Source organism: Kocuria tytonis, from assembly GCF_003226895.2.
GTDB classification, from domain to species: domain Bacteria; phylum Actinomycetota; class Actinomycetes; order Actinomycetales; family Micrococcaceae; genus Kocuria; species Kocuria tytonis.
On the sequence record NZ_PNJG02000001.1, the window covers coordinates 978022 to 1035692 of the forward strand.

General features: G+C 70.6%; 46 protein-coding genes, 1 tRNA gene and 1 pseudogene (1 of these 48 running past the window's edge). 18 read left to right on the forward strand and 30 right to left on the reverse strand.

The window, feature by feature from the left end:
• The first annotated feature begins 37 nt into the window (after positions 1–37).
• Positions 38–1348 (forward strand): ISL3 family transposase, encoded by a 1311-nt coding sequence (locus tag C1C97_RS04350; RefSeq protein ID WP_121030174.1) that lies wholly within the window; start codon positions 38–40, stop codon positions 1346–1348.
• Positions 1349–2018: 670 nt separating this feature from the next.
• Here C1C97_RS04350 and C1C97_RS04355 read toward each other — a convergent pair.
• From C1C97_RS04355 to ychF, 4 genes are all read right to left on the reverse strand, one after another.
• Positions 2019–4724 carry an HsdM family class I SAM-dependent methyltransferase gene (locus C1C97_RS04355; protein WP_158591130.1) on the reverse strand — a complete coding sequence of 902 codons (2706 nt, stop codon included), beginning with the start codon at positions 4722–4724 and terminating at the stop codon, positions 2019–2021.
• Positions 4606–5211: a hypothetical protein gene (locus tag C1C97_RS12325; RefSeq protein WP_158591131.1), complete on the reverse strand. Its 606-nt coding sequence runs from the start codon at positions 5209–5211 to the stop codon at positions 4606–4608. Before C1C97_RS12325 ends, C1C97_RS04355 begins: the two co-directional genes overlap by 119 nt.
• Before the next feature lie 62 nt (positions 5212–5273).
• On the reverse strand, positions 5274–7526 hold the full coding sequence (locus C1C97_RS04360; RefSeq protein ID WP_121030178.1) for an AAA family ATPase: 2253 nt from the start codon (positions 7524–7526) through the stop codon (positions 5274–5276).
• A 206-nt stretch (positions 7527–7732) separates the two neighbouring features.
• Entirely contained in the window at positions 7733–8818 is a 1086-nt protein-coding gene (gene ychF, locus C1C97_RS04365; protein ID WP_121030180.1) for a redox-regulated ATPase YchF, read from the reverse strand.
• Between the two features lie 136 nt (positions 8819–8954).
• On the opposite strand from ychF, the gene C1C97_RS04370 reads away from it, so the two are divergent.
• The 5 genes from C1C97_RS04370 to C1C97_RS04390 all read left to right on the forward strand — a co-directional run bounded on the left by C1C97_RS04370 (position 8955) and on the right by C1C97_RS04390 (position 13889).
• A complete protein-coding gene (locus tag C1C97_RS04370) occupies positions 8955–9881 on the forward strand; it encodes an ABC transporter ATP-binding protein (protein ID WP_121030182.1) in 927 nt (308 codons plus the stop codon).
• 104 nt (positions 9882–9985) lie between these two features.
• Positions 9986–10747, forward strand: coding sequence for an ABC transporter permease (locus C1C97_RS04375; protein ID WP_110919387.1), 762 nt, complete (start codon positions 9986–9988; stop codon positions 10745–10747).
• A complete protein-coding gene (locus tag C1C97_RS04380) occupies positions 10744–11991 on the forward strand; it encodes a sensor histidine kinase (protein WP_121030184.1) in 1248 nt (415 codons plus the stop codon). The genes C1C97_RS04375 and C1C97_RS04380 overlap by 4 nt, the downstream gene beginning before the upstream one ends.
• A complete protein-coding gene (locus tag C1C97_RS04385; RefSeq protein WP_110919900.1) occupies positions 11988–12599 on the forward strand; it encodes a response regulator transcription factor in 612 nt (203 codons plus the stop codon). The genes C1C97_RS04380 and C1C97_RS04385 overlap by 4 nt, the downstream gene beginning before the upstream one ends.
• A gap of 87 nt (positions 12600–12686) precedes the next feature.
• Positions 12687–13889, forward strand: a complete 1203-nt coding sequence (locus tag C1C97_RS04390; protein WP_233542726.1) for a DNA recombination protein RmuC — start codon at positions 12687–12689, stop codon at positions 13887–13889.
• A gap of 111 nt (positions 13890–14000) precedes the next feature.
• On the opposite strand, the gene C1C97_RS04395 is transcribed toward C1C97_RS04390, so the two are convergent.
• Positions 14001–15083, reverse strand: a complete 1083-nt coding sequence (locus C1C97_RS04395; RefSeq protein WP_110919899.1) for a 4-hydroxy-3-methylbut-2-enyl diphosphate reductase — start codon at positions 15081–15083, stop codon at positions 14001–14003.
• Entirely contained in the window at positions 15067–15993 is a 927-nt protein-coding gene (locus tag C1C97_RS04400; protein WP_110919898.1) for a hypothetical protein, read from the reverse strand. The genes C1C97_RS04395 and C1C97_RS04400 overlap by 17 nt, the downstream gene beginning before the upstream one ends.
• Before the next feature lie 58 nt (positions 15994–16051).
• Between C1C97_RS04400 and xseA the strand changes: the two genes are divergently transcribed.
• Together xseA and C1C97_RS04410 are read left to right on the forward strand one after the other, a co-directional pair.
• Positions 16052–17344, forward strand: coding sequence for an exodeoxyribonuclease VII large subunit (gene xseA / locus C1C97_RS04405; protein ID WP_110919897.1), 1293 nt, complete (start codon positions 16052–16054; stop codon positions 17342–17344).
• A 262-nt stretch (positions 17345–17606) separates the two neighbouring features.
• A complete protein-coding gene (locus C1C97_RS04410) occupies positions 17607–17876 on the forward strand; it encodes an exodeoxyribonuclease VII small subunit (protein WP_110919901.1) in 270 nt (89 codons plus the stop codon).
• A 40-nt stretch (positions 17877–17916) separates the two neighbouring features.
• Here C1C97_RS04410 and C1C97_RS04415 read toward each other — a convergent pair whose 3' ends face one another.
• The 3 genes from C1C97_RS04415 to C1C97_RS04425 all read right to left on the reverse strand — a co-directional run bounded on the left by C1C97_RS04415 (position 17917) and on the right by C1C97_RS04425 (position 20790).
• Positions 17917–19134 (reverse strand): pyridoxal phosphate-dependent aminotransferase, encoded by a 1218-nt coding sequence (locus C1C97_RS04415; protein WP_110919896.1) that lies wholly within the window; start codon positions 19132–19134, stop codon positions 17917–17919.
• Between the two features lie 109 nt (positions 19135–19243).
• Entirely contained in the window at positions 19244–20287 is a 1044-nt protein-coding gene (locus C1C97_RS04420; RefSeq protein ID WP_121030186.1) for a glycine betaine ABC transporter substrate-binding protein, read from the reverse strand.
• Entirely contained in the window at positions 20284–20790 is a 507-nt protein-coding gene (locus C1C97_RS04425) for an NUDIX hydrolase (RefSeq protein ID WP_110919894.1), read from the reverse strand. The genes C1C97_RS04420 and C1C97_RS04425 overlap by 4 nt, the downstream gene beginning before the upstream one ends.
• A gap of 122 nt (positions 20791–20912) precedes the next feature.
• On the opposite strand from C1C97_RS04425, the gene corA reads away from it, so the two are divergent.
• Together corA and C1C97_RS04435 are read left to right on the forward strand one after the other, a co-directional pair.
• Positions 20913–21956 carry a magnesium/cobalt transporter CorA gene (gene corA / locus C1C97_RS04430; protein ID WP_110919893.1) on the forward strand — a complete coding sequence of 348 codons (1044 nt, stop codon included), beginning with the start codon at positions 20913–20915 and terminating at the stop codon, positions 21954–21956.
• Positions 21957–22104: 148 nt separating this feature from the next.
• The gene (locus C1C97_RS04435; protein ID WP_110919892.1) at positions 22105–23181 is read left to right on the forward strand and encodes a mechanosensitive ion channel family protein; all 1077 of its coding nucleotides are present in this window, start codon (positions 22105–22107) and stop codon (positions 23179–23181) included.
• A 104-nt stretch (positions 23182–23285) separates the two neighbouring features.
• On the opposite strand, the gene C1C97_RS04440 is transcribed toward C1C97_RS04435, so the two are convergent.
• Positions 23286–24287 carry a LysR substrate-binding domain-containing protein gene (locus C1C97_RS04440; RefSeq protein ID WP_121030188.1) on the reverse strand — a complete coding sequence of 334 codons (1002 nt, stop codon included), beginning with the start codon at positions 24285–24287 and terminating at the stop codon, positions 23286–23288.
• Between the two features lie 112 nt (positions 24288–24399).
• Here C1C97_RS04440 and C1C97_RS04445 point away from each other — a divergent pair.
• Positions 24400–24472 (forward strand) — tRNA-Ala (locus C1C97_RS04445).
• Positions 24473–24524: 52 nt separating this feature from the next.
• On the opposite strand, the gene C1C97_RS04450 is transcribed toward C1C97_RS04445, so the two are convergent.
• On the reverse strand, positions 24525–26012 hold the full coding sequence (locus C1C97_RS04450) for a sugar porter family MFS transporter (protein WP_121030190.1): 1488 nt from the start codon (positions 26010–26012) through the stop codon (positions 24525–24527).
• A gap of 211 nt (positions 26013–26223) precedes the next feature.
• Here C1C97_RS04450 and C1C97_RS04455 point away from each other — a divergent pair, with 211 nt between their 5' ends.
• The gene (locus C1C97_RS04455) at positions 26224–26634 is read left to right on the forward strand and encodes an ArsR/SmtB family transcription factor (RefSeq protein ID WP_110919889.1); all 411 of its coding nucleotides are present in this window, start codon (positions 26224–26226) and stop codon (positions 26632–26634) included.
• Positions 26634–27557: a cation diffusion facilitator family transporter gene (locus tag C1C97_RS04460; RefSeq protein ID WP_110919888.1), complete on the forward strand. Its 924-nt coding sequence runs from the start codon at positions 26634–26636 to the stop codon at positions 27555–27557. Before C1C97_RS04455 ends, C1C97_RS04460 begins: the two co-directional genes overlap by 1 nt.
• Before the next feature lie 116 nt (positions 27558–27673).
• Here the strand turns inward: C1C97_RS04460 and C1C97_RS04465 are convergent.
• The 6 genes and pseudogenes from C1C97_RS04465 to C1C97_RS04490 form a co-directional block, all read right to left on the reverse strand.
• Positions 27674–28857, reverse strand: a pseudogene (locus tag C1C97_RS04465) (M20 metallopeptidase family protein).
• Between the two features lie 151 nt (positions 28858–29008).
• Positions 29009–30193: a M20 metallopeptidase family protein gene (locus C1C97_RS04470; RefSeq protein WP_110919887.1), complete on the reverse strand. Its 1185-nt coding sequence runs from the start codon at positions 30191–30193 to the stop codon at positions 29009–29011.
• A gap of 30 nt (positions 30194–30223) precedes the next feature.
• On the reverse strand, positions 30224–30808 hold the full coding sequence (locus C1C97_RS04475) for a DUF3253 domain-containing protein (protein WP_110919886.1): 585 nt from the start codon (positions 30806–30808) through the stop codon (positions 30224–30226).
• Positions 30805–31755 (reverse strand): WcbI family polysaccharide biosynthesis putative acetyltransferase, encoded by a 951-nt coding sequence (locus tag C1C97_RS04480; RefSeq protein WP_121030191.1) that lies wholly within the window; start codon positions 31753–31755, stop codon positions 30805–30807. The genes C1C97_RS04475 and C1C97_RS04480 overlap by 4 nt, the downstream gene beginning before the upstream one ends.
• The gene (locus C1C97_RS04485) at positions 31748–32971 is read right to left on the reverse strand and encodes a glycosyltransferase family 2 protein (protein WP_121030193.1); all 1224 of its coding nucleotides are present in this window, start codon (positions 32969–32971) and stop codon (positions 31748–31750) included. The genes C1C97_RS04480 and C1C97_RS04485 overlap by 8 nt, the downstream gene beginning before the upstream one ends.
• A complete protein-coding gene (locus tag C1C97_RS04490; RefSeq protein ID WP_233542728.1) occupies positions 32968–34026 on the reverse strand; it encodes a glycosyltransferase family protein in 1059 nt (352 codons plus the stop codon). Before C1C97_RS04490 ends, C1C97_RS04485 begins: the two co-directional genes overlap by 4 nt.
• Positions 34027–34167: 141 nt before the next feature.
• On the opposite strand from C1C97_RS04490, the gene C1C97_RS04495 reads away from it, so the two are divergent.
• Positions 34168–34791 (forward strand): TetR/AcrR family transcriptional regulator, encoded by a 624-nt coding sequence (locus C1C97_RS04495; RefSeq protein WP_110920153.1) that lies wholly within the window; start codon positions 34168–34170, stop codon positions 34789–34791.
• On the forward strand, positions 34788–36524 hold the full coding sequence (locus C1C97_RS04500; protein WP_121030195.1) for an MDR family MFS transporter: 1737 nt from the start codon (positions 34788–34790) through the stop codon (positions 36522–36524). The genes C1C97_RS04495 and C1C97_RS04500 overlap by 4 nt, the downstream gene beginning before the upstream one ends.
• A 203-nt stretch (positions 36525–36727) precedes the next feature.
• On the opposite strand, the gene C1C97_RS04505 is transcribed toward C1C97_RS04500, so the two are convergent.
• From C1C97_RS04505 to galU, 4 genes are all read right to left on the reverse strand, one after another.
• Positions 36728–38563, reverse strand: coding sequence for a CYTH and CHAD domain-containing protein (locus tag C1C97_RS04505; protein WP_121030197.1), 1836 nt, complete (start codon positions 38561–38563; stop codon positions 36728–36730).
• Positions 38564–38648: 85 nt separating this feature from the next.
• On the reverse strand, positions 38649–39584 hold the full coding sequence (locus tag C1C97_RS04510; protein ID WP_233542730.1) for a hypothetical protein: 936 nt from the start codon (positions 39582–39584) through the stop codon (positions 38649–38651).
• A 159-nt stretch (positions 39585–39743) separates the two neighbouring features.
• Complete coding sequence (locus C1C97_RS04515) at positions 39744–40388, reverse strand: GNAT family N-acetyltransferase (RefSeq protein WP_110920150.1); 645 nt, start codon at positions 40386–40388, stop codon at positions 39744–39746.
• Between the two features lie 14 nt (positions 40389–40402).
• Positions 40403–41311: a UTP--glucose-1-phosphate uridylyltransferase GalU gene (galU, locus tag C1C97_RS04520; RefSeq protein WP_110920149.1), complete on the reverse strand. Its 909-nt coding sequence runs from the start codon at positions 41309–41311 to the stop codon at positions 40403–40405.
• A 109-nt stretch (positions 41312–41420) separates the two neighbouring features.
• Between galU and C1C97_RS04525 the strand changes: the two genes are divergently transcribed.
• From C1C97_RS04525 to cpaB, 3 genes are all read left to right on the forward strand, one after another.
• Positions 41421–42041, forward strand: a complete 621-nt coding sequence (locus C1C97_RS04525; RefSeq protein ID WP_233542731.1) for a 5-formyltetrahydrofolate cyclo-ligase — start codon at positions 41421–41423, stop codon at positions 42039–42041.
• 115 nt (positions 42042–42156) lie between these two features.
• Positions 42157–42531: an FmdB family zinc ribbon protein gene (locus C1C97_RS04530; protein WP_121030199.1), complete on the forward strand. Its 375-nt coding sequence runs from the start codon at positions 42157–42159 to the stop codon at positions 42529–42531.
• Positions 42532–42678: 147 nt separating this feature from the next.
• The gene (gene cpaB, locus C1C97_RS04535) at positions 42679–43353 is read left to right on the forward strand and encodes a Flp pilus assembly protein CpaB (protein WP_121030201.1); all 675 of its coding nucleotides are present in this window, start codon (positions 42679–42681) and stop codon (positions 43351–43353) included.
• Positions 43354–43465: 112 nt separating this feature from the next.
• On the opposite strand, the gene C1C97_RS04540 is transcribed toward cpaB, so the two are convergent.
• The 9 genes from C1C97_RS04540 to groL form a co-directional block, all read right to left on the reverse strand.
• On the reverse strand, positions 43466–43780 hold the full coding sequence (locus C1C97_RS04540; RefSeq protein ID WP_233542732.1) for a hypothetical protein: 315 nt from the start codon (positions 43778–43780) through the stop codon (positions 43466–43468).
• Complete coding sequence (locus C1C97_RS04545; protein ID WP_233542733.1) at positions 43770–47675, reverse strand: hypothetical protein; 3906 nt, start codon at positions 47673–47675, stop codon at positions 43770–43772. The genes C1C97_RS04540 and C1C97_RS04545 overlap by 11 nt, the downstream gene beginning before the upstream one ends.
• Positions 47676–47771: 96 nt before the next feature.
• On the reverse strand, positions 47772–49370 hold the full coding sequence (gene guaA / locus C1C97_RS04550) for a glutamine-hydrolyzing GMP synthase (protein ID WP_110920154.1): 1599 nt from the start codon (positions 49368–49370) through the stop codon (positions 47772–47774).
• Between the two features lie 42 nt (positions 49371–49412).
• Complete coding sequence (locus C1C97_RS04555; RefSeq protein ID WP_110920145.1) at positions 49413–50006, reverse strand: DUF3817 domain-containing protein; 594 nt, start codon at positions 50004–50006, stop codon at positions 49413–49415.
• Positions 49999–50979 carry an SURF1 family protein gene (locus C1C97_RS04560; RefSeq protein WP_121030205.1) on the reverse strand — a complete coding sequence of 327 codons (981 nt, stop codon included), beginning with the start codon at positions 50977–50979 and terminating at the stop codon, positions 49999–50001. Before C1C97_RS04560 ends, C1C97_RS04555 begins: the two co-directional genes overlap by 8 nt.
• 181 nt (positions 50980–51160) lie before the next feature.
• The gene (locus tag C1C97_RS04565; RefSeq protein WP_121030207.1) at positions 51161–52282 is read right to left on the reverse strand and encodes a GuaB3 family IMP dehydrogenase-related protein; all 1122 of its coding nucleotides are present in this window, start codon (positions 52280–52282) and stop codon (positions 51161–51163) included.
• 49 nt (positions 52283–52331) lie between these two features.
• Positions 52332–53828, reverse strand: coding sequence for an IMP dehydrogenase (guaB, locus tag C1C97_RS04570; RefSeq protein WP_121030583.1), 1497 nt, complete (start codon positions 53826–53828; stop codon positions 52332–52334).
• Between the two features lie 154 nt (positions 53829–53982).
• Positions 53983–56001 (reverse strand): acyltransferase family protein, encoded by a 2019-nt coding sequence (locus C1C97_RS04575; RefSeq protein ID WP_233542735.1) that lies wholly within the window; start codon positions 55999–56001, stop codon positions 53983–53985.
• A gap of 247 nt (positions 56002–56248) precedes the next feature.
• Positions 56249–57671, reverse strand: partial view of a chaperonin GroEL gene (gene groL, locus C1C97_RS04580; protein WP_121030211.1) — the 3' portion only. 164 nt of this gene lie beyond the right edge of the window; 1423 of the gene's 1587 nt are visible here — the last part of the coding sequence; the start codon falls outside the window, past its right edge — the gene reads right to left on this strand; the stop codon is at positions 56249–56251.

Here is a 57671-nt window from a genome sequence, read left to right on the forward strand (position 1 = left end):
TGGAAGTTCCTACGCTTGCCATCCGAGAGGCCTCGACGTGCCCCAGGCTACCTTCACCGATCCCAATCTCGACGCGTTCTGCCGCCTCGATGAGCTCGGACTCACCACCATCAGACAGCGGATCGACTCTGATCGGGCGGTGCTGGAGTGCCGAGTCCGCGCTGTCGAGGATCTCGACCGGTGGTGTCGGAACTGCGGTCAGGCTGGCATCTCGCGGGGCACGGTCACCCGCCGCCTTGCCCACGTCCCGCTGGGGCACCGGCCCACGCAGCTGAAGCTGCGAATTCGCCGCTACCGGTGCCCTGACTGCGCGGCTGCCTGGCGGCAGAACACCACGGCGGCGGCTGAGCCGCGGGCGAAGCTCTCCCGCCACGCTGCCCTGTGGGCGCTGCGCGCCGTGGTGATCGATCGGCTCTCGATGACGCGTGTTGCTGCCGGGCTGAGAGTCGCTTGGAACACCGCGAACGATGCCGTGCTGCAGATCGGGCACCGCCTGCTGATCCAGGACCCCGCACGACTGAACGGGGTGCAGGCCATTGGTGTTGACGAGCATGTCTGGTCCCACACCGGGCACGGCTCGAAGTACGTCACGGTGATCATCGATCTCACCCCGATCCGTACGGGTACAGGCCCCTCGCGCTTGCTGGACATGGTCCCGGGGCGGTCGAAGCAGGTCTTCAAGCACTGGCTGGGCGCCCGCACGCCCGAGTTCCAGATCGAGATCGTGGCGATGGACGGCTTCACCGGCTACAAGACCGCCGCCGCCGAAGAGGTTCCGCGCGCGAGGGCGGTAATGGATCCCTTCCACGTTGTGGCCCTGGCCGGGGAGAAGATCGATCAGTGCCGCCAACGTATCCAGCAGGGCACCCTGGGGCACCGGGGACGTTCTAGGGATCCGATCTACGGGATCCGGCGGGTTCTGCACACCGGGGCCGGGCTGCTGACCAGCCGCCAGGCCGCCCGGTTGGAGGCGGTCTTCGCCTGCGACGCTCATGTGGAGGTCGAGGTTACCTGGGGCGTGTATCAGCGGATCGTGGCCGCCTACCGCGACCCCGGCCGGGCAGCTGGGAAGCGGCAGATGCAGGCCGTGATCGCTTCCCTGGGCCACGGGGTTCCCGAGCAGCTCACGGAGCTGATCACGCTGGGCAGGACGCTGAAACGGCGGGCGGCGGATGTGCTGGCGTTCTTCGATTACCCGGGTTCGAGCAACGGACCGACCGAGGCGATCAACAGGCGGCTGGAGCATCTGCCGGGCACCGCGTTGGGGTTCCGAAACCTGGGCCACTACATCACCCGATCACTGCTGGACACCGGAGGGTTCAGGACAGCGCTACACCCTCATCTGTGAAGAGCCGTGAAGGTACCACAGGGTGTGGCACTTTTTGCGTCTCTGGCTCCGGCGCAATCGGTCAGGGCCGGCGCCCGGTGTCGCTCCAGCAGGCCATCAGGTAGAGGGTATGACGTCGATCAGTGCTGCAGCCGCTGCACGCGCGTCCGCGTGGGAGTCCTCTCGTATCGCCGTGAGTGGAGCGCGGTCGTCTAGACGTGGATTGCTTCCAACGAACCACGCGCCAGCCACATCCGGGGATTCGTGAGACTCCAGTAGCAAAAAATCTCTGCCGCCACCAGCAGACGTCGCTCGACTCGCGGATTCACCTCGAGCACAGAAGTACTGACCGCATCAGCCAGCGACCGGCGAGCACGCACGCCAGCGAGGGTCGCCGTGAGAAGTGGCCCCAGGGAATCCTGGAGCAACTGAGCGGCGCCAAGCACGTCTGGACGCGATCGGCTGGAGCTTCCCCTGCGGGTCATCTCATCATCCTGTCGCATCTGTTGCTGGAAAGCACGTCAGGCCTGCGCCTCTCTGCAGTCGTCCCACATGGTGTGGGACATTTGAGTAGCTTGCTGTCCGAGACCCTGTGGCAGGTGCTCAGGCTGACAGCTCAGCTCAGGCGCTTCTTCACAGCGGATTTCAGCGAGGTCTGCAGTTGCTCGCGCACGGTCGACGCGATGAGCTCTTAACCCTGCAGCACGTCACCGTTTCCGTCCATCTGGACGAACTGCTTTGCCACTGCCTTGTCGAGCTCAGAGACGAGTTCAACAGTGGCGTCCTCGAACACGGGTGCGGCTCTGAACCGATCGCCCAGGATCTCAACGAGGTGATTGCCGAGCCGTGCTTTCTCGGCTTCGTTGTCGACTTCGAACAGAAGCGCCGGCACCTCCGACGGTGTAAGGGTCACCACCTCGTCGCCTTCGGTGAGGGCCTCAACAGTGGGCAGGAAGTTGTCATGACCTTCAACGAAGGCTTTAATGTCTCTGCGAAACTTGCCGCTTCCGGTAGAACCCGAGCGTGTTCGTCCAGCAGTGGCTTGGATCTCGCGCCGACGGCGACGGTGGGTAGTGTTGTCTGCCTCGGCGAACGCGGCGTCAGCGAGGGCGTCCGGGTCAGCGGCACCGGCGGCCTTGGCAACGGCGACGTTCAGAGTCCTCCAGAGGGCGATGGCGCTGCTCGGCATCTCGAACACCTTTGCATAGGTGGCCTTGCGGAATGCCCTGTATGCCTTGAGTACGGCAGCTTTGTCGGAGGCGCTGACCTTGGACCAGTTCAGTGCAAACCATTCCTGCACATTCTGAGTGGACACCCAGCGCACACCTTCACAGCCGACCTCGCTGCTGCGGTAGAGCGCCGCCAAGCTTCCGAACACACTTGCCAGGCTTGCAGCTACCGACTCCTGGTCAGTTAGCGGCACGCTGCTTGGCAGGGAGATGGCCTGGAAGTTGTCGGTGGTAACGAACGCCTTGTCGCTCCACCAGACCTGAGGCTGGAACTGCGGGTGGACCGAGACTGCAATGTGTGCCTTCTTCCAGTCGACCGACCACCATGAAGCGCCCTTGGCTTTCACGCTGGGGGCATCGTGGGCACCCGCGCGACGTACCGCACGGATGTACTTCTCCAGCTCACCGCCCTTCGGAAGAGTCTTAGGGGCGCTTAGCACCCACCAGTCGACCTTGTTCACATCGAACTCACCAGTTGGCTCGTCCATCGGAGAGCGCAGCATCGGAGTGAGGTATTTCTTGTTGAAGGCAGTCTGGATGTCGAAGCCGCGTAGCTTTCTCCGAGCGCCGTTGCTCTGGGGGTCCAGGTCCTTCAAACGGTAGAAAGCATGCCCAAGCTTGTTTCCGCGGTAGATGGAGACATCGGTGATGTCCTGCAGCCGCAGAAGGTTCGGGCAGGCCTCGAAGTCGCGAAGCGCCTCTGGGTGAGCTCCGGCGATGAGCGCATCGCTGCGCGGAGGCAGACTCGACAGGTCACGCATAAGGTGATTGCCACACGGCCTCGGCAGACCGGCCGAAGTGTCTACGTCTCCATCGACGGGGTCGATGACGTTGACGAACTCGAACTTGCCGTGGCCACTTGCCCCCTTTGGCCTCGGCTCCATGAACATCGCAATGGGCGCCACCCGCGCGTCAGAGAACCAGACATCAGATTCGGAATGCCACACAGCTACGTCGTAGTTGGCCCGCACCCATCGCATCAAAGGCACGTGCTTCTCGTTCTGCAAGATCGAGGCCGGGAGCACCAGCGCGATCCGACCTGACGGTTTGAGCCAGGCAGCGGCCAGCAAAATGAACCATGCGGCGAGGTTTACGTTGTCGGGCATACCCGCCGGGAGCACGTGTGTTCCGCCGCTTGCCGCGATCTTCGATAGATCCTTGCGGTAGTCCACGGGGGTGTCGGCCTTCTCGTCATACGGCGGATTGCCCAGCACCACGTCAAATGCTGCAGGGAACGGCAGCCTGTAGGGACTCCCGTTTTGAGGCGTGACGTCCACCGCTAGTTCTCCGGGCCGGATGTCGAGCGCATCGCGGTTAGCGACAGCAGGGAAGTTGTGTCCCTTGTAGACGTCGCGGGTTGCAAGGTTGACCGTTGACAACTGGACTGCGAATGAATCCAAGTCGTTGCCGAATACCTGGGTCAACACGTCTTCGTGGGACTTGGACTTGCGCAGTTCGTTGTAGGCCTCGACGAGAAAGGTGCCGCCCCCGGCACAGAAGCCGACGACCTTATCGTCCTCTGATCGAACTGCCCACCGGGTCATTGCCCGCGCGAGCCGGGACTGGGTGTAGTGCTGCCCCATGTCCTGGCGTCGTTCCGAGGAGATCAGCCTCTCGAAGATTACTCCGATGATCTCGGAATTGATATCGGCAAACTTGACCCCGTCCAAGACATCAAAGAGAGCTAGCCAAAGTGCTCGTAGAGAGTCGCTCTCGGCTCCGAGCACGAACCTGGCACCTTCGGACAGGGTGAAGATGGTCTCATAATCACCGGCCATCCGCATGGCCTCGTCGAGGTTCTCGAGGAAGGTCTGCAGCATCGCGGCCGACGTGCTGGGGGTGGTGCCCTTGAGGATCGGCTTGAGGGAGAAGTTGGGGCAGACAGTCTCGTAGAAGAGCCCGGAAGTCAGCACCTCGGCGGTGGCCTGCGCGACGAAGTAGCGTGAGACATCGGCCTTCGTCAGGTCGAAGTCCCGCTCCTTGGCCTCTTGCACGACTTCCTTGGGCAGCGTCAGCTGGTTGACGTGGTCATTGAAGGCCGGCAGGGCTTCAATGATGATTGCGTCGGTCGACGACCTGAAGATCGTGAAATAGGCCTCGTCCTTGCCGGCCTCGCTGACGACGATGTCCTCTGCCCGGGCTTCCCGCAGTTGCCGGAAAAAGTCCACGAGGCCCGGGCGCATGAGAGAGTCTCGGCGGGCGGCCGTGAGGTTGAGCCACCAGTCCTGGACCGCGATCTCTTTTTTCGTCCGCGAGGGTGATCCGGTCGCCGACGACCGTCGCGAGGTAGTCGTTCCCGTCGTACACGTCTGCGTTGAACAGGGCGATCTCAAGGAAGTTCGTCGTGAATGCGTACCGACTGCCTTTGTCCCTGGCCTTCGTTAGCGCATCGCTCACCTCACTCTCCACGTAAGTGTGGAGCCCCTTCAGTGTCTCCGGACGCTTGGCCTCCCCAGTCACCAGCAGCTCCCGCGTTCCGTCAGCGCGGCGGATCTCGACGTCCGGACGCTTGCGAGTCGACAGGACCGTGGTCTCCACCAGCCATTCGATGTCGAATCCCAAGACCTCGGCCCCCACAGCCTCGGCCAACTCGTTCAGGTCTGACATCATGCCGACCTCGTTGCGTCCTGTCGAAAGCCTCTTGGCCATACTCACCCTTTCCTCGCTGAACCAGCGCACCTCGCGACGCGTCAAGAGGCTGACGGGCCGCCCTACTTCTACTGAACTGGCTGCCCGCCCACATCTCGGTTCAAGTCGGACCCCATCATCATTTTGTAATGGGCGTCATGTCCGGACCTGTCGAAGACATGTCTGAACACGTCGAGATACATGTCTTGAGTCGTCGGGCTTGGTGAATAGTGGAGGTTCTCAAACACACCGTGGGATCCCTCGTTGACCCAGTTGAACAGAGATCGCAACACCGGGCGCTCTGCTGGGTCCAGGTACTGCACGATCTGGTCCTCCCAGATGCCGCCGGCGATTCGGAAGTAGTTCTCGAGAATTCTACGAAGGACATTCTCGAGGCCGATGATGCTCATCTGTTCGCCCTGTGAGGCGCGTCGGACTTCAGACCAGAGGCGTTCGTATTCGGTGCTGACGGGGTTCTCGGCGTGAGCCTCGACGACGTTGGCCTCGGTGAGGCTCTTCCTGATCACGTGGTAGCAGCGGCCCGAGCCCGTATCCTTGTGCCTGACCTGTGTTACCTCCTTGTGAAAGTACACGTTGTGCGTCAGGACGATTACCTGCGCCACATGGTCGGTCTTGGACAGGGCTCGGTTGATGAGGTCGCGAACGAGAGCGCTGACGATGAAGAGGACGTCACTATCAAGGCTCGAGATCGGGTCGTCGATCACTGCCAGGATCTTCCCCGAGGCCCCGGTATTCTCACGCCCGTTGAGTCGAAAGTAGTAGTAGAGGAACGCGATGAACGTTCGCTCCCCCTCGCTCAGGGAATGCTCGTCGAGGGGGACTCCGTTCCGAGCCAGCATGTAGCCGTCGTCGAGCTCAGCGGAATTGACGATATGGAACGATGTGAATCCGGATCGTCGGAGAAGCCCATTAATGTTATCAATCACCGGTTGCGACGATTCGACGGAGCGCTGCAGGTCGCGCACCTCATCGTTGAGTGCGCTGATGGCCGCCGATGCCTCGCCCATCTTCTCCGCCGTGGCTTCAACGCCCTTCTGCAGACCGGCAGACTTCCGCCTGTATGCGGAGAGTTCCTCGTGAAGGAGCACATCAGCCAGGTATGTCCAGCATTTCTCCGTCAGCTTGGGCTTCGCTACTTTCTGGGACTCAACCAGCCTGTTATGCGCGTCGATCTTGGCGTTGGCCTCACGGATAACGGTGTTCAGGGCATCCACTGGCGCGCTCGACGTGGACACCGTCACCGCTTCAGACGGCGCCCTCAGCTTCTGTTCGAGCCCCTTCTCATTGGCACCGGTCGTGGTGTTCAACGATCCGAGGGCCTTTTGGTAGGCGGCCTCGTCGAGATAGGCGGTGGATTCCGCGCTCCAGCCCCCGGTGGCCTCTCTCACTGACTGGGCCCACGATGAATATGCCACGGCCAGGCGCTGCAGCTTGTCCACCTGCTCCGTATACCGGTCGTCAAACATGTCCTCAAGCTGCTTGGCAAGGTCCTTGGGCGCCTTCTGCTGACAAAACGGGCAGAGCCCGTCCGCGTCATGGAGATACTGGCGTCCGGTCTGAACCCAGTCTTCGTTGCCTAACTTCTCCACAAGCTCGCTGAGCGAGACCTGGGAGCTGCCCGCGATCTTTTGCTCTAGAAGAGCTGAACCGTCCTGGTCACTCCACTGGAACTCGCTGATCTCGGTGAGCGGGGTACGGGTCGTCGCTCCGGTGTCGTATACCGCAGTTGCGTCGGCGAGAAGGTCTTCGAGCTCGGGGAGGGTTTCAGACTCGCTCGGCGCTTCTCGTTCGAGGAGCCGTGTCACGAGCATGTCCCTGTTTCGATCCACGCCACGCTGGCCGGTAAACGCGGGTAACAACGTCGTATGTTCGTCAACGAGCGTACGGTACTTTTTCCACGCGGCGGTCTTGAGCGCCTCCTTGGCCTCGGTCTGACGGTTTTTCGCGTCCTCGTGGCTGCTTCGCGTTCGCCCGTGCACGTCCACGGCCTGATCGCGTTCGCCTCCGGGCATCTCGATCTGCTCAAGGCGATTCTGGGCGTCGACGCTGTTCTCGCCGAGAACGAAGACGCCGGGTATCCGGTTGGACTCGCGCAGTATCTGGTCCACAAGGTCTCTGTTGTAGACCCGTACCGCCATCTCAGCACCGTCGTGCCACTCCGGCTTCAGCTGCAGGGAACCGTAACCGGCGAAGGCCCGGCTAATCGTCGTCTTCCCGGATCCGTTGGGACCGTAGAAGAAGCTTGCAGGTTCCAGGTCGGTGACCGAAAGTGGGCTGTCCCCAAAACATGTGCCGCCGGCGATCGTCATCTCCTGCAGCATGAGAACACCACCTCCACCGACCGGCGGTCCCCTCGCGTGCCGAGAGCGGCACCCTCGAGCAATCGGCGGCGCGGACCGGTGTCCCAGGTCGCCGCGGCTACGGTTCCTCTTGCCATGTTCGCCCCTCCTAGAGTGCTACAACAGTGCTACCAGCCCGCGATTCGCTACATGAGTTTGTAGCACTTATTTATGGGCTGACCTGAGATTCAGACGTTGAACCGGAACTCCACCACATCCCCATCCTGCATCACGTACTCCTTGCCCTCCATGCGCACCTTGCCCGCGGCCTTCGCCTCGGCCATGGACCCGGCGGCCATGAGGTCGTCGTAGGAGACGATCTCCGCCTTGATGAAGCCCCGTTCGAAGTCCGAGTGGATCACCCCGGCGGCCTTGGGAGCGGTGTCCCCCTGGTTGATGGTCCACGCGCGGGCCTCCTTGGGGCCGGCGGTGAGGTAGGTCTGGAGGCCCAGCGTGGAGAAGCCCACGCGGGCCAGCTTGTCCAGGCCGGACTCGTCCTGGCCCTCCATCTCCAGCATCTCGCGGGCCTCCTCCTCGGAGAGCTCCACCAGATCCGCTTCCAGCTTGGCGTCCAGGAACACGCACTGCGCGGGCGCCACCAGCGCCTCCAGCTCAGCCTGGCGCTCGGGTGAGGACAGCACGCCCTCGTCCGCGTTGAACACGTAGATGAACGGCTTGGCGGTGAGCAGGTTCAGCTCGCGCAGGTTGTCGGTGTCGAGCTTCTCGGGCCCGGCGGCCTCGAAGATCGTGCGGCCCTCCGCCAGCACCCTCTCCGCGGCCTGGTACGCCGCGAGCTGCTCGGGCGAGCCCTTCTTGATCTTGACCTGCTTCTCCAGCTTGGGGATCGCGTTCTCCAGCGTCTGCAGGTCCGCGAGGATCAGCTCGGTGTTGATGGTCTCGCGGTCCGAGGCCGGGTCGATCTTGCCGTCCACGTGGATCACGTCCGGATCGTCGAACACGCGGATGACCTGGGCGATGGCGTGCGCCTCACGGATGTTGGCCAGGAACTGGTTGCCCAGCCCCTCCCCCTCGGACGCGCCCTTCACGATGCCCGCGATGTCCACGAAGGACACCGTGGCCGGCACGATCTTCTGCGAGCCGTGCAGCTCCGCGAGCTTGTCCAGCCGCTCGTCCGGCAGGTTCACCACGCCCACGTTCGGCTCGATGGTCGCGAACGGATAGTTCGCGGCGAGCACCGTGTTGCGCGTGAGCGCGTTGAACAGGGTTGATTTTCCGACGTTCGGCAGACCGACGATTCCAATAGTAAGAGCCACGGTCCGCCATCTTACCGGGGCCGCCCGACGACGCCGCCACGCGACTCCGCGCCCCGCCGCACCCCTGACACATGTCATGCCCCACTCGTGACAGTTCGCAGTTCAGCGCCGTCCCGCCGCACGGGAATCTGGACCCATGAACACCACACACCCACCGCAGCCCCACTCCCCCGCCATCCAGGTGCAGGACGCCGTCAAGACCTTCCGCACCCGCTCCGAGACGGTCCGCGCCGTGCAGGGTGTCTCGCTGGAGATCCCGCGCGGCGGCGTCGTCGCCCTGCTGGGGCCGAACGGCGCGGGAAAGACGACCCTGCTGGACATGGTGCTCGGCATGAGCGAGCCCACCTCCGGCGCGGTGAGCGTGTGCGGCGAGCGCCCGCGCGCGGCCGTGGCTCACGGGAAGGTGGGCGCGGTGCAGCAGGTGGGCGGGCTGCTCGCGGACCTGAGCGTGCGCGAGACCGTGACCATGATCGCGTCCCTCTACCCGGACCCCCTGCCCGTGGACGAGGCGCTGGAACGGGCGGGGGCGGCGTCGTTCGCGCGCCGGAAGGTGGCCAAGTGCTCGGGCGGGCAGCAGCAGCGGGTCCGCTTCGCCCTGGCCCTGCTCCCGCACCCCGAGCTGCTCGTGCTGGACGAGCCGACCGCGGGCATGGACGTGCAGTCCCGCACCGAGTTCTGGGACGCGATGCGCGCCGAGACCGAGCGCGGGCTCACGGTCGTGTTCGCCACGCACTACCTCCAGGAGGCGGAGGACATTGCCGAGCGGATCGTCCTGATGGATGCCGGGCGCGTCACGTTCGACGGCTCCGTGGACGAGCTGCGCTCCACGTCCCGGCACCACACCGTGTCCTTCGTGTGGCCAGGGGGCGAACCGCTGCCCGAGTTCGCGGGCGCCACCGTCTCGCGCCGCTCAGAGTCCCGCGTGCACCTGCGCACCGAGGACGCGGACGCCCTCGCGCGCGAACTGCTGACCCGCACCCCCGCGAGCGCCTTAGAGATCTCCCGCGGCGGCCTGGACGAGGCGTTCGCGGCGTTGATCCATCGAGACGACGCGGCCGCGTGAACCCGCGCGCAGCGCACCGCGGGTGACCGCACCGTTCTCCCGCCCCTCCCCTCGCCCCGCAGCTCGTGCGCCCATAACCGCACCCAGACCCCAAGGAGCCCGTCATGTCCCTGACCTACACCGCCCACGACGTGCGGCGGAACCTCCGCTCGATCCCCAACCTGGTGTTCGTGGCCCTGCTGCCCGCCGTGCTGTTCATCCTGTTCGGCGCGGTGCAGGGCTGGTCCGACGCCCGCCTGCCCGGGGGCAACGTCTCCGCGTACGTGATGGTGTCGATGGCCGTCTACGGGGCCGTCACCGCCACCACCGCGATCTCGGCCGGCGCGGCCGTGGAACGGCTGCAGGGCTGGGGCCGGCAGCTCGCCCTGACCCCCATGGGCACGGGCGGCTACGCGGCCACCAAGGTGGCGGTGGCCCTGCTGATCGCGGTGCTGCCCGTGGTCATCGTGTTCCTGGTGGGAGCGTTCACCAACGCCTCGATGGACGACCTCTGGCGCTGGGCGCTGGCCGCCGTGCTGTGCGTGGTGGTCTCCGTGGTGTTCGCGTTCTACGGGCTGGCCGCGGGCCTGATCTTCCGCTCGGACACCGCCGTGGGGGCCGCCTCCGGCGCCCTGGTGGTGTTCGCGTTCTTCGGCAACGTGTTCATGCCGCTCTCCGGCGGGATGCTGACCGTCGCCCGCTTCACCCCCATGTATGGAATCGTGGGCATTGCCCGCTATCCCGTGACCGAAGGTGAGGTGGCCACCATGGGCGGTGCCCCGCAGACCGACAGCCTGCTGTGGCTCGTGGTCAACGCCGTGGCCTGGGCCGCCGTGTTTGGGATCATCGCGCTGCTGGCCGCCCGGTCCTCCACGGGCCGCCGATGAGCGCCGCCACGCGGACCGCCCCGCGCCCACGCACCGAGGAACCCGAGCACCATTGGTCCGACCTGCTGTTTGCCACCGTCTGGCTCGTGTTCCTCGTGATCCCCGCCGCGGCACTGCTGCAGAGTGACGAGCCGATCTGGGCCAGGGCCCTGGGACTGCTCGGGCTGGTGCTCTTCGCCGGGCTCTACACGCTCTCCTGGATCCGGCAGATCCTGGTCCCGCGCCTGAGCGTGTTGGGCAACGCCGTGCTGTGGTGCGCGGTCCTGCTGGTGCCGCTCACCCTGTTGCTGCCGGCCTCGCCGTGGGGCATGACCTACACGGCCCCGTTCTTCGTGGCCGTGTGCGCGTTCCGACTGCCCTTGCGCCAGGGCATCCTGGCCTCGCTCCTGATCGAGACGGCCGCCCTGGTTCCGCTGCTCATGCTGCTCCCCCGTGAACAGTGGTTCTGGCCGCTGTTCGGCCTGGTCCTGCCCGGGCCGATCATCCTGCTCTCCCGCTTCGCCGTGGATCGCTCCGAGACTCACGAGCGCCTGGCCCGCGAGCTCGAGGTCTCCCGGCAGCGCGAGGCCGTGGGCCGGGACGTCCACGACATCCTGGGCCACTCCCTCACGGTCATCACCGTCAAGACCCAGCTCGCCCAGCGTCTCGTGGAGACGGACCCGCAGCGCGCCGTCGCCGAACTCGACGACGTCCTGGCGCTGTCCCGCGAAGCCCTCACCGACGTGCGCTCCACGGTCGGCAAGCTGCGCGACCTGGACCTGGGCGTCGAGCTCGTCCAGGCACGTGCCGCTCTGCGCGCCGCCGGGATCAACCCGCACCTGCCGTCCTCGGTCCCGCCCCTCGACGCCGTCACCCGTTCCGTGTTCGCATGGATCCTGCGCGAGGCCGTGACCAACGTGGTACGCCACTCCGGCGCCTCGCGGTGCCGGGTGACCGTCACCGGGACGTCGCTGCGCATCGACGACGACGGCGCAGGGTCACCCGTCCACTCCACCCGTGGTGGCACCGTGGAAGCGGTCCCAGGAACTGGACCACGCAGCGGCGCGGAAGCCGGGCGGGCGGGCCGTGGCACGCGGGAGGGGGCGGCGTCGTACGCTGCGACCGTGTCCGGAGCGGACGGCAGAGGGATCGTCGAGGGGAACGGGATCTGCGGCATGAAGGACCGCGCCCGGGCGGCAGGATACGAGGTGACCGTGACCCGCGCACCGCACGGGGGCACCACGGTGGAGGTGACGCGAGCATGACCGCGATCCGTGTGCTGATCGCCGACGACCAGGCCCTCGTCCGCGCGGGGCTGGCCGCCCTGCTGGACCTGGAACCGGACATCCACGTGGTGGCGCAGGCCGCGAACGGGCACGAGGCGGTTGAGACCGTGCGCGCCGAGCCCGTGGACGTCGCCCTGCTGGACATCGAAATGCCCGGGCTGACCGGCCTGGAGGCCACCGAGCGGATCGTGCAGGGCGGGTGGGCCACACGCTGCCTGATCGTCACCACCTTCGACCGCCCCGGCTACCTGCGCCGCGCGTTCGACGCCGGAGCATCGGGTTTCGTGGTCAAGGACACCCCGGCCGCGGAACTGGCCGAGGCCATCCGGAAGGTGCACTCCGGGCTGCGCGTGGTGGACCCGGCGTTGGCGGAGAAGTCCTTGCTGGCGGGTCCGAATCCGCTGACGCCGCGGGAGCAGGACGTGCTGCGGGAGGCCGCGCGGGGAGCGTCCGCGGGGCACGTCGCGCGGGTGCTGCACCTCTCGGCGGGCACCGTGCGCAACCACCTGTCGTCGGCGATTGGCAAGACGGCCACGACGAACCGCGCCGAGGCCGCGGCGGTGGCCGCCCGGAACGGGTGGCTGTAGGGTCCCGGGACCGCCGAGTGGCGGCGGCCGGGGTGCTCGCCCCTCGAGTGCTTGTGCGTGTCGGACGGCCTTGTCACAGTGAAACGCATGGACGCTTCCGTGATGGCTCAGGTGTGGTGGTTGTGGGCGCTGTTCGCCCTGGTGGTGGGCGGGGCGCTCGGGTACGTGATCGCGAACATGAAGACCACGCGGCTCGAGACCGAGGTGGAGGAGTCCCAGGCCCAGCGGATGGCCGCCCTGCAGGACGCCGCGGCCGCCCGCTCGGCCCAGGAGCAGCTGGCGGAGCGCGTGGAGTCCCTCGAGGCCCGCGCCGTGCAGGACCAGGACGTCATGCGTGCGCTGGCGCCCCTCAACGAGCAGCTCTCCTCCGTGGGCCGGCACGTGAACCAGCTGGAACGGGACCGCGCCGAGCAGTTCGGAGCCGTGGCCCAGGCGCTGGAGGCGGCCCGGAGCACGGACCGGCAGCTGCTGCACGCCACGGGCTCGCTGGAGTCCTCCCTGCGCTCCACCACCGCCCGTGGCGCCTGGGGTGAGATGCAGCTGCGCCGCGTGGTGGAGGCCGCCGGGATGACCCGGCACGTGGACTTCACCGAGCAGACCGTGCGTGCCACGGACTCCGGGATCCAGCGCCCGGACATGATCGTCAACCTCCCCGGTGCGCAGTCCGTGGTGGTGGATGCCAAGGCCCCCATGAACTCGTACCTGGATGCCCAGGCGGTTGCCGCGGACGGCTCCCCGGAGAGCGAGCGGCGCCGCGCCCAGCTGCTGGCCGCCCACGCCAAGGCCCTGCGCTCCCACGTGAACACGCTGGGCACCAAGAAGTACTGGTCTGCGGAGGAGAACTCCCCCGAGCTGGTGATGTGCTTCGTGCCCGTGGAGTCGGCACTCGCGGCCGCCCTCGACGCGGACGCGTCCCTGCTGGAGCACGCCGCGCGCAACAACGTGGCGCTGGTGTCCCCGGTGTCCCTGCTGGCCTCCCTCAAGGCGGTGGCGTTCAGCTGGCGTCAGGCCACTCTCACGGACAACGCGCGGGAACTCTACCGGCTGTCCCGCGAGCTCTACGACCGCATGGGTGCGGTGGGCAAGCACCTCTCGGACATGGGCGGCTCACTGCGCCGCTCCGTGGAGGGGTACAACAAGCTCGTGGGCTCCCTGGAATCCCGTGTGCTGCCGTCCGCCCGGAAGATCGCGGAACTGGATCCCACCGCCACGGATGCCGAGGCGCTGGAGACCAGGCCGGTGGACGCGGTGCCCCGCCCGGTCACGGCCACGGAGTTCGTGAGCGACTGAGCGGGACGGCCAGGCTGTTGGCCGCTGCTGGCCGGGGGTGCGAATCTGCGCCGACCGGGTGCCACTCCCGCTCAGCGGCCGGGCTGCCTGCGTCGCTCAGCGGGAGTGCGATCAGCGGGAGGGCTTGGTGCCGCGGCCGCCCAGGCCGCGGGAGGAATCGCCGTCCTTCGCGAGCTTGGCCCGCAGCTCCTTGGGCAGCGAGAACAGGATGTCCTCCTCGGCCGTGACCACTTCCTCCACGGCGCCGTAGCCGTACTCGGCCAGCAGGTCGAGCACCTGCTGCACGAGCACCTCGGGCACGGACGCGCCGGAGGTCACACCCACGGTGGCAGCGCCCTCGAACCAGGACTCGTCCACCTGGTTGGCGAAGTCCACGCGCTCGGCGCGGGGTGCGCCGTACTCCAGCGCCACCTCCTTCAACCGCACGGAGTTCGACGAGTTCGCGGAACCCACCACGATCACCAGATCCGCCTGGGGCGCGATCTCCTTGATGGCGGCCTGGCGGTTGGACGTGGCGTAGCAGATGTCGTCGCTGGGGGGATCGATCATGTTCGGGAACTTGGCGCGCAGCCTGTTCACCGTCTCCATGGTCTCGTCCACGCTCAGGGTGGTCTGCGAGAGCCACACCACCTTGTCGGGATCGTGCACCTCCAGGGTGTCCACGTCCTCGGGGGAGTTCACGACCTGGATGTGCTCGGGCGCCTCCCCGAACGTTCCCTCCACCTCTTCGTGGCCCACGTGGCCGATCAGGAGGATCTCGTAGTCGTTCTTCGCGAACCGCACGGCCTCGCGGTGCACCTTGGTGACCAGCGGGCAGGTGGCGTCGATGGTGTTCAGGTGGCGGTCCTGCGCCGACTGCACCACGGCCGGTGACACCCCGTGGGCGGAGAACACGAGCAGGGAACCCTCGGGCACCTCGTCCGTCTCCTCCACGAAGACCGCGCCGCGCTCCTCGAGGGTCTGCACCACGTGCTTGTTGTGCACGATCTCCTTGCGGACGTACACGGGCGCTCCGTAGTGCTCCAGGGCCTTCTCCACAGCGATCACGGCCCGGTCCACACCCGCGCAGTAGCCGCGCGGAGCGGCCAGCAGCACCTTGCGCTCCCCGGTGACCGGGGCGGCGGCCGCGATCTCCTCCGGGGTGCGGCGCACCCGGGGGACGGTGGGCATGGACAGATCAACCACGGTGGACATGTCCTCCATCGTAGGTGACCGCTCGGACACGCACCACGGCGCCGATCACACCCGCGAGCGCCACCACCGCGGCCCAGATCATGCCCGTGACGGTGCGCCCCACGAAGGACTCCCGCAGCACGGACACCACCCGCTCCGCCACCAGGTGCGCCACGGGATCCACGGCGGAGGCATCCACCACGGTCTGCGCGGAGCTCACCACCACGGCCAGCAGCACGCCCGCGCAGAGCACCCCCGCGAGACCGGTGCCCGCGAGCGCGAGCCAGCGCCGCGGCGTCGTCGTGACCGCCAGGAGCACCAGCGCGGCCACGAGCCACGGCAGCACGTAGCGCCACTGGGCGAGCCACACGAGCGCGTCCACGACGCCGCCCGAGTGCACCCCGGGCACGGTCACCGTGAGATCCTGCCGCGCGATGTCCGGGGAGACGCCCACGGTGTCCCGGACCTGCTGGTCCACGGCCGAGCCGAGGGCGGTCACGTCCACCACGAGCTCGTCGGGGGCGTGTCCGGCCGCGGTGGTGAGGGGGATGTTCGCGTCGTGGGTGTCGTTGAGGATTCTGATCCACGCACTCTGGCGCTCGGGCGCGGTCAGCCAGGACGTGGCGCCGTCGATCGCGGAGCGCCGGACCCGTTCCAGGGCGTCGTCCACGGGACCGATGCCCGTGTGCACGTCCTCCAGCGCACCGAACGTGGCCCGGTCCAGCATGGTCTGCACCAGCTCCTCCTGGAACGCGGGGTCGATGACCACGGACGCCGCGGTGTCCTGGAAGCCGGAGGGCGAGAGGATGTGGTCCTGCATCCAGGACAGCCCCAGCCACAGCGCGAACCCGGCGCCGGCCAGGATCGCGCACAGCGCGGCGGCGACGGTGCGGAGGACGGTCGCGGGGCGAGGGGACGCAGGAGAGCTCACGGCTCCACTGTAGGGAGAACCGCCTGTGCGTGTCCCCGGAGGGTGGTAGTCATGTGCCATGGACACATCGTTTCCCTCCGACGGACCCGAGCGGCAGGAGCCGCCCGCGCAGCTGCCACGGCTGGCCCGGGACACCACTCCCGAGAACCCGTGGCCGCTCAGCAAACTGTCCTACGCGTTGCACGGCTGGGTGCAGAAGGCACCGGACGCGTGGGTGGAGGGCCAGGTGATCGAGGTGAGCCACCGCGCGCGCGTGTCCTTCGTGACGCTGCGGGACCTCCAGGAGGAGGTCTCGGTGAGCGTGACCATGTTCAAGAAGGACATGGCCCGCCTGGAGCACCCGCTGGAACGCGGTTCCCGGGTGATCGTGAACCTCAAGGCGGACTTCTACGTCAAGACCGGGCGGCTCTCCATGCTGGGCCGGGACATCCGGCCCGTGGGTCTCGGGGACCTGCTCGAGCGCCTCGAGCGGCTGCGCCGGGCCCTCGCGGACGAGGGGCTGTTCGACCCCTCCCACAAGAAGCCGCTGCCCGTGCTGCCCCACCGCGTGGGTCTGATCACCGGGCGCAACTCGGACGCGGAGAAGGACGTGGTGCGCAACGCCACCAACCGCTGGCCGGGTGTGGAGTTCGAGATCCGCGAGGTCCCCGTGCAGGGCTCGGGCTCGGCGCGTGCGGTGATCGGCGCCCTGGAGGAGCTGGACCGCATGGACCAGGTGGACGTCATCGTGATCGCCCGCGGCGGCGGCGCCTTCGAGGACCTGCTGTCCTTCAGCGAGGAGTCCGTGCTGCGCGCCGTGTTCGCCGCGCAGACCCCCGTGGTCAGCGCGATCGGCCACGAGAACGACCAGCCGCTGCTGGACCACGTCGCGGACTTCCGGGCCTCGACCCCCACGGACGCGGGCAAGCGGATCGTCCCGGACGTCCAGGACGAGCGGCTGCGCATCGCCCAGGCCCGCTCCGCGCTGGACCGTGCGGTGTCCGGCATGCTGGAGCGTGAGCAGCACGGCCTGGCCACCGTGCGGTCCCGCCCGGCCCTGGCGCAGCCGGACGGCATGATCCTCGTGCGCGAGGAGGACCTGGACCGCTGGCGCTCCCGGGCGTGGTCCGCCGCGAGCTCCCTGACGCTGCGGGCGCAGGACTCCGTGTCCCAGATGCGCGCCCGGGTCCGGGCGCTGTCCCCGCAGCAGACCCTGGACCGCGGCTACGCCGTGCTGCAGACCGCGGACGGCTCCGTGCTCACGGACGCCGACGACGCCGCCCCGGGCCAGTCGCTCTCCGTGCGTCTCGCGCGCGGCGAGCTGGGCGTGGACGTCACCTCCAGCAGCGCGCGGCAGCCCGGAGAGCACTGAGCGGGCGGCGGCCCTCGCGCCGGGATCACCGGGACACGGGCCAGGGCAGCCTCTGCCTCGCCTGCGACGGCCGAGCCCCACCGACCGCTGAGACCCGCCGAGATCCGCCAGCAGCCCGCCCGCACTCGGAAGCACACCAGAGACACCAGCGACCACAACGACCAGCGGACCGCCCCCGCGCCCGCACCCCATCGGAAGGAACACCGTGGCACAGCAGAACCAGAACGCAGACACGCAGCAGAACTCGGGAACCCACCAGAATTTGGGAACCCAGCAGAACTCCCCCGGCACCGGCCCGGACCTCTCGGACATCGACGGCCTGGGTTACGAGCAGGCCCGTGAGCAGCTCGTCGAGGTCGTCTCCCGGCTCGAGGCCGGCGGCACCACGCTGGAGGAGTCACTGCACCTGTGGGAGCGCGGGGAGGCGCTGGCCACCCGCTGCGAGCAGTGGCTCGACGGCGCCCGGGAACGGCTCGACGCCGCCCGCGCCCGGCGGGAGAACCGGGAGCAGACGGCGTCGGACGCGGACTGAGGCGGAGCACCCGGCCACCTCGCGGCGGCCGGGGCCCGCGCTACTGCTGGTAGGTCGAGAGGAACTCGCCCAGCCGGTCCAGGGCGGTGTCCAGCATGTCCACCGCGGGCAGGGTGACCAGCCGGAAGTGGTCCGGCTCGCCCCAGTTGAACGCGGTGCCGTGGCTGAGCAGGATCTTCTGCTCCTTGAGCAGGTCCAGGGCGAAGCGCTCGTCGTCCACGATCCCGAACTTCTCCACGTCCAGCTTGGGGAAGAGGTAGAGGGCGCCGCGGGCCTGCTGGCACGACACGCCGTCGATCTCGTTGAGCTTGCGGTGGGCGATGTCCCGCTGGGCCTTGAGCCGCCCGCCCGGGAGGATGAGGTCGTTGATGGACTGGTACCCGCCCAGTGCGGTCTGGATGGCGTGCTGCGCCGGCACGTTCGCGCACATGCGCATGTTGGCGAGCAGCTTGATGCCCTCCAGGTAGGACTCCGCACGCCAGTTGGGCCCGGTGATCGCGAGCCACCCGGAGCGGTAGCCCGCCACCCGGTACGCCTTGGAGAGCCCGGAGAACGTCAGGCACAGCACGTCCTCGCCGGTGAGGCTCGCGGTGTTGATCATCTCGGCGTCGTCGTACGTGATCTTCTCGTAGATCTCGTCCGAGAACAGGATGAGATCGTGCTCCTTGGCCAGGTCCACGATCTTCTGCAGGGTCTCCCGCGAGTACACCGCGCCCGTGGGGTTGTTGGGGTTGATGATCACGATGCCCTTGGTGCGCTCCGTGATCTTCGACGCCATGTCCTCGAGGTCCGGGTTCCAGCCGTTCTCCTCGTCGCACCGGTAGTGCACGGGGGTTCCGCCGGACAGCGCCACGGAGGCGGTCCACAGCGGGTAGTCCGGGGAGGGGATCAGCAGCTCGTCACCGGGGTTGCACAGTGCCTGCAGGGTCATGGTGATCAGCTCGGACACGCCGTTGCCCAGGTAGACGTCGTCCGTGTCCAGGTTCATGATCCCGCGCGTCTGGTAGTACTGCACCACGGCGGTGCGCGCGGAGTAGATGCCGCGGGAGTCCGAGTAGCCCTGCGCGTTGGGCAGGTTCTTGATCATGTCCACCAGGATGGCGTCCGGTGCCTCGAAGCCGAAGGGTGCGGGGTTGCCGATGTTCAGCCGCAGGATGCGCTGCCCGGCGGCCTCCATCTTCTCCGCCTGTTCCAGCACGGGCCCGCGGATGTCGTAGAGGACGTTCTTCAGTTTGTCGGACTGCTTCACCTTTGCCATGGGCCCAGACTACTCGGCGCTCCCCCGCGGGTTCCGGGTGCGACGCACCCCCGGCAGGTCCCCGGATGCGCCCACGGCCCCGGCGGTGGGCGACCGCCCGCCGGGGTGGTCAGCGGGGCTGTTCGCGCACGAACCGCGCGGCCTTCTCGGGGGTCATGGCCGAGTCGGTGCCGTCCGTGAGGCGGGTGATGGTGGTGAGGTCCTCGGTGCGCAGGTCCGCGGAGGCGCCGTTGATGGAGGACACCGCCGCATCGCCGAGACCCTCGGTGCCGAGCACCACGGCCCGTTCCGGGCGGAACAGGCGGTTGGGGTCGTCCAGGACCACGAGCCCGTCGTCGTCGATCACGGGTTCGGAGGAGCGCAGCACCGCGGCCTGCACCCTGTCGCTCAGCAGGGCGTCCACCAGCTCGCCGGTGCTCGCGTACTCCGTGGTGGAGCGGGGAGCGCAGTCGTAGTACGCCTTCAGCCCCCGCTGCCCCTGGGCGCTGTCCGCGTAGCCCTTCGCCATCCCCACGGACAGCTTCCCGCAGTGCTTGTCCACGGTGTCCAGGTCCCCCAGGTCGTACTGCGCGTTGGTCTCCGCGGTCACCACGAAGCGGTCCGTGCGCTGCGCGCCGGAGGAGTCGAGGACCTCCAGACCCTCGGGCAGGACCCCGGGCAGGGCGCGGTACACGTCGTCGTCGGAGGGACCCGTCTCCCCCGTGATGCCGAGCAGCTGCCCCAGGGAGTCGAGGAGCCCGCGCGGTGCGTCCTCGGAACCGGTGGCCGCGGGGCTCGGGCTCGCGGAGGCGTCAGCCGCCGGGCCGTGATGGCGGGCGAAGACGTAGAGGTCACCGGTGAAGTCCGGGACCACGGTGGCCCGCCCGGTGCGCAGCGCGTCGAAGATCTGCTCGCGCGTGGTGCCCACGTCCACCACGGAGGCGGCCACGCCGTCGTCGGCCAGGCGCTGCTGGTAGTAGTGCGCGAGCGTGCGGGTCTGTCCGTCCACGCCGGTCGCGATCTTCACGGTGTCCCCACCGGACGGGGACGACGCCGCCGCACCCGCCCCGGTGCCGCCCGTCCCGTTCTGCGTCTCTCCCGTACCGCAGCCGCCGAGCGTGAGCGCCCCGACCGCGAGGACGGCCGCCACCCGGACCCGGGCAGCGCGGCTCACCGGCCCCGGCCCGGTTCGGTGGCCACGTCCTGCTCGGCGATCTCCTCTGGAGGGGTGTCCGGGGTGGCGAGACCGGCCAGCCGCAGGCCCTGGTCCACGAGGTCCAGGCGCTTGAGGGAGCCGAGCCGAGCGAACGGGACCCAGGCGGCGTCGTCCGAGGAGCCGTCCTGCTCCACCGCGAGCTCACCCCCGGTCACGTGGGCGGTGTAGAGCACACGGCACGCGTGGTTGCCGCGCGGTGTGCCGTCCAGGCGCTGCTCGGGGGTCATCCAGTAGCTGTGCACGCCCACCAGGCCGTCCGGGACCACGTGGAACCCGGTCTCCTCGAAGACCTCCCGGACCATGGTCTCCTCGGGCTGCTCCCCCGGTTCCATGCCGCCGCCGGGAAGCGTCCACGCACCCTCGAAATCGGGGTGGCGGGGGTTCCAGTGCGTGAGCAGCAGGTGCTCGTCGCGGGTGATCAGGGCGTAGGCGCCCACGCGGGAATCGAACGGCTGGGTCATGGCGGTCAGTCTAGTGGCGTGCTCCGCACGGGCCCTGGGAGGTGCGGCGGCGGGTGGTGCCGGGCGGACGGCGTCGTCACGGCGCGGCCCGGCAACCTCCCGCGGGGCTCCATAATGGGCGGATGACCATTGTGGAGAACGCCATCTATCGCAACGGGAAGGAGGTCGAGTCCCCGACCTCCCTGGAGGACACCTACGACCTCCTGCAGCGGGTCCTGGACCGCTCCGGCGGCGAGCAGAACAGCGGATCCGGGGGCCGGGACAGCGTGGTGGCGTGGATCGGGCTCTACCGGCCCTCGGCGGAGGAGATCCGCTCGCTCTCCGAGCACTTCGACCTCCACGAGCTCGCGGTGGAGGACACCGTGCAGGCCCACCAGCGTCCCAAGATGGAGCGCTACGGCAACACCCTGTTCACGGTGATCCGCCCGGCCGTGTACCAGGACGAGACGGAGACGGTGGAGATCGGTGAGATCCACATCTTCACGGGACCCAACTTCGTGATCACCATCCGGCACTCGGAGTCCAGCGGGGTGAGCCGCGTCCGCAAGCGGGTGGAGGCGGATCCTGAGCTGCTGTGCTTCGGTCCGGACGGTGTGCTCTACGCGCTGCTGGACCAGATCGTGGACGACTACTTCCCCGTGCTCTCGGGACTGGAGAACGACATCGACGAGATCGAGGACGCCCTGTTCGCGGGGGAGTCCAACGTCTCCCAGCGCATCTACGAGCTCGCGCGCGAGATCAACGACTTCCACCGCGGGGCGGCCCCGCTGTCCAACGTGATGCAGCGTTACTTCGTGGGCTTCACCAAGTACGGCACCCACGAGGAGCTGCAGCACCGGCTGAGGGACGTGCTGGACCACGTGATCGCGGTCACCGGCAAGCTCGAGTCCATGCGCTCATCGCTCACCGACGCCATGAGCCTGGACTCCACCCTCACCACGGCCCGCCAGAACGAGGCGGCGATGGTGCAGAACGACCAGATGAAGAAGATCTCCTCCTGGGCGGCCATCCTCTTCGCGCCGTCCATCGTGGGCTCCATCTACGGCATGAACTTCAAGGACATGCCCGAGCTGGAGTGGGCCATGGGCTACCCCATGGCGCTCGTGCTCATGCTGCTGGTGGCCGTGGTGCTCTACGTGGTGTTCAAGACCAGGGACTGGCTGTGAGTCCGCGCGCCTGACCCGCACCGGGTCCGCCACTCGGTCCGCGCCGGGTGCGCGACGGCCCCGTCCGCCGGTCCACGACGCCGCTCCCCCAGCTCTCGCCCCGGCCGCACCGAGCGCACGCCCACGGGCTGCGGATACCCTGACTGCGATGCACAACCTCGAATTCTGGCTCGACAAACCCTTCCGCGTGCTCCTGGTGCTGATCGGGGCCGTGGTGGTCTCCGCCGCGGTGCGGCTGCTGATCCGCAAGATCACGCGCGGCATCGCCCGCGGCACGCAGTCCCGGATCGTCAAGCGCTTCGACCACGGCCAGTCCCGCTGGGTGCAGGACGCCGGGGTGGCCTCGGAGCGGCAGGCGCTGCGGGCGCGCACCATCGGCGCGGTGCTGGCCTCGGTGGCCACGATCATCGTGTGGGCCATCGCGATCCTCATGATCATCTCGGAGCTGGGCTTCAACATCGCCCCGGTGATCGCCTCGGCCGGGATCGCGGGCGTGGCGCTGTCCTTCGGTGCGCAGTCGCTCGTGAAGGACTACCTCTCCGGCATCTTCATGGTCGCGGAGGACCAGCTGGGGATCGGCGACTCCGTGGACCTCGGCGAGGCCATCGGCACGGTGGAGAACGTGGGCCTGCGGGTCACCCAGGTGCGTGACGTCAAGGGCACCCTGTGGCACGTGCGCAACGGCGAGATCCTGCGCGTGGGCAACCAGTCCCAGGGCTGGGCCCGCTGCGTGCTGGACATCCCCGTGCCCTACGACACCAACATCGACCTCGTGGCGGACATGATCGAGCACGAGGCGCTGCTCGTGCGCGACGACCCGGACGTGGGACCCAGCATCGTGGCGGACCCCGAGGTGTGGGGCGTGGAGAACGTCACGGGTGAGAGCATCACCATCCGGCTGGCCGTGAAGACGGCGCCGCTCGAGCAGTGGGACGTGGCCCGGGTGATGCGCGTGCGGATCAAGAAGATGCTGGACCGGGACGGGCTGCGGATCCCGCTGACCCACCAGGTCACGGTGCGCACCGGTTCCGAGCCTGAGACCTTCGCGGACGCCCCCACGACCTCCTTCCCCATGCCGCGCGTGCCCACCACGGGTCAGGTGCGCACCACTCCCCTGCACCCCCACGTCTCCGCGGGGGACAGCCACACCCCGGACGGCCGCACGCCCAGCCGGGACGAGACGGGTGAGGGCACCAGCTCCTCCGAGCGCCGCGGGGACGGCTGAGCCCCGGCCGCGCCTACGTGCCACCCCGCGGCAGGACCCCCTGGCGAGGCCGCACGGGGACTTTCCCACTCCGGGTCACGTGGTCCCCGAAGGCGTCCTGCGGGTCAGCGCCGCTTCTTCGAGCGGCTGTTCTTCACCTTGCGCCCGGGCTTGCGGCGTAGCCCCGGTTTGGTGCTCGCCCCGGCCTTGGCCCAGCCGCCGGACTGCGCCCTGCTGCTGCGCTTGGCGGGTACCTTCCCGCTCGTCGTCCCTGCCTCCGCCGGGGCCGTTGCACCCTCGGACTCCTCGGGGGCGGCCTGACGGTTTGTCGTCTGCGCCGCGTCCCGCGCGCCGGTCGCGGTGGAACGGGCTCCGCCGTGGGCCGCCCCTTCCCCGGACGACGCCGCTCGCTGCGGCTGCGTGCCCTCGTCCCGGCCGCTGGACTCCCTGCGGCCGCGGACGATGCCCACGAAGCGCTGCACCGCGTCCTCGGTGTCCTCGGCCACGGACTTGGGCCACACCAGCACCACGGGAACGGTGGGGGCGTCCGTGAGTTCGCGGGTGGTGACGTCCTTGCGGGCATGCAGCCGGGCAACCAACATCGGCAGCACCACGGGCCCCGCACCGGCGGCCGCGAGTTCCACGGCCATGGCGGCATCGTCGATGGCCGCGTGGGGCTGGGGCGTGGACTCCTCGTGGAGCTGTGCGGTGGTGAGGGTGTCCAGGACGCCGAGGACGTCGTCGGTGCCCAGCACCGCGACCTGCCGCTCCTCGTAGAGGCCCACGGCGTGGTGGGTGGTGCGCAGCTCGTCCAGGGAGGGGTCCCCCGGCGCCCAGCCCAGCCGGACGAAGCACGCGGTGACGGCGCCGTGGTCCAGCGCCGCGCGCCACCCTGCCGCCGGGAGGAGAGCATCGTGGAGCACCGGCCGCATCCGGCGCCCACGCCACCTGCCGAACCACTTCCCGGGCATGACGCCGGGGACGTACCCGATGGTGAAAGGGGCCTCGCCCGCGTCCTGCCCCGTGGCCCGGTCCGCGGCCGCGGCCGCGCCCGCCTCGCCGGGTTGACCGGCCGAACCCTCGTGGCCGGGGTGGGACGGGGCTGAACTGGGATCCGCTGGGCTCATGCCCCCACCCTAGATGCCGCGCGGAACGGCGGACGCCACGGGTGGGCCCTCAGCCGTGCGGCCGCTGATGTGCGAAAATCGGGCGGGAGGACTACAGTGGCTCCTGTTGTTCGGGGCTTTAGCTCAGTTGGTAGAGCGTTTCGTTCGCAATGAAAAGGTCAGGGGTTCGATTCCCCTAAGCTCCACCCGAAGAGAAATCCCGCGTCCTGTCGCCAGGACGCGGGATTTTTTCGTCCCTCACCGGTCGGACGCGCCGGCAGTGCCGCCCGCCGGCACCGCCGGGATCCGTCCCGTCAGCTGCGCCTCGATCTCCTCCAGGGACTTGCCCTTCGTCTCGGGCAGCAGCCGCCACGCGAACATGAGCGCCAGGAACGTCATGAGCGCGAAGAAGAAGAAGTTCGGGGCGGCACCGAACCGCGCCAGGAAGATGGGGAAGACCAGGGCGACGGTGAGGTTGAAGAGCCAGTTCAGCGTCGTCGTCATGCCCATGGCCCCGGAGCGGATGCGCTGCGGGAAGAGCTCGGGGAGCATGACCCACTGCACCGGCCCCCAGGACAGGGAGAACGAGGCGATGTAGATGGCGATGCCCGCGAGAGTCACCGTCATGGCCAGCGGGCCCTGCCTGGTGGTCAGCCCGAGCACCGTCATGGTCCCCAGGAACAGCATCCCGAAGCACATCCCGGACGCGCCGATGACGAGCAGCTTCTTGCGCCCGATCCTGTCGATGAGCTTGATGGCCGGCAGCGTCATGAGCATGTTGAGCAGACCGATCGCGGCGTTGGCCAGCAGGGACTGCTGCGGGTTGAACCCGATGTTGGCCAGCAGTGTGGGGCAGTAGTAGATGATCGTGTTGATGCCGCCGAAGTTCTGGAAGAACACCAGCAGCACGCCGATGACCAGCAGGATCCGCAGCCGGGAGCCCAGCAGGTCCTTGAGCGCGATCGGGTCCTCGTCCGCCTCCTCGGCGGCCACGCTCGCCCGGATCTCGTTGAGCTCGCGCTCCGCCTCCGTGTGGTTGCCGCGCAGCCGGAGAAGCGTGGTGTACGCGGGCTTCTCACCGCGGTGCGCGGCCACGAGCCAGCGGGGGCTCTCCGGCTGGGTCATGATCCCGATCATCAGGATGATGGCGGGAACCGCCCCCAGACCGATCATCCAGCGCCACAGTCCCGCGCCCTGGAACGCGAGATCCACCACGTAGGCCAGGAAGATGCCCGTGGTCACCATCAGCTGCATCAGGGAGGACAGGCCGCCGCGGATGTTCTTGGGCGCCAGCTCACTGAGGTACATGGGCACGATCACGGACACGATGCCCACGCCCACGCCGATCACGAACCGGAACAGGATCAGCATGAACGAGCTCACGGCGAGCGCGGCCCCGGCGGTGCCGATCACGAAGACGACGCCGCCCGCGAAGATCAGCTTCTTGCGCCCGAGCCTGTCCGCGAGCCGCCCGGAGCCGAGCGCACCCACCATGGCCCCGAGCAGCAGCCCGCTGACCACCATGCCCTCGATGAGCGGAGTGGGGATGATGTGCTCCGGGATGAACAGCAGCGCGCCGCCGATCACGCCGGTGTCGTAGCCCCAGAGGATGCCGCCCAGGGCTCCGAAGAACCAGATGGCGATGTTGCGCTTGTGCTTGGTCCCGGGTTCCTCCGGGCCGGGTGAGCCGGCGGTCGGCGCCGCCGCGGCAGCCGCCCGCCCCGCGGGTTCCGTGCGATCTGACATGTGCGCTCTTTCCACTCGGGGACGGCACACGACACTTCCACGTTCCCGTCCGCACCGGGGTGCGCGGGGGGCGGTGCCGACGGGCCGCACGACCAACAGGAGCCCCAGAGTTCCACCGCCGGTGATGTCGTGTCAATCACACGGCGCGGTTCGAAAGCGCGGGTGTGGCTCACCGCGTGCGTGATCCATGACTTGGCGATATCATCGCTGCATGGCGATTAGTCCTACCGAACTCCCCGCACTGGATGCGCGCGCCACCGCCGCGTACTCCCACCTCTTCCAGGCCCTGGGTGAGCCCACCCGCCTGGCCGTCCTGCAGCACCTGGCCTCCGGGGAGCACCGGGTCCGGGACCTCGTGGCGCACACGGGCCTCGCGCAGTCCACCGTGAGCAAGCACCTCAGCTTCCTCGCGCAGTGCCACCTGGTGAGCGCCCGCCCCGAGGGCCGCGCCACGTGGTACTCCCTGACGCGCCCGCAGGATCTCGGGGCCGTGATCTCCGCCGCCGAGCAGCTGCTGCGCGCCACGGGCACCCACGCCGCACTGTGCACCCACCTGCACCACCCGCCCGGACCCACCGCAGCGGACCCGGCCGGTACGACGCCGCCGCAGGAGTCCCGCTGATGGGCGCCGGTCACGACCATGGGGCCGGGGCGGGCGACCACCGCGGGCGGCTGTGGATCGCGTTCGGGCTGACCGCGGGCATGGTGGTGGCCCAGGCCGTGGGCTCCCTGCTCACGGGCAGCCTGGCCCTGCTGACGGACACGGTGCACGCGCTGACGGACGCCCTGGGGCTGCTCGTGGCCCTGGTGGCGGCGCATCTGACACGGCGGCCCGCCAGCTCCAAGCGCACGTGGGGTTTCCGCCGCGGGGAGGTGATCGCGGCGCTGGCGCAGGCCACGCTGCTGCTGGGTGTCGGGGTGTTCGCCGTGGTGGAGGGCATCCGCAGGCTCCTGGAGCCGCGCGCCGTCCCACCCACGGAGCTGCTCGTGTTCGGGGTGATCGGCCTGGCGTGCAACGTTGTCGCGATCCTGGTGCTGGCTTCCGGGCGCGGCGCCAACTTCAACATGCGCGCGGCCTTCCTGGAGGTGGCCAACGACGCCCTGGGCTCGCTCGGGGTCATCGTGGCCGCGGTGGTCATCGCCACCACCGGGTTCCAGCGGGCGGACACGGTGGCCGCCCTGTTCATCGCCGCGCTCATCCTGCCCCGTGCGGTCACGATCATGCGTGAGACCGCGGCCGTGCTCATGGAGTTCACCCCGCCGGGGCTGGACCTGGACCTGTTCCGGGAGCACATCCTGGGACTGCGGCACGTGGTGGACGTGCACGACGTCCACGCCTCCACCGTGGCCACCGGCCTGCCCACCATCAGCGCGCACGTGGTGGTGGAGGACGAGTGCTTCCGTGACGGTCACGCCGCGGGCCTGCTGCGGGACGTGAAGACGTGCGTGGCGGAGCACTTCGACGTGTCCGTGCACCACTCCACGTTCCAGATCGAGACCGTGGACATCCGGGACTCCGAGGCCCACGAGATCCTGCACGCCTGAGCGACCGCTCCACCGCCCCCGCCCGGGGCCCGCGCGTCCGACCCCCGTCCGCCGGGGCACGGCCGAGCGGTGGGGGCGCACTTCGTCACCGACCGCCGGGGACGCCTCGCGCGGACTCAGCCCCGCGCGAGGCGCTCCCACGCGATCCCCGCGAGGGCTGCCGCCTGGTCCCCCAGCAGCGCGTCGTCGAACAGGACCGTGGGCGAGTGGTTCGCACCGGAGGTGGCGGGATCCACGCCCTCGGGACCGCACGCGAAGAAGAAGAAGCACCCGGGGACCTTGTCGAGCACGAAGGAGAAGTCCTCCGAGCCCATGGGGGGATTCGGCATCAGCGCCACCCTCTCCCCGCCGAACATCGCGGTGAGGGTTTCCCCCGCGAGGGCGGCCTCGGCGGCGTCGTTGACCGTGACCGGGTACAGCACGTTCCACTGCACCTCGGCGCGGACGCCGTGGGCCGCCGCGACGCCCTCCGCGAGCTCACGCGCGGCCCGGGGGAACAGCTCCGCGTTCTCGCGGGACAGGATGCGGACGCTGGCACCGAGGCGCGCGGCACCCGGGATCACGTTGCCGGCCTCGCCCGCGGACAGGGTGGTGACGGACGCGACCACGGGGTCGAAGACGTTGAACCGCCGCGTGACCATGCTCTGCAGCGCGGTGCCGAACTCGAGCAGCGCGGGCACCGGGTCCTGGGCGGTGTGCGGCTGGGACCCGTGCCCTCCCCGGCCGTGGAACGTGACCGTGAGGCTGCTCGCGCCGGCCATCGCGGCCCCCGGGCGGTACGCGAACCGGCCACCCGGCCACGGGGCCACGTGCAACCCGTAGGCGGCCACAGGGCGCTGCCCGGCCACGTCCAGCAGTCCCTCCGCGAGCATGGGCGCGGCTCCTCCGGGGCCCTCCTCCCCCGGCTGGAACATGAAGACCACGGTGCCCGGAAGCTCCGCACGCCGGGCGCTCAGCAGCCGGGCCGCTCCCACGAGACCCGCCGTGTGCAGGTCGTGACCGCACGCGTGCATCGCACCGTTGGTCGAGGCGTAGTCCAGACCGGTCTGCTCCACCACGGGCAGCCCGTCCATGTCCCCGCGCAGCAGCACGGTGGGCCCGGGCGGCCGCCGCGCAGCACGCCCACCACGGAACTCAGGGACTGCCCCAGGGTGATCTCCAGCCCGCACCCCCGCAGGGCCTCCAGCACCTTCCGCTGCGTCCACGACAGCTCGTTGCCGAGCTCCGGGTTGGAGTGCAGGGTTCGACGCAGTGCCACCAGCTCGGCCTGCAGGGCGAGGGCGTCAGCGGTGAAGTTCATGCAGGTTCTCCTCGGTAGTGGCCTGTGGCGTCACCGCGCGGGGTCGGTCTCCGGCGTGCTCCGGGAGCCGGACCGCCGAGGCCGACAACGCGCCGCGGTGGGCTTCACTGTCTCACCTTTCCGCCGTGAACGTGACCCACGCCACGCCCGCTCATCCTCGTGCCAGGCGCTCCCACGCCACCCCGGCGAGCGCCGCGGCCTGGGCCCCCAGCACGGAGTCGTCGAAGCGCACCGTGGGTGAGTGGTTCCACCCGGCGGAAGCGAGGTCGACCTCGGGCGGGGTGCAGTGCAGGAAGAAGTAGCACCCGGGCACCTCTTGCAGGACGAAAGAGAAGTCCTCGGAGCCCATGCGGGGGTCACGGTTCTGGGAGACGCGCTGCGCGCCGAACATGCGGGTGAGGGTCTCGCTCACGAGGGCGGTCTCGGCGGCGTCGTTGACGGTGGGCGGGTACAGCTCGGACCACTCGACGTCCGCCCGCAGCCCGTGCGAGGCGGCGATGCCCTGGGCCAGCTCCCGGACCAGGCGCGGGAACCGGTCGGTGGTCTCCCGGGACAGGGTGCGCACGTCCCCGGAGATCGTGGCGCTGTCCGGGATCACGTTGTTCGCCGCACCCGCCGAGAGTCCGGTCATGGTGGCCACCACGGGGTCGAACACGCTGAAGCGGCGGGTGACCATGCTCTGCAGCGCGGTGCCGAACTCGCACACCGCGGGCACCGGGTCCAGTGCGGTGTGCGGCTGCGAACCGTGCCCGCCGCGCCCGTGGAAGGTCACCGCCAAGTTGTTCGCGCCGGCCATCGCCGTGCCGGGGCGGTAGCTGAACTCCCCGCGCGGGCCGGGGTTCACGTGCAGGCCGTACGCGGCCACGGGTCGCTCGCCGGTGATGTCCAGGACGCCCTCCCGGATCATGGGCTCGGCGCCACCGGGGCCCTCCTCCCCGGGCTGGAACATGAAGGTGACGGTGCCGGGCAGCTCCGCCCGCCGTGCGCTCAGCAGCCTGGCCGCTCCCACGAGCGCGGCGGTGTGCAGGTCGTGGCCGCACGCGTGCATGTTCCCGTTGGTCGAGGCGTAGTCCAGACCGGTCTGCTCCACGACCGGAAGCCCGTCCATGTCACCGCGCAGCAGCACGGTGGGCCCGGGGCGGCCGCCGCGCAGGACGGCGACCACCGAGGTCAGGGACTCACCGGTGGTGACCTCCAGACCGCACCCCTCCAGCGCGCGCAGCACCTGCTGCTGGGTCCAGGGCAGGTGGGTCCCCACCTCGGGGTTGGTGTGCAGGGTGCGGCGCAGGGCCACCAGGTCGTCCTGCAGCGGGCGGGCGTCCTCCAGGAAGGTCACGACGGGACTCCTCGGTCTCGACGGACGGCGTCACCCGCCGTCCGTGGGCATCCCCGCGAGCCCCGGTCCGGGTGCGAGCCGGACGGGACCGCGGGCTGTACGAACGTCCACTGTCTCACCTTTCTGCTGCACCGTGATCTCACTCACATCCGCCATGGCCGCGGCGACGTCCCGGATCTGGGGCATGAGCTCCCGCCAGTGCTCCCCGCCCAGGGTCCGCGCGACGTCGGACGGGCAGATGGTCTTCCCCGCCCGGTGCCGCAGCAGCGCCCGGATGGTCGCCGCCTCCCGCGCCCGCAGCCCGTCCTCGGACGGCGTCTCCCACCACGGTTCGCCGCGCTCCCCGAGGGCCACCTTGGCGTCCTGCACCCGGTCGCGGGCGTGCTCGTCCCGGGACTTCACCGCGCGGCGCGCGCTCATCAGCTCCTTCACGAGTTCCGCGCGGAACGTCTCGGGGATCCCCGTGTCCGTGGCCCGCCACTTGCGCCCGTTCACCACGATGTGGTGCCCGTCCGGGGTGTGTTCCGGGCCCGACGACGCCGCACCCCGGCTCCGCCGTTCCGGGTCCTCGGAGTCCCCGCGGTCCGGGCCGCTGGAGGGCTTCGCGCCGCTCATGCGCCCAGTCCCAGCCGCGCGATCAGGCGTTCGTGTCTCCTCAGCCCCGCCTGCACCACGCCCGGGTTCCGCGCGTACCAGCGCAGGTGCTCCTGCGCGACGGCCTGCTCCGGCACGTGCTCCCCCTGGATGATCCAGTCGTCGTGGGGGCCGCCCTCGAGCTCCGCGGGGTCGAAGCCGAGGGCCTCGAGCGTGCTCGCGTAGACGGGCGCCCGGATCCCCCCGAGCAGCACCCGCCCGGGATCCGGCACGGGCGCGGACAGACCCACCTCGTCGAGGATCGCCCCGGCGACGGCGCGGAGCACGCCGTTGCACGGGTGGTTGATCACGTGCACCGCGTTGGGGCCCGCCGCGTCCAGCAGCGAGGCGACGTCGAGCGTGCGGTGGGCTTCCTGGCGCACGCGCAGCTGCGCGAGGGACTCCTCCCGGGCCGCCAGCACGGCGTCCCGCGAGGGGTGGGTCAGCTCCACCGAGGTCTCGCCGCGGGCCGCCGCCGTGAGCACCCGCAGGTCGTGGTACGGCGCCACGGGCGGGTCCGTGACCCCCGGTGCCCGCACGATGGCCAGGGTGGGCATGAGCGCCGTCCACCGCATGGCCGGGATGCGCACCACCCGCGCCCGGGCACCGAGCCGCGGCAGGACGTCCTCGGTACCCACCGGCAGACCGCGGTAGCCCGCGGCCACGGGCTGCGTGACCAGCAGGGACAGCCGCGGCAGCAGGGCCTGCAGGTGCGGCAGGTCCTGCTCGCAGAGCTCGTGCACGGGCGGCATCCGCACGCCGTGCCACTGCCCGCCCAGCGCGCCGTGGAGCAGCACGCGCAGGGATTCGGCCTGGCAGTTGCCGTGCACCGCGAACAGCGGCCGCTCGGGCAGCTCGGTCAGGCCGTAGAAGTCCCCGTAGTGGAGTCTGCGGCCGTGGTCGTTCGGATCGATCACCGGTTCAGCCATGACGGCCCATCCTGTCCTCCAGTCGTCGGTCGGTGCGCGCGGGCCGCACCGTCGGTTCGGCGTCCTTCCGGGGCACGCGCACCGGTCGTGATTCCGCCCGATGCACCGCGCGCACGGAACGCACCGTGAGCAGACCGGGCACCTCGCTCTCCCCCCGTGCACACCACTGCCGCAGGGGAACCTCCAGGGTCAGGGGCGCGTGCACGTCCACGAGCACCACGGCCCGGTCCACCACGGCAGCGGGGGGTCGACCCGCGCTAATCCGCGGGTCCGCCGCGAGCGCCCGCGGAACGTCGTCGCGGTCCACGAACCACACCCCGGCGTCGGTGTCGCGCAGGAGGTGGCACGCGCCGAGGTACGCCTCGGCGTCGTCGTGGTGGCCGCTCACGCGCACCACGGCCCACGGCTGCTCGTGGCGCACACCCGCGCCCCGCGTGCTGGGACGCGGGATCCGCTGCGCGAGCGCGAGCGTCTCCGCGTCCTTGACCGCGCGGGTGTCCGGGCGTCCGGCGAGATCCGGGCCGTCGTGCCACGCCCCGGCCCCGGGCACGTGGGTGAACCGGGCCCCCAGCTGCCAGCACCGGTACGCGAGGTCCCAGTCCTCCCCGCCGTAGCCCACGAGGCTCTCGTCGAACCCGCCGCAGCGCTCGAACAGCTCACGGTCCACGGCGAGCAGCGCACTGATGACCAGCCGGAAGTCCTCCGCACCGGCGGCACGCAGGTCCGCGGTGCGCGCGTACCCGTCCGCGAGCCACGCCGGATCCGCCAGGCGTCGCACCCCGGGGACGTGCTCACCGGCCACCCAGCGCAGCACCTCGGGGATCCCGCACGCCGCAAGGTCCGCGTGGTGGCGCGCTCCCACGGCGAGCACCCCGTGCCCGTCGTCGGCCGCCCGCACCCCGCGCAGCAGCGCGGTCAGGAAACCGGGCTCGGGGATCATGTCCCCGTCCAGGAACACCAGCACCGCTCCCGACGCCGCCCGCGCCCCCAGATTGCGCGCCGCACCCGCCCGGAACCCCAGGTTCTCCTGCCGCACCACGGAGCACGTGAAGGGTGTGTCGGGGATGACGGGCGGCCGCGCGGAGCCGTCGTCGCCGACCACCACCTCGAGGTCCCGCGCGGGGTGGTCCTGCCGGGCAAGGGCGGCGAGCAGCCGGTCCAGGCCGCGCTGGTTCTCGAAGTAGGGCACCACCACGCTCACGCCCGGCCCACTCATGCCGTGTCCTTCCCGGGACGGGAGAACGGTCCTGCGCCGTCCGCAGCGCACGGGACCGCCGTGATCTGCTCCCACTGCGCGGCGGCGGCCACGGCGCTGGAGGGCAGGTCCGCCGTGCGCCACGCCCCGGGGTCGATCCACGTGCTCGCCGGGTCGCGCAGCGCGCGCCGCAGGGACCCCTCGAGATCGTCGGTCAGGGTCAGGGCCCACGGCGCCCGCGCGGCGAGCTCCGCGAAGTACGGGTGCGGCGTGACCAGCGGTTTCCGTCCGCTGGCAATCCACCGGCCCACGGACCCGGAGGCGGAGACGTGGGAGGGCGCCACCACCGCAACGGTGACCCGCTGGGCGGCGCGGGTGAGGGCGGCGTCGTCCAGGAAGCCCGTGGTCCGGAACGTGTGCCCGTGCCGTCGCGCGGCGGCGTCGAGCTCCGGAACGAGGTCCTCGTGGCCGTCGGAGGCGCGGCCCAGCGCGAGCACGTCCACGCCGAACGGCAGACCCGCGAGCGCCTCGACCACCCGGTCGTGGCCCTTGCCCGGGTAGAGGAAGCCGAGCACGGCCACGCTCGGCGGCACGTCCGCCCCGGCGGCGCCGCGAGCGGCGCCCCACTGCCGCGGCTCCGGGGCGTCGATGGGCAGCGGGCTCACGAAGAACCGGGGCGCGGAGGTGAAGGGGACGTGCTCGCGCAGCTGGGCCAGTTCGGACCCGCTGCTCACCACCACCGTGTGCGCGCGGTCCACCACGTCCGCATACGCGGCCCGGCGGGCCGCGAAGGCGTGGCCGTCCGAGGGCTGGGGGATGTCGTGCAGCGTCAGCGAGACGGGGCGGCGATGCGCGATCTCAGCCACGGTGCGCGCGGCGAGCGCGGGGGCGGCCCCGAAGAGGCGGTCCGTGAAGTGCAGGTGCACCGGGGAGTCCTCCGCCAGCAGGGCCGGTCGCACGTCCTCCAGGGCGCCGGCCAGGCTGCGGGCCTGCGGGGTGTGTGCGGCGAGGTTCTCCGCGTGCATGCGCACGCCGTGCTGGGCGGGGCCCACGCAGGCCAGTGAGGGTGCTGTCACAGCACCACTGTATCGGGGCCCGGGGCGAGGGCGGATGCTGGAGTCCCGGCAGTGGAGCGGGGCGGCCGGGGTGAGCGAGATCATATCCACCGGGCAAAGCTTGCACTTGTGCAAACTTGCACGAGTGCATAATCTTGACCGGTGACCACCCCTCAACCCTCCCTGCGCGAACGCCACCGCACCCGCACTCTCGCCGAGATCCACCAGGCCGCCCTGGACCTGGCCGGCGAGGGCGGCTTCCCGGAGACCACGGTGGACGCCGTTGCCGAACGCGCAGGGATCTCCCGCCGCACGTTCTTCAACTACTACGCCAGCAAGGAGGACGCGCTGCTGGGGATCACCCCGCCACGGGTCTCGGAATCCGCGCACGCACGCTACATGGACCGCACCACCGGCGACGAGTTCGCCCGCACCGTGCGGCTGTTCATGGACGTGCTGCGGGACGCCACCGGCCCGCCTGAGTTCACCGCGCGGCGTCGTGAGCTGGTGGAGCACCACCCCGAGCTCAAGCGCCGCATCGGGATGCAGGTGACCACCGTCGAGAACCTGGTGGTCTCCACCGTCACGGAGCAGTCCGCGCGCGGTGCGAGCCCGCGTTCCGAGGAAACGTCACACGCCTTCGTCCTGCTGGCGGGTTCGGTCATCAAGTTCGCTTTCCGCACCGACACCCACCTGGCGTCCGTGTCCAACGACGACGCCGCCGTCCAGCACGCTCTCGACCACGCCATCGGCGTCTTCCGCACCGCCCTCAAGGAGATTTCATGACCGCCACTGCTTCCCGGGCCGCCGCCGGCCCCACGACGGAAGAGAAACCACCCCACCTCGGACTGCTGTTCGCGAGCCTCATGGTCGTCATGCTGCTCGCATCCCTCGGCCAGACCATCCTCTCCACAGCCCTGCCCACCATCGTGGGGGACCTCGGCGGTGTGGACCACATGAGCTGGGTCATCACGGGATTCATCCTGGCCTCCACCGTGATGATGCCCGTGTACGGCCGCATCTCGGACCTCTTCGGGCGCAAGCCCGTGCTGATCGCCGCGATCGTGCTGTTCATCGCGGGCTCCGCCCTGGGTACGGCGGCCGGGAGCATGAGCTGGCTCATCACCGCCCGCGTGGTCCAGGGCCTGGGCGGCGGCGGTCTCATGATCCTGGCCCAGACCTCCATCGCGGACGTGGTTCCCGCCCGCGAGCGCGGGAAGTACATGGGCGTCATGGGCGCCGTCTTCGCCGTGTCCTCGGTGGCCGGCCCGCTGCTCGGCGGCTGGATCACGGAGGGCCCCGGCTGGCGCTGGGCCTTCTCCTTCAACATCCCGCTGGGCATCCTGGCCATCATCGCCGTGGTCGTCTTCCTGCGGCTGCCCAGGCGCGCCCGCGGTGAGCGCGAACGCATCGACTACCTGGGCATGATCCTGCTGGCCGGCGCCACCACCTGCCTGGTCCTCGTGTGCACGTGGGGCGGCACCCAGTACGACTGGAACTCCCCGCAGATCCTGCTGCTGTGCGCCACCACGCTGGCGGGCGCCGTGGCGTTCGTCCTGGCCGAGACCCGCGCGAGCAGCCCCGTGATCCCCCTGTCCCTGTTCAGGGACCGCAACTTCACGCTGACCACCCTCTCCGGCCTGGCCGTGGGTGTGGCCATGTTCGGCGCGATCGGCTACATGCCCACCTACATCCAGATGGTCAAGGGCGTGGACGCCACCCAGGCCGGTCTGCTCATGACGCCCATGATGGCGTCCCTGCTGATCACCTCCATCGTCTCCGGGCAGGTGGTGTCCCGCACGGGCAGGTACAAACTGTTCCCTCTGGTGGGCATGGTGATCATGGGCATCGGCCTGTGGCTGCTGTCCTCGCTGGAGGTCTCCGATTCCACGTTCAAGATGTGCGCCTTCCTGGCCGTCTTCGGTGCGGGCATCGGGCTGAGCATGCAGATCCTGGTGCTCATCGTGCAGAACTCGTTCTCCAACAAGATCGTGGGAACCGCCACCGCGTCCAGCAACTTCTTCCGTCAGGTGGGGGCCACCGTGGGCTCCGCCGTGGTGGGTTCGCTGTTCATCTCCCGCCTCAAGGACCTGCTGAGCGAGAACATGCCCAAGGTGCCCGCCAAGGCGGCCGGTGGTGGCGGTGCCATGGACGCGAACTCCTTCACCCCGCAGAGCGTGCACGCCCTGCCGCAGCTGTTCCGGGACCCCGTGATCCAGTCCTACAACGACGCGCTGCTGCCCATCTTCCTGTTCATGATCCCCCTGGCCGTGCTGGCCCTGGTCATGCTGCTGTTCGTGGAGGAGAAGCCGCTGGCCACCCGTGTGGACCTGGCCACGGGTGAGATGTCCACCGTGACCGCCGACGTCCCGCAGACGTCCTCCCAGAACGCCGTGGCCGCCCAGGGGGCGGCGCCCGCAACAACCGGCACCGCGCCCGCGGCGGCCGGTACTGCGTCCGCGGGGGCGACGACGCGGGCCAGGCGGGGGCGCCGCTCCGCACCGCGGCACCGGGCCTGAGCACCACCCTCGGCTCTCCCGGGGCTCGCGTCCGATTCCCAGACCGTGGCTTCACGGGCAGGCACCCCGCGGGGGGCTCGGCCGGACGAGGAGCCGGCGGACCCCGAGCACGGAGAGAGGGGCCGACCGCGTGGGACGTGAACGTCCTGCGCGGTCGGCCCCTCTCTCGTACCCCGTCAGCCGAGGTGACCGGTGCCCCCGAGTCAGTCCTGGGCGGGCAGCGCCTCTCGCAGATCCGCCACGAGGTCGTCCAGGATCTCGGAGGCCTCCAGCATGCCGTTGCGCAGCTCGGTCAGCTCCATCCCGTGCAGCACACCCACCGCGTAGCGGTCCTTGCCGGTTCGCTGGAACGAACGGGCCGCCCGCGCCAGCCACTCCTCCATGACGGCGGCATCCGTGATGGCACCCAGATCTTCCTGGTAGTCCTTGGCCACCACGGCCGCACGCACGCGTTTCTTCCCGGGCTTGGCGTGGGCCCTGCCCAGCGCCTCGGACACGTAGCGGGCCGATTTCGCGGCCTTGCGGGTCTCGTGGAGCACGTCGAACGCCACGGCGGTCTGGTGGGAGTCCTTGCCCGGCAGCGTGATCCGCTCCCCCACGTCCGCGGCCATCTGGCTCACCTCGACCTGCGCACCGGCCTCCGGGAGGGTGGTGGTGGCGGTGACCAGCACTCGGTTCAGGGCCGCTCCGAGAATCGCCTTGGCGAACTTCTTGGCCGAGAGTTCCGCGGCCTGCCCGGTGAGGCCCTCGCCGCGACCCAGCGCCCTGAGGTCACGCACCAGCTGCAGGTACGGGGCGCTGTCCAGTTCACGCCGCACCGCCCGACCGGTCCCCGTGCCCAGCTGCCAGGCCGCCTCCCGCAGCTCCTCCTTGGCCGTGGCACTGAGCACGCCGACGGGCTGTCCCTCGAGCAGCACGTCCAACCGCTCCAGGGCCACCTCCTGGTCCCGCGCGTCCCCGAGCACGCGGGCGAGGTCCTTGAGCCGCTGCTCCAGGTCCGAGGCCACCTCGTCCGTCACGAAGCCCCGCGCGGCCTGCAGGACGCTGCGCAGGGCGCGGGAGCGCACCCGCATCTGGTGCACCGAGTCCTCCGCCCCGATCCGCACCGCGAAGTCCCAGCGCTGCAGCTCGTCGGTCAACCGGGAGACCATCTCGGCCAGCGTCTGGGCGCCCGTGCGCTCGGCGTCCGCCTCCCGGTCCTCGTGCTTCCCTCCGGTCTTCTTCGCCCCGGCCTTCTTCCCGGTGGCAACCTTCTCACCCGCGTCCTTCGCGTGCTTCTTGGCCTTTTCGCCCTTCTTGTCGGTCCTGTCGTTCTTGCTCTGCCCGTCATCGCTCGGGCCGTCGGCGGCCCCGGAACCGGCGGCGTCGTCGGGTCGGGGGGCGATCGTGGTGTCCGCGGGAGAGACCACCCGGACCGTGTCCCCGCCGTCCTGCCCGAGCGCGCGGGCGATCTTCGCCACGGACGAGGAGGGCTGCGCCCCGGCCGCGAACAGCACGGTCTCCACCGCCTCAAAGACGGCGCGGGCCTGCTTGTCCGTGAGGTCCTGGCGCGTCAGCTCCACCTCGCACTCGGTCCACTCCCGGGTGACGCCGGCGCGCTCGTCCCGCGCGCCGACGGTGTCCAGGCACAGCTCCGCGTACTGGCCGTCCTCGCCCAGAACCGGGTACAGGGTGCGGTGGGTGTTGACGGTGGCCACGGGGCTCAGCTGCTCCCCGAGCGTCAGCCCGAGCAGCACCTTGCGCAGCGCGGCGGGAATCCGCGCGGGGGCGGTCTTGAGCGGCTCGTAGTGCAGCTCGCCGCGCACCTTGCCGGCCTCGTACTTGACGTGCCAGCCGTCGTCGCTGCCGCCGGTGCGACGCCGCACGGCCACCTTGGAGCGCGCCAGCAGCAGATCCGCGGTGTCGTAGTACGTGGCGCTCATCTCGTGCTCCTCGGGCTCCCCCACGGTGAAGCGGTCGAGCTTGTGCAGCTTGAGCTTGGGCTTCTTGGTGCCCTTCACGTCGTACTTGCGTTCGATCTCGGTGTGCTGGGTGACCATGGCGCTCCCTGTGTGGAACACGCCGCGGTTCCGTGTGGGGAACCGCGGCGCGCAGCTGTCGTCGAAGTGGAAGGCTGACGCGATGTCAGGCGCGACGCCGCTTCAGGACGTCGTCGAGATTCATTGCGGCCGATTCGCGCTCGCCCACGCGGACGGCGTCCTTGAGGGACGCGGACTTCGCGGCCGGGCGGGTGGGGACCTGCAGGGGTTCCGGTTCGCGGCGCGGCACCACGGGGGCCTGGGAGTAGAGCGGCTTGGGCACCGGGACGGGCTCCCACGTGGCGGCACTCGAGCCCTCGGAGCCCGAGCCGCGCGCCACCTGCAGCGCCATGGCGCGCAGCTCCGCCACCGAGTAGCCGGGCTCCGCCGCGGCGGGCCGCACCGGCGTCGTCCCGGGCGTCTCCACCTGCGCGGGGAGCTCCGGTGCCGCGGTGCTGCCGTGCTCCTGCGCGGCGTGGTCCCGGCGCGCTCCGTCCTCGTGGTCGAAGATGGAGTGCTGTGCGTGAGCGGTGCCGCGGACGACGGGTCCCGCAGCGACGCGCTGACCCCGATCGGTCACGGCGAGGTAGCGCAGACCGGCCACGCAGCCGGCACCCAGCAGGAGCAGGACGAGTGGGACGGCCCACGTCACGGCGGTGAACGGTGCGACCAGGGCGGTGACCATGGCGACCACCAGCAGCAGGACCCCGGTCAGGAAGACGATGGTGCGGTCCCACTTGATCCGCAGGCCCGCCAGGGAGCCGTGCCGGACCGGGGTGGCGGACGGCGTGTTCGCCGGTGTCTCCATGGCTGTCGTCTCCCGTTCGAGGGTGTGTGGTGGGACTCTCGTGACCACTCTACTGGGCGCCTCGCGGCTGCGCTGCCGGTTGTGGATCGGGACGTCGAGCTGGAGGTCCGGAGCCTCCACCTGGGCGCGCACGGGAGTGCCGTTGCGGCGGGACAGTCGCGGGGCGAACCACATCACGCAGAGCACGATGACGACGGCCAGCACCAGCGAGCTGCTCACCCATGACAATCCCACCGTTCCAGGGTAGGACAGGGTCGGGGGATTCCCCCGACGGAATGCGCGTGTTGCCCACTTCGATGTCGTGCGGTGCTTCGCGGCGCGCCAGGGCCGGGCGTGGGGCAATTGCGGGACAGCCCCGCGCCGCCCACGGGTGACGGCCGAACGCCACCGGCGTCAGCGTGCGGCGCGCCGGACCTCGATCCCGGCCTCGCTGCCGGTGAACCGGCGCACCAGCCCCTCCGGGACCTCCTCCGCGGTCAGGGCGAAGCTGCGGTGGTCCGCCCAGCTCCCCGCGATGTGCAGGAAGCGCTCGCGCAGGCCCTCGTCCCGGAACCCCAGCTTCTCCACCACGCGCAGGGACTTGGCGTTCTCCGGCCGGATGTTGATCTCCATGCGGTGCAGCCGCAGGTGCTGGAAGCAGTAGTCGGTGGCCATCGCCACGGCCATGGGCGCGATCCCCCGCCCCGCCTGGGAACCGTCCACCCAGTACCCCAGGGTGGCGGAGCGGAACGAGCCCAGGGTGATGCTCGAGACCGTGAGCTGACCCACCAGGTCCTGGTGCCGGCCCGTGCCGTCCGTCTCGGTGATCAGCCACGGCAGGGACTGTCCCGCGCGCGCCTGCTGCCGCATGAGCCGCACAAACCCGCGGTACGACGGCGCGGTCCCCGCCTGCTCGGGGTTGCTGGCCTCCCAGGGCTCGAGCCACTCCCTGTTCCGGTAGCGCACCCGGTCCCACTCACCCCGGTCGCCCATGGCCAGTGGGCGCAGCACCAGCTGCCCCCACTGGACCGTGACGGGCCACTCGCCTGCCGTGTTCACCCCGGTGAGGGCTCTCAGGCGTCGAGGTTCTGGGCGTAGTCCTTGATCCAGGACCGCAGACCGGGGCCCAGGTCCTCGCGTTCGCAGGCCAGCTCGATGTTCGCCTTGAGGTAGGACAGCTTGTCCCCGGTGTCGAACCGGCGGCCCTTGAACACCACGCCGTACATGCCGTGGGCGGCGTCGCCCCGGTCCGCGACGGTCTGCATGGCGTCGGTCAGCTGGATCTCCCCGCCGCGCCCCGGTGCGGTGTCCTCGAGGATCTCGAAGATCTCCGGGTGCAGCACGTACCGGCCGATGATCGCCAGGTTGGACGGGGCGTCCTCCGGCGCGGGCTTCTCCACCAGGCCGTTGACACGGACGAAGTCCTCGCCGTCCACCGCGGTGACGTCCGCGCAGCCGTAGGCGCTGATGCTCTCGCGGGGCACCTCCATGAGGGCCACCACGGAACCGCCCGTGCGCTCCTGCACGCGGATCATCTGGGAGAGCAGGTCCTCCTTCTCGTCGATGAGGTCGTCACCGAGCAGCACCGCGAAGGGCTCCTGTCCCACGTGGGTCTTGGCGCGCAGCACCGCGTGGCCGAGTCCCTGGGGGTCCTGCTGGCGCAGGTAGTGGATCTCGCCGAGGTCCGAGGCGTGCTCCACCTCGGAGAGCAGGGCGTCCTTGCCCGACTCCTTCAGCTGCGCCTCGAGCGCGGGAACCCGGTCGAAGTGGTCCTCCAGCGCGCGCTTGGAGCGGCCCGTGATCATGAGGACGTCGTCCAGGCCCGCACCCACGGCCTCCTGCACCACGTACTGGATCGCCGGGCGGTCCACGACCGGCAGCATTTCCTTGGGCATGGCCTTGGTGGCGGGCAGGAAACGGGTGCCCAGCCCGGCGGCGGGGATGACGGCCTTGTGTACGCGCTTGGTCTCTTGAGGGCTCATGGACCTAGGGTAAACGACGAGGCATCGGCGTCCGCGTTGCAACCCTCGTGCGATGCGGCGAGTCCGGTGCGGGCCTCCCAGGAGCGGACGACCGGAACGGAGCACACGCGTGGCACAGGCAGTGGGGGACGCCGCGGAGAAGGCGCGGCTGCGGGCGCGCGTGCTCGCGCGGCGTCGGCGGCGGAGTCCCTCGTCCCGGCACGGCGCCGAAACGGGGCTCACTACGCACCTGGGGCGCCTCCTCGCGGAGACCGCCGGCCCGGGCGACGTCGCCGCGTTCCTCCCCCTGCCGGACGAACCGCCGCTGCTGCCCGCCCTGACCGCGGCGCACCGTGCGGGGCACCGGGTGTTCCTGCCCGTGGTGGAGCCGCTGCACCAGCTGGGCTGGGTGCAGTGGCACCCGGACGTCCCCCTCGTCCAGGGTGCTCTGCCAGGGCTGCTCGAACCGGCCGGAGCCCGGCACGGGGTGGACGCGTTCGCCACCGTGCAGCTGCTGCTGGTCCCCGTGGTGGCGGTGGATCGTGACGGGGTGCGGCTGGGCTTCGGCGGCGGCTACTACGACCGCTTCCTCCCCGCGCTGGCCGAGAGCGGGCACCGCCCCGAGATCCTGGCCTGCTGCTTCGCGGACGAGGTGCTCCCCGCGGGCACCGTGCCCCGCGAACCCCACGACGCCGTCCTGCCGGGCGTTCTCACGGAGCAGGGCCCGCAGCGGCTGGGTTACCCGCGCTAGCGCGGCCGCGAGCGCATCGCGCCGGGGAGCTTGGGGGCGACCTGGTGCGCCCGCGCGCGAGTAGGATGTGAGGTCGGCAAACGCCCTCCCACCGTCCGTCAGAAGGAACACTCCCGTGCCCGTGTACGCCTACGCCTGCAAAGACTGCGGCCATGCTTTCGACATCCGCCAGTCCTTCTCCGACGACGCCCTGACCTTGTGCCCCGAGTGCGGCGGCACGCTGCGCAAGAAGTTCAACTCGGTGGGCGTGGTGTTCAAGGGGTCGGGGTTCTACCGCAACGACGCGCGCTCGGACTCCGCCACCGGCGGCGGACAGGCCCCGGGTGCGGCGTCCTCCGGCGGGGACGCACCGGGCTCGGGGGGCGCCTCCGGCTCGAAGGATGCCTCCGCCGGGTCCGGAACCGGGGGGACGTCCTCGTCCTTGGGCACCTCCGGCAGCGCCACGTCCGGCGGCGCGTCGACCGGCGGCGGCGCGGCCGAGAGCCGGTAGCGGAGGCCCGCGGCGGTGAACCGGTAGCGGAGGCCCGCGGCATCCACCCTGCACCGCGAGGTCGGAAGGGGTCGTGGAGCCCTCGGTCCTCCACCGCACCCTCCGCCGCCCCGCGAGGTGACCGCGACCTCGGGTTAGCGTCCGGGCATGAGTTCACGAGCCCGCCCGCACTACCCGCTGGGTCTGCGCGTGCGCACCGCGGTGCGTCGCCGTCACCGCCTCGTCGCGGCCGCGCTGTGCGCCGTGGCCCTCACCCTGATGATCCTGCGGCTGGCGCCACCCGGTGACCGGACCGCTCCCGTGGTGACCGCGGTGCGTGACGTTCCCGCCGGGCGCTCCCTGGCCCCGGGTGACCTGACCGTGTCGCGGTTCCCCGTGGCCCTGGTGCCCGCGACCGCGTACACGGCACCCGAGGACCTCGGCGGGCAGACCACCACGGTGGCCCTGACCGCGGGCCAGCCCGTGACCTCCTCCGCGGTTCTGGGACCCGGGGTGCTCACGGGGCAACCATCGGGAACCACGGCCGCCACGGTGCGGGTGAGCGATCCCGCGGTGCTGCGTCACGTCCGCCCCGGTGACGCGGTGGACGTGGTGCACCACACCGACGACGCCCGCTCCGCTCCCGGGCGCACCGCCGCTCGTGCGGTGACCGTGCTGTGGGCCTCCACCGCGGCACCGGCCGGGGAATCGTCCATCCTGTCCTCGGGCGGCGCGGACGGGGACTCCGGTCTCGTGGTCCTGGCCGCGCCGCGGAACACCGCCGCCGAACTCGCCTCGCTCGAGGGCTCGGGCCGGGTCTCCCTCGTCCTGGTCTCCCGGTGAACAGCGGGACGTGGTGCCGCTCAGGCGGCCGCACCGGGACCCGCGGGGCAGCCCCGCCCACTCCGCGCGGTTCCCGCCGCCGCCGTGATCACGGCCCGGACCGCGTGAGCCGTCAGCCCCAGTGCGGAGGTCGCTGCTCCCGCAGCCACTGTTCGTGGCCCGCTCCGCCCTCGGCATCCCGGGGATCGGGGGCGTCCGCCCCCAGCCGCTGGGCCGGGTCCCCCCAGCCGCTCGGGCCGAGGGCGCGTTCGGTGTCCGGCGCGGTCCCGCCCGTCGCGCGGCGGTGGCGTCCGCGCCGACGCCCGGGCGCAGCCGCCGACGCCGCCGTCCCCCCGCTCCCGGTGCCGTGTCCCGGCTCGCGCGGGGTCACCCGCGCCCCCGTTCCGTCCGGCGCCTCGGGATCGCGGCCGCGGGACTCAGCGGTCACGGTCCGGCGTGCTTCGGGGTGTCGTGCCGCGCGGTGTGGTGCCGGTCGCTCCGCGATCCACGGGACCGGCCGCCGCCACGGAGCGGGTCACGCCGCCGGAACCGTCGCGGTCCGGGCCGACGAGTCCCAGGTAGCGCTGGACGAGACCGGCCACCGTCTGAGGATCGGTGAAGACCTCCACGGACCACAGGCTCACGTAGTTCCACCCGGCGCGCTCGAGCTGCTGCGGGATCAGCCGCGAGCGCTCGCGCACGCTCAGGGCACGGCTGCGCTGGGAGCCGTCGGAGCGCATGGCCACCGGGATCCGCACGGGGGCGTCCGGCGCGCTGCGCTGCAGCACGGCACCGGCGGAGAGCGACTCGGCCTCCGCGTGCGCGGCCATGTCCACCGCGTGGGCGTAACCCGTGTGCACCGTGGCGCCCGCGGCGCGCAGCCGCCGGGCGAGATCGCCCACGAGGGCGTCCGGTGCCGCGTCCGTGTCCTCGGCGGTCACCACCGCCCGCTCGGACGTGGTCTCCTCCCCGAAGAGCACCTCGAGCATGTGGTACATGTCCTTGGCGCCGTACTGCAGCCGCCGCGGTTCGGTGTCCCTCGGGTGGATGGACGTCACAATGTGCGTGTGCCGCCGGGACCGCGTCATCCCGCGCACGAACGCCTGCCGGCCGTCCCGCTCGGACAGCGCGCCCAGGTGCGGGGTGCTGCGCCCGGAGGTCGTGCGCCCGAAACCCAGCGAGAAGATCACCGTGTCCCGCTCGATGCCCGCGGCGCGGTGCAGCTCGACCACGCGGAACGACTCGGGCCCCGGTGCGAAGAACTCCGCCGACTCGCCGGACTCCCGCAGCCTGCGCTGGACCGCCTGTGCCACGCGGGCCGCGTGCATCGCGCTGGCGGTCACCACGGCCAGCGAGCGCTCGGGGTGGCGCGCGGCGTGGGCGAAGACGAGATCCACGGTGCGCTGCACCTCGGCGGCGGGGGCCTGGACGCCCTCGCTGCCCGCGGTGAGCACACCCACTCCGTCCACCACGTACTCCGCGGACATCCCCGTGGTCGCGCCCATCAGCTCGGAGGCGTACGGGACGCGCGTCAGGGCGCCGTCGTAGAAGGCGTCGTTCAGGTAGCGGAACAGGCGCGGGTCCAGGGGGCGCCGCACGGACGTGAGCGAGCGCGAGTCCACCACGCGGGACAGCGCCTCGTACGCCGAGTCGATCTCGGCCACCGGCTGGGGAACCTCCCGGGCGGCGATGTGCGGGGCCACCGTGAACGGCTGCGGGCCCCCGGCGTGGCGGTCACCGAACGCGATGACCTGGCGCGCCCTGGCGATGGCGGGGAGGGTGGCCGCCAGCGGGGTGGACTCGGCGTCCAGGACCACCACGGTGTCCACCTCCTGCTCCTCCCCGAGGGTGGCCGTGAGCACGAGCGGGCTGGCCGTCCACACGGGGACGAGCGACGGGGTCAGGTGCTGCACCCGGTCCAGTTCCTCGGTCCGGACGCGTCCGCTGCGCAGCATGTCCCGCAGCACGCGGGCCTCCCGGGGATGCCGGCGGGCATCGTGCGCCCACCGCGTGGCGAGCCCGTGCTCCAGCCGGGCCGGGGCGGAGGCGATGTGCGCGGAGTCCGCCCGGCGGAACGCGGACTCGACCCTGCGCAGCTCGGAACCGTCCGGCATGGCCACGAAGTCGTCGCCGCTGATCATGGCCTCGAGCACCGACTGCCACCACGCGAGCTCCAGCTCGTCGTTCACCCGCTCCGCGGGAACTCCGCGGGCCTCAAGGTCCTCGAGGAACTCCCCCAGTCCCCGCGCCCGCAGGTCGTCCAGCAGGACGGTGCGTTCGGGCAGGGTGGTGAGATGGGCCTCGTCGTTGATGAGGTCGTCCAGGATCTGCTGGAGCTCGTCCACGGTCGCGTTCTCCAGGCGCGCCGCCGTGGCCGAGCCCTCAAGGGCGATGGCCAGGCCCTCCAGGTCCTCCCGGAACCGGCGGTGGGTCCGCAGGGTCTCCTCCGCCCGGTCCGAGACCGCCGGCTGCTCGAGCGTGGTGGCCCACCGCCGCCAGCGCTCCCGCTCGGACTGCACCTTGACCAGCGCCGCGTGCAGGTCGGAGAGGTGGACCCCGGGACGGATGTACTCCTTGGCCGCCTTGCGCAGCCGCGAGCGCTGCAGACCGCTGAGGTCGATCCCGTGCTCCCGGCGCCAGGACGCGGAGGCCGTGGCCGCGATCAGGTCCGTGACGGGGCGGTCGTAGATGTCCGGGGTGAGGTACGCCAGGGAGTCCCCCACGTCGATCACGAGCTCGAGCTGCTGCTCCCACTCGGCGACGGTGGTGCCCACCCGCAGCCCGGACACGCCCAGCACGTGTCGCATGGCGGTGGTGAGCGTGGTCAGCTCCAGCAGCAGGGACTTGGCGAGGTCGTGCGCCTGGCGGGCCTCGTCGTCGTTGACCAGCCGGGCACCGTGCCACGGGCCGGCCAGCGTGCCGGCGTCGAACGCCCCCAGGGTCGCGGCGCGCCGGAGCTGCCGCTGCACCTCGCCGCGGTGGGACACGGCGTCGAGCACGGAGCGCCGGAAGCGCACCGCGGTCTGCGGCCCGGGCTCCCGCGCGGTGAGCTCCGCGAGGGCCTGCATCGCCTCGTAGGGGGAGGCCTGCCACCGCGGACGCAGGGCGTGCAGGGACTCCTCGTGCACGCGCAGCTGCTCGCGCGAGCGCTGCAGCACCTCCCGGATCTGCTCGGTCTGCGGCTGCTCGGCGCGTTCGTTGCGGGCGACGGCGCGCACGAGCCGCTCGGCGACGTCGTCCGGGCTCAGGTGGGAGCCCAGGGGGAGCACGAGGGAGTCCAGACCCGTGCGGTTCCACGCCCGGGTGAACGCGGCGAGCGTGGTGCGGGACTCGCCGAGCACCAGGACGCTGCGCCCTCGGTGCACGAGCGCACCCACTGTGGAGACCACGGTGTCCACAGCGGCGGTGCCCACGGGTGTGCCCACCACGAAGCTCTCACCCTGCTCCGCGAGGTCCACGACCTCCTGCTGGTTGGCGTCGAGGTCCGTGAGCAGCAGCTCGTCGGCGGGGTCCCGGCGGTCGCGCGCGGGGGCGCGGTTGTCGAGGGCACGGGCGACCGGCAGCTTGCCCACCTCGGGGTTCTTCAGCCGCGCGAGGTCCGCCACGAGCTGCGTCCTGGCCACCACGTGCTCGTCCGCCGGGCGGTCGTGGAGGTCCGCGAACGTGGAGACCACCAGCTGGTGCTCCACGTGCATCCCGGGGACGTCGGCGCCCAGCTGACGCAGGGTCTCCAGCACGGGAGCCGGGTCCAGCTTGCGCGTCCCGTACGCCAGCCGGGACATCTCCGCCGTGGCGAGCTCCACCCCGTGGTCCTCCCGCAGCCGCCGCACGAGCGCGGGGTTGAGGTGCGCCGGTCCCACGATGTGCAGCTCGAAGTCCTTGTGGTCGGGACGCAGCTTCACGGACACCGGGGCGAGCAGGACCGGGGCGATGAAGCGCCGCAGCCCGTCCACCACCGGATCCGCGAGCCAGGACGCGGTGCCCGCCGCGAGGTAGGCGGCGTCCAGGCCGTGCCCCACGGACAGCTCGTGGATCTTGGTGCGCAGGGCACGGGCGGAGCGGACGGCGCGGTCGTAGGCCGGGCTGTCGTGGTGGATCATCGTGGAGAGCCGGGTGGGCCGCTGCATGAGCAGCTGCGCCTGTCCCGAGGAGTTGGCCTCGGTGAGGTCGATGCAGACGTTGTCCACCTGGTTGAAGTCCAGGAGGGTGTCCGGGCCCGTGTACGCGTCCATCTGCTGGGTCCACGAGCGCAGGGACACCCGGGGGTACTCCCGTCCCGCCGGTGCGGCACCCGTGTCCTGGGGGGTCGGTCGGGGGCTGTCCTGGGGTGCGGGTGTCGGCATGGTGCTCCTACTCACGAGTGCGCCGGTCTGCGCACCACGGGGGAGGTGGGGCGGACCGGCGCACCGGGGCTGACGATGGCTCTCAGACGGCGGGGATCACTCCCACTCGATGGTTCCCGGCGGCTTGGACGTGACGTCCAGGACCACCCGGTTGATCTCCTCCACCTCGTTGGTGATCCGGTTGGACACCCGGGCCAGCAGCTCGGAGGGCAGCCGGGACCAGTCCGCGGTCATGGCGTCCTCGGAGCTGACCGGGCGCAGCACGATCGGGTGGCCGTACGTGCGGCCGTCGCCCTGGACTCCCACCGAGTGGACGTCCGCGAGCAGCACCACGGGCATCTGCCAGACCTCGTCGTCCAGACCGGCCCTGGTGAGTTCCTCACGGGCGATGGCGTCCGCGCGGCGCAGGATGTCCAGGCGCTCCTCGGTGACCTCCCCGATGATGCGGATCCCCAGGCCGGGGCCGGGGAACGGCTGGCGGCCCACGATGTTCTCGGGCAGCCCCAGCTCGCGGCCCACCGCGCGGACCTCGTCCTTGAACAGGGCGCGCAGCGGCTCCACGAGCTCGAACTGCAGGTCCTCCGGCAGGCCGCCCACGTTGTGGTGGCTCTTGATGTTCGCCGCGCCCTCACCCCCGCCGGACTCGACGACGTCCGGGTAGAGGGTGCCCTGCACCAGGAAGCGCACGGGCCGGCCGTCCTGCGCCTCCTCGCTGAGCACCTTCTCCTCGGCGGCCTCGAACGCGCGGATGAACTCCCGGCCGATGGCCTTGCGCTTGGCCTCGGGGTCCGTGACGCCCTGCAACGCACCCAGGAAGCGGTCCTGCTCACGGGCCACGTGGAGCTTGATGCCGGTGGCGGCCACGTAGTCCTGCTCCACCTGCGCCACCTCGTCCTGGCGCATCAGGCCGTGGTCCACCAGCACACACGTGAGGCGGTCCCCGATCGCACGCTGCACGAGGGCCGCGGCCACGGCGGAGTCCACGCCGCCGGAGAGACCACACAGGGCCTTGCCGTCGCCCACCTGGGCGCGGATGGCGGCCACCTGCTCCTCGATGATGTTGCCGGTGGACCACGTGGGGCTCAGCTGGGCGCCGTCGAAGAGGAAGTTCTCCAGGACCTTCTGCCCGTACGCCGAGTGCTTGACCTCCGGGTGCCACTGCACGCCGTAGAGCCGGCGCTCGCGGTTCTCGAACGCGGCCACGGGGACGCCCTCGGTGGTGGCCAGGGTGGTGAAGCCCTCGGGGGCGGCGGTCACGGAGTCGCCGTGGCTCATCCACACGGTCTGCGCCTCGGGGGTGCCGTCCAGCACGGTGCTCACGCCCGAGTCGGTGGAGGTGGCCACGGTGGCCCCGTACTCGCGCACGCCCGTGCGCTCCACGGTCCCGCCCAGGGCGTCGGCCATCACCTGGAACCCGTAGCAGATCCCCAGGACGGGCACACCGGCCTCGAAGAGCTCGGCATCGCGCCGCGGCGCACCGGGCGCGTACACGGATGCGGGGCCCCCGGAGAGGATCAGTGCGGCGGGGTTGCGCTGCAGGATCTTCTCGGTGGACCAGGTGTGCGGGACGATCTCGGAATACACGTTCGCCTCGCGCACCCGGCGGGCGATCAGCTGCGCGTACTGCGCACCGTAATCGACCACGAGGACGGGGCGTTGCTCCAGCTCGCTCAGGTTGTCAGGGGTTTCAGTCACGCCCACAAGTCTAGGACACGCGGTGCCCTCCCCCGGCGGCGCTCAGTAGCGCTTGGCCGCCTTGGGGTTGGCCGCCAGCTCCGCCTCCGTGGAGCGGTGGATCTTGCGCTCCACGATGAACGACAGGAACGGCACCACACCGCCCAGCGCCATCACGATGAGCTGCGGGAAGGGCCAGCGCATGAGGGACCACACCCGCAGGCACGAGAGCAGGTAGATCACGTAGAACCAGCCGTGGACGATCAGGATCCACGTGGACACGTTGACCCCGCCGGAGAGGTTCTCCAGCTCCAGGTTCTGCCAGCCGAGCGCCACCCCCTGGCCCGTGGCCTTGTCGGTGCCGCCCGCGATCAGGTCGTAGCCGAGCGCGTAGCGGGTGACCATCTCCGCCACGAGCAGCAGCAGGAACGTGCCGGAGACCCACGCGCACACCTTGTAGATGCTCAGGGCGGTGCGGATCTGGGCCTCCGTGCCGCCGAAGCGGCGGCGTGGCTTGAGCGCGGCGGCCTTGGCGCGCACGCTGTCCGGAACGGTCGCGCGCTCGGGGCTGGCGCCCTCGGGTGCGGTGACCTTCACGCCGTCGGTGCGGCGGACCGGGCGGGGCTGCGGATCGTGCTGCGGCGTGGGATCAGTCATCGTGGGCTCCGTCGTCGGATCGCGGTGTGGCGCGGGGATCCCCGGTGTGGGACCGGGCATCCACCGCGGGTTGGTCGTCGAAGTAGTAGTAGCACTGGTCCTGGGCGTCCCAGTAGTAGAAGGACTGCGCCGCCTCGTCCCAGAAGTAGTCGCCGTCGAAGTAGAAGTACTGCTCGGGGTGCTGCCGGCGCAGGTGCTCGTCCCGCACGTAGCGCCACCACAGGAAGAAGGCGAAGCCCGCGAACACCACCCACTCCACGGCGTAGAAGAGGTTCAGGGCGTGGACGGAGGTGTCCGTGGGCTGCTGCTGGATCTGCAGCCTGCCGAGGCCCTCCCCCATGGGTTCCGCCGACGCCGCCACGGTCCCGTCCCGGGTCACCGGTGCCGGTTCGTCCGCGGGATTCTCCGCGAACGCCGCCACGTAGCCGGAGTACAGGGGCGCGTCCCACAGGTTGGACAGCTGGGCCGAGGCCACGGAGCCCACCTGGTGCGCGGGCAGGTGCTGCCCCGGCTGCGGGGAGTCCGTGGGCAGGAGTCTGCCGATCACCCGGATCCTGCCCGACGGAGCCCGGGGTGCGTCCTCGGCGGAGGCCACCCACCCGCGGGCCACGGCGATCCCGAGGTCCGAGTCGGCGGCGTCCCAGCGCTGCCGGGAGCCGGGGATGCGCAGCTCGGTGACCACCCAGTACCCGGAGACGCCGTCCTGGAGCCGACCGGGCACCAGCACGGTGGAGTCCGGGACGTAGGTTCCCTCGGCGGAGACCACGTGGTCCGCCTGCTGCGCGGACGTGGGCTCACCGGGCTGAACCACGCCCTCCAGCGCCGTCACCCGGTCCTTCGCCGGGTCCGCCATCGTGGAGGAGGACAGCGAGGACCTCAGCTGCCACGTGCTCAGTGCCACGAACAGTGCCGCCACGAGCAGGGCTACCGCCAGGAAGGCCAGTGAGCGGGGGCGCAGGGCGGTTTTCAGCACGCCCCAACACTACTGTCCGGCGCTGAGCGTTTCCCAAACCACCCGGGTGCCGTCGGGCGCGGTGCGAGCCCCGGCCACGGTCGGCGGGCGGAGCGCACCACCTCGCCCGCGCGGTCCTCGGACCGGGCCACCCCGCCAGCCCGGACCGCTCGAGGTACCGGCTCGGCGACGCGGCGACCGCTCAGGAGCGGATGACCACCTCGGCCCGTTGGAACTCCTTGAGGTCGGAGTAGCCCGTGGTGGCCATGGCCCGGCGCAGGGCGCCCATCACGTTGGAGGAGCCGTCCACATGGCGGGACGGTCCGTTGAGCAGCTCGTCCAGTGGACCCACGGTCCCCACGCGCGTGCGCACGCCGCGGGGTGAGTGCGAGTGGTGGGCCTCGGCACCCCAGAGCCACCCCTGGCCCGGAGCCTCCTCGGCACGTGCCAGCAGCGTCCCGAGCATTACGGCGTCCGCGCCCATGGCGATCGCCTTGACGATGTCGCCGGAGGTGCCCAGACCGCCGTCGGCGATCACGTGGACGTAGCGGCCGCCGGACTCGTCGAGGTAGTCACGGCGTGCCGCGGCGACGTCCGAGATGGCCGAGGCCATGGCCGCGTGGATGCCCAGGATGGACTCGGTGCGCAGGGACGCGCCCCCGCCGAAGCCCACGAGCACCCCCGCCGCCCCCGTGCGCATGAGGTGCAGCGCCGGGGTGTAGCCGGCCGCGCCGCCCACGATCACCGGGACGTCGAGGTCGTAGATGAACTGCTTGAGGTCCAGCGGGTCCTGGGTCCTGGACACGTGCTCCGCGGAGACCGTGGTGCCCCGGATCACGAACAGGTCCACACCCGCTTCGAGCACGGTGCGGTAGTGCTCCACCACGCGCTGCGGGGACAGTGAACCGGACACGATGACCCCGGCCTCGCGGATCTCGGCCAGCCGCGCGGTGATCAGCTCCGGCTGGACGGGCGCGGAGTACAGCTCCTGCATCCGCCGGGTGGCCTGCGGCAGGTTGTCCGAGCTCAGGTCCGCGATCTCGTCCAGGACGGGCTGCGGGTCCTCGTAGCGGGTCCACAGGCCCTCGAGGTCCAGCACGCCCAGCCCGCCGGCGCGCCCGAGGTCGATGGCCGTGGCCGGGGACATCACCGAGTCCATGGGGGCACCCACCACGGGGATGTCGAACTGGTAGGCGTCGATCTGCCAGGCCGTGCTGACGTCCTGGGGGTCACGCGTGCGCCGCGAGGGCACCAGGGCGATCTCGTCCAGGCTGAACGTGCGGCGCGCCCGTTTGGAACGCCCGATCTCGATGTCGTAGCTCACGAGGGGTCCTTTCACCGCGCATCGCGCACGGGGGTGGGTGCGGTGCGGGTCAGCGCTTGTAGTTGGGGGCTTCCACCGTCATGGTGATGTCGTGCGGGTGGGACTCCTTCAGCCCCGCCGGGGTGATCCGCACGAAGCGGCCCTTGTGCTTGAGCTCGGCCACGCTGTGCGCCCCCACGTAGAACATGGTCTGGCGCAGCCCCCCGTCCAGCTGGTGCAGCACGGAGGACAGCGGACCGCGGTAGGGCACCTGGCCCTCGATGCCCTCGGGGATCAGCTTCTCGTCGTCGGAGACGTCCGCCTGGAAGTAGCGGTCCTTGGAGTAGGAGGTGTTCTTGCCGCGGGACTGCATGGCGCCCAGCGAGCCCATGCCGCGGTAGGCCTTGTACTGCTTGCCGCCCACGAACACGAGCTCTCCCGGGGACTCGTCGCAGCCGGCCAGCAGGGAGCCGAGCATCACGGAGTCCGCGCCGGCCACGAGCGCCTTGCCGATGTCCCCCGAGTACTGCAGGCCGCCGTCGGCGATCAGCGGCACACCGGCCGGGATGGTGACCTGCGCGGCCTCGTTGATGGCCGTGATCTGGGGCACGCCCACGCCGGCGATGATGCGCGTGGTGCAGATGGAGCCGGGCCCCACGCCCACCTTGACGGCGTCCGCGCCGGCGTCCACGATCGCCTGCGCACCGGCGCGCGTGGCGGCCTGACCGCCGATCACGTCCACGTGGTCGGCGGCGGGCTCCTTCTTGAGCCGGGCGATCATGTCCAGCACACCCTGGGAGTGGCCGTTGGCGGTGTCGATGAACAGGGCGTCCACGCCCGCCTCCACGAGCGTCATGGCCCGCTCCCAGCCGTCGCCGAAGAACCCGACGGCCGCGCCCACGCGCAGCCGGCCCTCGTCGTCCTTGGTGGCCAGCGGGTACTGCTCCGCCTTGGTGAAGTCCTTGACGGTGATGAGCCCGGTCAGCCGGTCGTGCTCGTCCACCAGCGGCAGCTTCTCGATCTTGTGCTTCGCGAGCAGCGCGTGGGCCTCGTCCTTGCCCATTCCCACCTTGCCCGTGACCAGCGGCATGGGGGTCATCACGTCGCGCACCAGGCGGGTCTCGAAGTCGCTCTCCGGCAGGTAGCGGGTGTCGCGGTTGGTGATGATGCCCAGCAGCCGCTGGTCCTCGTCGACCACGGGCAGCCCGGAGACCTTGAAGTAGCCGCACAGCCGGTCCAGCTCCGCGAGGGTGGCGTTCGGGGACACGGTCACGGGGTTGGTGATCATCCCCGACTCGCTGCGCTTGACGCGGTCCACGTGATCGGCCTGGTCCTGGATGGACAGGTTGCGGTGGATCACGCCCATGCCGCCCTGCCGGGCCATGGAGATGGCCATGGCGGACTCCGTCACGGTGTCCATGGCCGCGGAGAGCACCGGCGCCTGCAGCGTGATCCGGCGGGACAGCCGCGTGGTGGTGGAGGCCTCCGAGGGAATCACGTCCGTGTTGCCGGGCAGCAGCAGGACGTCGTCGTAGGTCAGTCCGGTGAATCCGAACGGGTCGTCCATGAGCGCCGTGGGCACGTTGTCAGGCACGAGTACTCCCTTTCACACGAGGTTAGTCGCCACCAGTCTACGGCGCCGCCCCCGCACCTCACCGCCGCGCGGTCACGTCCTCACCGGCCGGGGACGACGCCGCCGGGCGCATCCCCGCGACCGGTCGTCACGTTCCGGACTCCACCGCCCGCACCAGGCGGTCCCGCAGCAGGGGTGCCATGCTGCGGGCGTAGTCCGCCGTGAGGTGGTGGGAGTCCAACCACACGGAGACGTTGCCGATCACCGGGGCGCACCGGCCCTGCGGGCAGATCAGGGGTGTGGGATCCAGTCCCACGAAGCCCTGGATCCCGTCCAGCGCCGCGGCCGGGTTCTCCTCCTTGAGCACCGCGTCCCGTGACACCGTGCACGAGGGGTCCTCCCGGCCCTTCTCCGCCACGCACCGGGTGGGGTCGAAGTCCAGCCGGGGGTTGTCCCGGAACCCGACCACCGTGACGCCGTCGTCCGAGAGCTGCCGCGTGATGTCCTCGAGACCGTTCACCACGTGCTCCGCGTCCCCGGCCATGCGCTCGGCGCGGGTGGAGGTGGTCAGCACGGCGTCCGGATCCAGGTCCTGGAGGTACTCCATGACGGCCCGGTTGCCCTTGCGGCACGTCTCGGACTGCCCCTCCACACCGAGCCCGCAGCCCGGCTGCAGCACGGAGACCAGCTGCCAGTTCTCCTCCTCCGCCACGGGGATCACCGCGCCCATGTACTGCTCCATGTGCGAGTTGCCAACCACGGCCACCACCTTGGTCGGGTTCTCCACCTCCTCGCTCTGGCGGCAGAAGCCCTGGACCGTGGAGTTTTTGCTCTTGTACTCGCCCCGGCACGCGTCCGGCAGCCCCACCCACTGGTCACTCATGGTCGCGGGCAGTGTGGGGGCATCGGGGTTGCCGGTGAACTCGTAGCCGGGCTCCAGGACGCGGGCGCCGGGGTTGTCGAGCTCGGCCCGGGCCTCCAGCTGGGCCTCCCGGTGCCGCTCCACCGCGGTCCAGACACCCGCGGTCGCCAGGACCGTGCCCATGCACACCGCGATCACCAGGGCCAGCCGCCAGGTCCGCGCCTCCGGCCAGGCCCAGCGCTTCAGGGGCGTCTCCACGAGGCGGGTCAGCACCAGCGCCAGCAGCACGGAGACGACCACGATGAGCACACCGGAACGCGGCCCCGCCACCGGGCGCTCGCGGATCACGAGGTACGTGATCAGCAGCGGCCAGTGCACGAGGTAGAGGGCGTAGGCGGCGTCGCCCATGCGCACCACCGGGGCCCACGAGAGGAAGCGGTCGAAGCCCCACCGCGAACCGGACTGCCCGGCCACGATGATCGCCGCCGCGGACAGCAGCGGCCACAGGGCGATCCACCCCGGGAACGCGCCCTGGACGTCCACCAGGATGCCCACCGAGACCATGCTCACGAACCCGCCCCAGCCCAGGACCACGCGCAGCGCGCGGGGCAGCCGCAGGTACGGGATGGCCAAGGCCACGAGCGAGCCGAGGGCGAACTCCCACAGCCGCGCCCGGGTGTCGAAGTACGCGAAGGCCTGCTGGGTGTGGGTGGTGATGACCGAGAACGTCAGGGACACGGCGAACACGGTCCCGAAGCACGCCGCGAGCACGGGAAGGCTGCTGCGCCCGGTGCGTCGCTTCACGAGCCACGCGAGGGTGAAGACCAGCGGCCAGACCAGGAACACCTGGCCCTGCACGGACAGGGACCAGAAGTGCTGGAAGGGCGAGGCGCTGGAGTGGTCCGCCGCGTAGTAGTCCACCGCGTTGAAGGCGAGCGCCCAGTTCTCCGCGTACAGGATCGAGGCGATGCCCTGGGACCGGAAGTCGGCGACGTCCTGCACCGGGTAGAACCGCCACACCAGCAGGAACGTGGCCAGGACGACGACCGCGGCCAGCGGCAGCAGCCGTTTGAAGGTGTGCAGCCAATATCGGCCCAGGCCCAGGGGCCGCCCGCCCTCGATCTTGCGCACGAAGGACATGGTCATGAAGAACGAGGAGATGAACAGGAAGATGTCCACACCGCCGGGGACCCGGCCCATGAACACGTGGTAGAGCACCACGAGCAGCACGGCCACCGCCCGCAGCCCCTGCACCTCGGGCCGGAAGCCGGAGAACCGGGCCACGCGATCGGCCGCGGGTGCCACACCGTCCGCGCGTGCGGATGGCGCGTGCGAGGCAGTGGGTCCGGGGGAGGTGACCGAGGGGGATCGGGGCGGGAAGCGCATCAGGTCAGCCTAGACCGCTCCCCCGGTCGCAGCCACGTCGAGGGAACACGCGCGGGTGTTCACCGGGGCCCGCGTGGCATGGGAGCGGCGGCCCACCCCCGTGGGGAGTGGGCCGCCGCTCGTGGAGGGCACCGGGCGGGACCGTGTCCGCCCGGTGCTGCGGGAATCAGTCCTCGTCCGTGTCCTTCTTCTCGGCCACCAGCGTCTCGGTGGTCAGCACCAGGGCCGCGATGGACGCCGCGTTCTGCAGTGCGGAACGGGTGACCTTCACGGGGTCGATGATGCCCGCCGAGAGCAGGTTCTCGTACTCGCCGGTCAGCGCGTTGTAGCCGTTGCCGGGCTCCATGTTCGCCACGCGGGCGGCCACCACGTTGCCGTCCTGGCCGGCGTTCTCCGCGATCCAGCGCAGGGGCTGGGTCAGGGCGCGGCGCACGATGTTCACGGCCGTGGCGGCGTCGCCGGACAGACCGAGATCCGTGCCGTCGAGGGACGCGGAGGCGTGGACCAGGGCGGATCCGCCGCCGGCCACGATGCCCTCCTCGAGCGCGGCGCGCGTGGAGGACACGGCGTCCTCGATGCGGTGCTTGCGCTCCTTCTGCTCCACCTCGGTGGCGGCGCCCACCTTGATCACGGAGATGCCGCCGGCCAGCCGGGCGAGGCGCTCCTGCAGCTTCTCGCGGTCCCACTCGGAGTCCGTGCGGGCGATCTCGGCCTTGATCTCGGCCACGCGCTCGGCCACGGCATCCGAGGAACCGGCGCCGTCCACCAGCGTGGTCTGGTTCTTGGTCACGGTGATCCGCCGGGCGCGTCCCAGCTGGGAGAGCTCCACACCCTCGAGCGAGATGCCGAGCTCGGGGGTGATCACGGTGGCGTCCGTGAGCACCGCGAGGTCCTGCATGATCGCCTTGCGGCGGTCACCGAACCCGGGCGCCTTCAGCGCCACGACGTCCAGCGTGCCGCGCAGCTTGTTGACCACCAGGGTGGACAGGGCCTCGCCCTCCACGTCCTCCGCGACGATGGTCAGCGGCTTCTTGGCCTGCAGCACCTTCTCCAGCACCGGCATGAGGTCCTGGATGGCGGAGATCTTGCCCTGGAACAGCAGCACGTGGGTGTCGTCCAGGACGGCCTCCTGGCGCTCCTGGTCCGTGATGAAGGACGGGGACAGGTAGCCCTTGTCGAACTGCATGCCCTCGGTGACGTCCAGCTCCACCTCGGTGGAGGAGCCGTCCTCGATGGTGATCACGCCGTCCGTGCCCACGGTCTCGAAGGCGCGGGCGATCAGCTCGCCGATCTCCTCGGACTGCGCGGAGATCGCGGCCACGTGGGCCACGTCCTGGCCCTCCACGGGGCGGGCGTCGTCCAGCAGCCGCTGGGACACGGCGGCCACCGCCGCCTCCACGCCGCGCTTGATGTCGCTGGGCGCGGCACCGGCGGCCACGTTGCGCAGGCCCTCCTTCACGATGGCCTGCGCGAGGACGGTGGCGGTGGTGGTGCCGTCACCGGCGACGTCGTTGGTCTTGGTGGCCACCTCCTTGGCCAGCTGGGCGCCCAGGTTCTCGTACGGGTCCTCGAGCTCCACCTCACGGGCG

What these genes read in the sequence shown, in the direction of transcription:
- C1C97_RS04360 (WP_121030178.1), bottom strand. Translation starts at nt 7,526, where the DNA reads ATGCTGCAGGAGATGACGATCGCCGGCGGCACATGTTTTGGGGACAGC.
- C1C97_RS04370 (WP_121030182.1), top strand. Translation starts at nt 8,955, where the DNA reads ATGAACACCACACACCCACCGCAGCCCCACTCCCCCGCCATCCAGGTG.
- C1C97_RS04375 (WP_110919387.1), top strand. Translation starts at nt 9,986, where the DNA reads ATGTCCCTGACCTACACCGCCCACGACGTGCGGCGGAACCTCCGCTCG.
- C1C97_RS04380 (WP_121030184.1), top strand. Translation starts at nt 10,744, where the DNA reads ATGAGCGCCGCCACGCGGACCGCCCCGCGCCCACGCACCGAGGAACCC.
- C1C97_RS04385 (WP_110919900.1), top strand. Translation starts at nt 11,988, where the DNA reads ATGACCGCGATCCGTGTGCTGATCGCCGACGACCAGGCCCTCGTCCGC.
- C1C97_RS04390 (WP_233542726.1), top strand. Translation starts at nt 12,687, where the DNA reads ATGGACGCTTCCGTGATGGCTCAGGTGTGGTGGTTGTGGGCGCTGTTC.
- C1C97_RS04395 (WP_110919899.1), bottom strand. Translation starts at nt 15,083, where the DNA reads ATGTCCACCGTGGTTGATCTGTCCATGCCCACCGTCCCCCGGGTGCGC.
- xseA (WP_110919897.1), top strand. Translation starts at nt 16,052, where the DNA reads ATGGACACATCGTTTCCCTCCGACGGACCCGAGCGGCAGGAGCCGCCC.
- C1C97_RS04415 (WP_110919896.1), bottom strand. Translation starts at nt 19,134, where the DNA reads ATGGCAAAGGTGAAGCAGTCCGACAAACTGAAGAACGTCCTCTACGAC.
- C1C97_RS04425 (WP_110919894.1), bottom strand. Translation starts at nt 20,790, where the DNA reads ATGACCCAGCCGTTCGATTCCCGCGTGGGCGCCTACGCCCTGATCACC.
- corA (WP_110919893.1), top strand. Translation starts at nt 20,913, where the DNA reads ATGACCATTGTGGAGAACGCCATCTATCGCAACGGGAAGGAGGTCGAG.
- C1C97_RS04435 (WP_110919892.1), top strand. Translation starts at nt 22,105, where the DNA reads ATGCACAACCTCGAATTCTGGCTCGACAAACCCTTCCGCGTGCTCCTG.
- C1C97_RS04440 (WP_121030188.1), bottom strand. Translation starts at nt 24,287, where the DNA reads ATGAGCCCAGCGGATCCCAGTTCAGCCCCGTCCCACCCCGGCCACGAG.
- C1C97_RS04450 (WP_121030190.1), bottom strand. Translation starts at nt 26,012, where the DNA reads ATGTCAGATCGCACGGAACCCGCGGGGCGGGCGGCTGCCGCGGCGGCG.
- C1C97_RS04455 (WP_110919889.1), top strand. Translation starts at nt 26,224, where the DNA reads ATGGCGATTAGTCCTACCGAACTCCCCGCACTGGATGCGCGCGCCACC.
- C1C97_RS04460 (WP_110919888.1), top strand. Translation starts at nt 26,634, where the DNA reads ATGGGCGCCGGTCACGACCATGGGGCCGGGGCGGGCGACCACCGCGGG.
- C1C97_RS04475 (WP_110919886.1), bottom strand. Translation starts at nt 30,808, where the DNA reads ATGAGCGGCGCGAAGCCCTCCAGCGGCCCGGACCGCGGGGACTCCGAG.
- C1C97_RS04480 (WP_121030191.1), bottom strand. Translation starts at nt 31,755, where the DNA reads ATGGCTGAACCGGTGATCGATCCGAACGACCACGGCCGCAGACTCCAC.
- C1C97_RS04485 (WP_121030193.1), bottom strand. Translation starts at nt 32,971, where the DNA reads ATGAGTGGGCCGGGCGTGAGCGTGGTGGTGCCCTACTTCGAGAACCAG.
- C1C97_RS04500 (WP_121030195.1), top strand. Translation starts at nt 34,788, where the DNA reads ATGACCGCCACTGCTTCCCGGGCCGCCGCCGGCCCCACGACGGAAGAG.
- C1C97_RS04505 (WP_121030197.1), bottom strand. Translation starts at nt 38,563, where the DNA reads ATGGTCACCCAGCACACCGAGATCGAACGCAAGTACGACGTGAAGGGC.
- galU (WP_110920149.1), bottom strand. Translation starts at nt 41,311, where the DNA reads ATGAGCCCTCAAGAGACCAAGCGCGTACACAAGGCCGTCATCCCCGCC.
- cpaB (WP_121030201.1), top strand. Translation starts at nt 42,679, where the DNA reads ATGAGTTCACGAGCCCGCCCGCACTACCCGCTGGGTCTGCGCGTGCGC.
- C1C97_RS04545 (WP_233542733.1), bottom strand. Translation starts at nt 47,675, where the DNA reads ATGCCGACACCCGCACCCCAGGACAGCCCCCGACCGACCCCCCAGGAC.
- C1C97_RS04555 (WP_110920145.1), bottom strand. Translation starts at nt 50,006, where the DNA reads ATGACTGATCCCACGCCGCAGCACGATCCGCAGCCCCGCCCGGTCCGC.
- guaB (WP_121030583.1), bottom strand. Translation starts at nt 53,828, where the DNA reads ATGGACGACCCGTTCGGATTCACCGGACTGACCTACGACGACGTCCTG.